At 68.7% G+C, this 57671-nt stretch carries 46 protein-coding genes, 3 tRNA genes and 1 pseudogene (1 of these 50 running past the window's edge); 20 read left to right on the forward strand and 30 right to left on the reverse strand.

The annotated features are described in order from the left end of the window. Positions 1-69: 69 nt before the first annotated feature. A complete protein-coding gene (locus tag AB0H87_RS01490) occupies positions 70-2475 on the reverse strand; it encodes an esterase-like activity of phytase family protein (protein ID WP_360137773.1) in 2406 nt (801 codons plus the stop codon). A gap of 180 nt (positions 2476-2655) precedes the next feature. Here AB0H87_RS01490 and AB0H87_RS01495 point away from each other — a divergent pair, with 180 nt between their 5' ends. Further along, complete coding sequence (locus AB0H87_RS01495) at positions 2656-3435, forward strand: SAM-dependent methyltransferase (RefSeq protein WP_360137775.1); 780 nt, start codon at positions 2656-2658, stop codon at positions 3433-3435. Here the strand turns inward: AB0H87_RS01495 and AB0H87_RS01500 are convergent. Then, positions 3425-4078: an NADPH-dependent F420 reductase gene (locus AB0H87_RS01500; RefSeq protein ID WP_360137778.1), complete on the reverse strand. Its 654-nt coding sequence runs from the start codon at positions 4076-4078 to the stop codon at positions 3425-3427. The genes AB0H87_RS01495 and AB0H87_RS01500 overlap by 11 nt on opposite strands. Before the next feature lie 209 nt (positions 4079-4287). Here AB0H87_RS01500 and AB0H87_RS01505 point away from each other — a divergent pair, with 209 nt between their 5' ends. Both AB0H87_RS01505 and AB0H87_RS01510 read left to right on the forward strand, forming a co-directional pair. Then, positions 4288-4674, forward strand: coding sequence for a DUF488 domain-containing protein (locus AB0H87_RS01505; protein ID WP_360137781.1), 387 nt, complete (start codon positions 4288-4290; stop codon positions 4672-4674). Between the two features lie 11 nt (positions 4675-4685). After that, complete coding sequence (locus tag AB0H87_RS01510) at positions 4686-5429, forward strand: DUF429 domain-containing protein (protein WP_360137944.1); 744 nt, start codon at positions 4686-4688, stop codon at positions 5427-5429. Here AB0H87_RS01510 and AB0H87_RS01515 read toward each other — a convergent pair whose 3' ends face one another. From AB0H87_RS01515 to AB0H87_RS01525, 3 genes are all read right to left on the reverse strand, one after another. Further along, the gene (locus tag AB0H87_RS01515; RefSeq protein ID WP_360137784.1) at positions 5430-6770 is read right to left on the reverse strand and encodes a hypothetical protein; all 1341 of its coding nucleotides are present in this window, start codon (positions 6768-6770) and stop codon (positions 5430-5432) included. 119 nt (positions 6771-6889) lie between these two features. After that, a complete protein-coding gene (locus AB0H87_RS01520) occupies positions 6890-8581 on the reverse strand; it encodes an AAA family ATPase (protein WP_360137787.1) in 1692 nt (563 codons plus the stop codon). Between the two features lie 350 nt (positions 8582-8931). Next, the gene (locus AB0H87_RS01525) at positions 8932-9699 is read right to left on the reverse strand and encodes a (2Fe-2S)-binding protein (protein ID WP_360137947.1); all 768 of its coding nucleotides are present in this window, start codon (positions 9697-9699) and stop codon (positions 8932-8934) included. A 320-nt stretch (positions 9700-10019) separates the two neighbouring features. Here AB0H87_RS01525 and AB0H87_RS01530 point away from each other — a divergent pair, with 320 nt between their 5' ends. Continuing rightward, a complete protein-coding gene (locus AB0H87_RS01530; protein WP_360137790.1) occupies positions 10020-11612 on the forward strand; it encodes a peptide deformylase in 1593 nt (530 codons plus the stop codon). Here the strand turns inward: AB0H87_RS01530 and AB0H87_RS01535 are convergent. After that, positions 11609-12859, reverse strand: a complete 1251-nt coding sequence (locus AB0H87_RS01535) for an ATP-binding protein (protein WP_360137793.1) — start codon at positions 12857-12859, stop codon at positions 11609-11611. The two genes, AB0H87_RS01530 and AB0H87_RS01535, sit on opposite strands and share 4 nt — an antisense overlap. Before the next feature lie 184 nt (positions 12860-13043). Beyond that, positions 13044-14159, reverse strand: coding sequence for a globin domain-containing protein (locus AB0H87_RS01540; RefSeq protein WP_360137796.1), 1116 nt, complete (start codon positions 14157-14159; stop codon positions 13044-13046). Positions 14160-14337: 178 nt separating this feature from the next. Here AB0H87_RS01540 and AB0H87_RS01545 point away from each other — a divergent pair, with 178 nt between their 5' ends. Both AB0H87_RS01545 and AB0H87_RS01550 read left to right on the forward strand, forming a co-directional pair. Next, positions 14338-14922, forward strand: a complete 585-nt coding sequence (locus AB0H87_RS01545; protein ID WP_360137799.1) for a hypothetical protein — start codon at positions 14338-14340, stop codon at positions 14920-14922. A 44-nt stretch (positions 14923-14966) separates the two neighbouring features. Beyond that, on the forward strand, positions 14967-15731 hold the full coding sequence (locus AB0H87_RS01550; protein WP_360137802.1) for a CPBP family intramembrane glutamic endopeptidase: 765 nt from the start codon (positions 14967-14969) through the stop codon (positions 15729-15731). Here AB0H87_RS01550 and AB0H87_RS01555 read toward each other — a convergent pair. Beyond that, positions 15718-17877 (reverse strand): hypothetical protein, encoded by a 2160-nt coding sequence (locus AB0H87_RS01555; protein WP_360137805.1) that lies wholly within the window; start codon positions 17875-17877, stop codon positions 15718-15720. The genes AB0H87_RS01550 and AB0H87_RS01555 overlap by 14 nt on opposite strands. Before the next feature lie 145 nt (positions 17878-18022). Here AB0H87_RS01555 and AB0H87_RS01560 point away from each other — a divergent pair. After that, a tRNA-Ser gene (locus AB0H87_RS01560) sits at positions 18023-18112 on the forward strand. 34 nt (positions 18113-18146) lie between these two features. Next, a tRNA-Arg gene (locus AB0H87_RS01565) sits at positions 18147-18219 on the forward strand. Between the two features lie 114 nt (positions 18220-18333). On the opposite strand, the gene AB0H87_RS01570 is transcribed toward AB0H87_RS01565, so the two are convergent. Further along, positions 18334-19233: a hypothetical protein gene (locus AB0H87_RS01570; RefSeq protein ID WP_360137809.1), complete on the reverse strand. Its 900-nt coding sequence runs from the start codon at positions 19231-19233 to the stop codon at positions 18334-18336. Between the two features lie 630 nt (positions 19234-19863). Between AB0H87_RS01570 and AB0H87_RS01575 the strand changes: the two genes are divergently transcribed. The 3 genes and pseudogenes from AB0H87_RS01575 to AB0H87_RS01585 all read left to right on the forward strand — a co-directional run bounded on the left by AB0H87_RS01575 (position 19864) and on the right by AB0H87_RS01585 (position 28543). Then, positions 19864-22467: a DUF262 domain-containing protein gene (locus AB0H87_RS01575; RefSeq protein WP_360137812.1), complete on the forward strand. Its 2604-nt coding sequence runs from the start codon at positions 19864-19866 to the stop codon at positions 22465-22467. A gap of 212 nt (positions 22468-22679) precedes the next feature. Then, positions 22680-23649 (forward strand): annotated as a pseudogene (locus AB0H87_RS01580) (IS481 family transposase). A gap of 1021 nt (positions 23650-24670) precedes the next feature. Beyond that, positions 24671-28543: a hypothetical protein gene (locus tag AB0H87_RS01585; protein WP_360137815.1), complete on the forward strand. Its 3873-nt coding sequence runs from the start codon at positions 24671-24673 to the stop codon at positions 28541-28543. A gap of 339 nt (positions 28544-28882) precedes the next feature. On the opposite strand, the gene AB0H87_RS01590 is transcribed toward AB0H87_RS01585, so the two are convergent. From AB0H87_RS01590 to AB0H87_RS01605, 4 genes are all read right to left on the reverse strand, one after another. Continuing rightward, positions 28883-32122: an ATP-binding protein gene (locus AB0H87_RS01590; protein WP_360137818.1), complete on the reverse strand. Its 3240-nt coding sequence runs from the start codon at positions 32120-32122 to the stop codon at positions 28883-28885. After that, positions 32122-32757: a hypothetical protein gene (locus AB0H87_RS01595; RefSeq protein WP_360137821.1), complete on the reverse strand. Its 636-nt coding sequence runs from the start codon at positions 32755-32757 to the stop codon at positions 32122-32124. Before AB0H87_RS01595 ends, AB0H87_RS01590 begins: the two co-directional genes overlap by 1 nt. Continuing rightward, positions 32739-33596: a DUF559 domain-containing protein gene (locus tag AB0H87_RS01600; RefSeq protein ID WP_360137824.1), complete on the reverse strand. Its 858-nt coding sequence runs from the start codon at positions 33594-33596 to the stop codon at positions 32739-32741. Before AB0H87_RS01600 ends, AB0H87_RS01595 begins: the two co-directional genes overlap by 19 nt. A 197-nt stretch (positions 33597-33793) precedes the next feature. Next, positions 33794-36049 carry a hypothetical protein gene (locus AB0H87_RS01605; protein WP_360137827.1) on the reverse strand — a complete coding sequence of 752 codons (2256 nt, stop codon included), beginning with the start codon at positions 36047-36049 and terminating at the stop codon, positions 33794-33796. 1035 nt (positions 36050-37084) lie between these two features. Here AB0H87_RS01605 and AB0H87_RS01610 point away from each other — a divergent pair. Beyond that, complete coding sequence (locus tag AB0H87_RS01610; RefSeq protein WP_360137830.1) at positions 37085-37789, forward strand: DUF998 domain-containing protein; 705 nt, start codon at positions 37085-37087, stop codon at positions 37787-37789. Here the strand turns inward: AB0H87_RS01610 and AB0H87_RS01615 are convergent. After that, positions 37766-38761: an aldo/keto reductase gene (locus AB0H87_RS01615; RefSeq protein ID WP_360137833.1), complete on the reverse strand. Its 996-nt coding sequence runs from the start codon at positions 38759-38761 to the stop codon at positions 37766-37768. The genes AB0H87_RS01610 and AB0H87_RS01615 overlap by 24 nt on opposite strands. A gap of 102 nt (positions 38762-38863) precedes the next feature. Here AB0H87_RS01615 and AB0H87_RS01620 point away from each other — a divergent pair, with 102 nt between their 5' ends. After that, positions 38864-39718, forward strand: a complete 855-nt coding sequence (locus tag AB0H87_RS01620) for a helix-turn-helix transcriptional regulator (RefSeq protein WP_360137836.1) — start codon at positions 38864-38866, stop codon at positions 39716-39718. Between the two features lie 6 nt (positions 39719-39724). On the opposite strand, the gene AB0H87_RS01625 is transcribed toward AB0H87_RS01620, so the two are convergent. Both AB0H87_RS01625 and AB0H87_RS01630 read right to left on the reverse strand, forming a co-directional pair. Then, positions 39725-40090, reverse strand: a complete 366-nt coding sequence (locus tag AB0H87_RS01625; RefSeq protein ID WP_360137839.1) for a hypothetical protein — start codon at positions 40088-40090, stop codon at positions 39725-39727. Then, positions 40087-40320 (reverse strand): hypothetical protein, encoded by a 234-nt coding sequence (locus tag AB0H87_RS01630; RefSeq protein WP_360137842.1) that lies wholly within the window; start codon positions 40318-40320, stop codon positions 40087-40089. Before AB0H87_RS01630 ends, AB0H87_RS01625 begins: the two co-directional genes overlap by 4 nt. Positions 40321-40393: 73 nt before the next feature. Between AB0H87_RS01630 and AB0H87_RS01635 the strand changes: the two genes are divergently transcribed. Next, positions 40394-40858, forward strand: a complete 465-nt coding sequence (locus tag AB0H87_RS01635) for an SRPBCC family protein (protein WP_360137845.1) — start codon at positions 40394-40396, stop codon at positions 40856-40858. On the opposite strand, the gene AB0H87_RS01640 is transcribed toward AB0H87_RS01635, so the two are convergent. Continuing rightward, positions 40828-41514: an SDR family oxidoreductase gene (locus tag AB0H87_RS01640; RefSeq protein WP_360137848.1), complete on the reverse strand. Its 687-nt coding sequence runs from the start codon at positions 41512-41514 to the stop codon at positions 40828-40830. The genes AB0H87_RS01635 and AB0H87_RS01640 overlap by 31 nt on opposite strands. Before the next feature lie 100 nt (positions 41515-41614). Here AB0H87_RS01640 and AB0H87_RS01645 point away from each other — a divergent pair, with 100 nt between their 5' ends. After that, positions 41615-42247, forward strand: coding sequence for a helix-turn-helix domain-containing protein (locus tag AB0H87_RS01645; protein WP_360137851.1), 633 nt, complete (start codon positions 41615-41617; stop codon positions 42245-42247). On the opposite strand, the gene AB0H87_RS01650 is transcribed toward AB0H87_RS01645, so the two are convergent. The 3 genes from AB0H87_RS01650 to AB0H87_RS01660 all read right to left on the reverse strand — a co-directional run bounded on the left by AB0H87_RS01650 (position 42244) and on the right by AB0H87_RS01660 (position 45657). After that, on the reverse strand, positions 42244-42975 hold the full coding sequence (locus AB0H87_RS01650) for an SDR family NAD(P)-dependent oxidoreductase (protein ID WP_360137854.1): 732 nt from the start codon (positions 42973-42975) through the stop codon (positions 42244-42246). The two genes, AB0H87_RS01645 and AB0H87_RS01650, sit on opposite strands and share 4 nt — an antisense overlap. A gap of 65 nt (positions 42976-43040) precedes the next feature. Further along, on the reverse strand, positions 43041-43973 hold the full coding sequence (locus tag AB0H87_RS01655; RefSeq protein ID WP_360137857.1) for a LysR family transcriptional regulator: 933 nt from the start codon (positions 43971-43973) through the stop codon (positions 43041-43043). Between the two features lies 1 nt (position 43974). Beyond that, a complete protein-coding gene (locus tag AB0H87_RS01660; RefSeq protein WP_360137860.1) occupies positions 43975-45657 on the reverse strand; it encodes a hypothetical protein in 1683 nt (560 codons plus the stop codon). Between the two features lie 260 nt (positions 45658-45917). On the opposite strand from AB0H87_RS01660, the gene AB0H87_RS01665 reads away from it, so the two are divergent. Continuing rightward, on the forward strand, positions 45918-46628 hold the full coding sequence (locus AB0H87_RS01665; protein WP_360137863.1) for a class I SAM-dependent methyltransferase: 711 nt from the start codon (positions 45918-45920) through the stop codon (positions 46626-46628). A gap of 3 nt (positions 46629-46631) precedes the next feature. On the opposite strand, the gene AB0H87_RS01670 is transcribed toward AB0H87_RS01665, so the two are convergent. Further along, positions 46632-46718 (reverse strand) — tRNA-Ser (locus AB0H87_RS01670). Positions 46719-46769: 51 nt separating this feature from the next. Between AB0H87_RS01670 and AB0H87_RS01675 the strand changes: the two genes are divergently transcribed. After that, a complete protein-coding gene (locus tag AB0H87_RS01675) occupies positions 46770-47708 on the forward strand; it encodes an NAD(P)H-quinone oxidoreductase (RefSeq protein ID WP_360137866.1) in 939 nt (312 codons plus the stop codon). Here the strand turns inward: AB0H87_RS01675 and soxR are convergent. After that, positions 47695-48192, reverse strand: a complete 498-nt coding sequence (gene soxR, locus AB0H87_RS01680; protein ID WP_360137869.1) for a redox-sensitive transcriptional activator SoxR — start codon at positions 48190-48192, stop codon at positions 47695-47697. The genes AB0H87_RS01675 and soxR overlap by 14 nt on opposite strands. Then, positions 48156-48842 carry a glycosyltransferase family 2 protein gene (locus tag AB0H87_RS01685; protein ID WP_360137872.1) on the reverse strand — a complete coding sequence of 229 codons (687 nt, stop codon included), beginning with the start codon at positions 48840-48842 and terminating at the stop codon, positions 48156-48158. The genes soxR and AB0H87_RS01685 overlap by 37 nt, the downstream gene beginning before the upstream one ends. Positions 48843-49026: 184 nt before the next feature. Here AB0H87_RS01685 and AB0H87_RS01690 point away from each other — a divergent pair, with 184 nt between their 5' ends. Continuing rightward, the gene (locus tag AB0H87_RS01690) at positions 49027-50640 is read left to right on the forward strand and encodes a ricin-type beta-trefoil lectin domain protein (protein ID WP_360137875.1); all 1614 of its coding nucleotides are present in this window, start codon (positions 49027-49029) and stop codon (positions 50638-50640) included. 36 nt (positions 50641-50676) lie between these two features. Here AB0H87_RS01690 and AB0H87_RS01695 read toward each other — a convergent pair whose 3' ends face one another. The 5 genes from AB0H87_RS01695 to AB0H87_RS01715 all read right to left on the reverse strand — a co-directional run bounded on the left by AB0H87_RS01695 (position 50677) and on the right by AB0H87_RS01715 (position 55217). Next, positions 50677-51255, reverse strand: coding sequence for a hypothetical protein (locus tag AB0H87_RS01695; protein ID WP_360137878.1), 579 nt, complete (start codon positions 51253-51255; stop codon positions 50677-50679). Between the two features lie 61 nt (positions 51256-51316). After that, the gene (locus AB0H87_RS01700; protein WP_360137881.1) at positions 51317-52675 is read right to left on the reverse strand and encodes a HAMP domain-containing sensor histidine kinase; all 1359 of its coding nucleotides are present in this window, start codon (positions 52673-52675) and stop codon (positions 51317-51319) included. Continuing rightward, the gene (locus AB0H87_RS01705) at positions 52668-53351 is read right to left on the reverse strand and encodes a response regulator transcription factor (RefSeq protein WP_360137884.1); all 684 of its coding nucleotides are present in this window, start codon (positions 53349-53351) and stop codon (positions 52668-52670) included. Before AB0H87_RS01705 ends, AB0H87_RS01700 begins: the two co-directional genes overlap by 8 nt. A gap of 46 nt (positions 53352-53397) precedes the next feature. Beyond that, the gene (locus AB0H87_RS01710; RefSeq protein ID WP_360137950.1) at positions 53398-53949 is read right to left on the reverse strand and encodes a hypothetical protein; all 552 of its coding nucleotides are present in this window, start codon (positions 53947-53949) and stop codon (positions 53398-53400) included. Between the two features lie 95 nt (positions 53950-54044). Then, the gene (locus AB0H87_RS01715) at positions 54045-55217 is read right to left on the reverse strand and encodes a thiolase family protein (RefSeq protein ID WP_360137887.1); all 1173 of its coding nucleotides are present in this window, start codon (positions 55215-55217) and stop codon (positions 54045-54047) included. Positions 55218-55294: 77 nt separating this feature from the next. Between AB0H87_RS01715 and AB0H87_RS01720 the strand changes: the two genes are divergently transcribed. Continuing rightward, positions 55295-55699 carry a PH domain-containing protein gene (locus AB0H87_RS01720; protein ID WP_360137890.1) on the forward strand — a complete coding sequence of 135 codons (405 nt, stop codon included), beginning with the start codon at positions 55295-55297 and terminating at the stop codon, positions 55697-55699. Here the strand turns inward: AB0H87_RS01720 and AB0H87_RS01725 are convergent. Further along, the gene (locus AB0H87_RS01725; RefSeq protein ID WP_360137893.1) at positions 55696-56595 is read right to left on the reverse strand and encodes a rhomboid family intramembrane serine protease; all 900 of its coding nucleotides are present in this window, start codon (positions 56593-56595) and stop codon (positions 55696-55698) included. The two genes, AB0H87_RS01720 and AB0H87_RS01725, sit on opposite strands and share 4 nt — an antisense overlap. Positions 56596-56622: 27 nt before the next feature. Next, complete coding sequence (locus AB0H87_RS01730) at positions 56623-57153, reverse strand: peptidylprolyl isomerase (RefSeq protein ID WP_360137896.1); 531 nt, start codon at positions 57151-57153, stop codon at positions 56623-56625. A 190-nt stretch (positions 57154-57343) separates the two neighbouring features. Between AB0H87_RS01730 and AB0H87_RS01735 the strand changes: the two genes are divergently transcribed. Beyond that, positions 57344-57671, forward strand: the 5' portion of a protein-coding gene (locus AB0H87_RS01735; RefSeq protein ID WP_360137899.1) for a hypothetical protein. Its footprint extends 320 nt past the window's final position; 328 of the gene's 648 nt are visible here — the first part of the coding sequence; it begins with the start codon at positions 57344-57346; its stop codon lies beyond the right edge, outside the window.

Here is a 57671-nt window from a genome sequence, read left to right on the forward strand (position 1 = left end):
CGGCGGACCCGAGCAGACAAAAGGAGCCCGCACCGTCGTCGACGGTGCGGGCTCCTCCCCTATCCGGTGTTACGCGGTGAAGCGGAGCTTCGCCTTGCGGGCCCGCACGAACAGCAGCGCGCCGGCCGCGACCACGAGCGCGCCGATGCCGCCGATCAGCAGTGCCGGGGCGCCGGTCACCGGCAGGCCGCCGCCGTCGCCCTCGCCGCCGCCGACACCGCCGGTGCCGCCGTTGCCGTTGCCGCCCTCGTGGTTGAACACCTTGTCCGCCGCGCCGAGGCGCATGAAGACCGTCTCGCCGGTCGCGTCCTCGACGCCGTCGTTGTCCGTGACCGCGAAGACCTGGCCGTTGCCCGCGATGCCGAGGCCCTCGACCTTGTCCTGCACCCAGCCGTTGTCGGCCTTGAGGAGCGGCAGCAGGTCGACCGCCAGGGTCTTCTTCGCCGTCGGCAGCGCCGCGGTGCCGAAGTCGGCGGGCACGTCGAACGTGTAGACCTTCTTGACCGTGGCCCTGAGGCCGCGCTGGTTGTCGCGCTCGATCACCGCGAAGGTGTCGTTGTCGACGGCGACCAGCTCGGACAGGCCGATCCAGGCGCCGGCCGGGGCCGCGTCGAGCTGGTAGCCCAACCACGCCCACTTGTTGTCGGCGACCGAGTAGCGGCCGATCCGGACGGTGCCCTTCGGGTCGCCCTTGAGCTCGCGCTGGACCGCGACCCAGACCTGCTCGCCGGCGCCCTCGCCGGTCGCCGCGATGCCCTCGAAGCCGTTGCTGGTGACGTTGGCCGCGACGTCGGCCGGCAGCGTGATCTCCTCCTGCACGGCGCCCTTGTCGTTCAGCCGGACGATCAGGTTCGGCTTCTCGGCGGTGCCGTCGCCCTCGACCGCGACCCAGTAGCCGCCGTCCGGGCGGGCCGCCACACCCTCGGCGTCGTAGCCGATCGGCTTGCCGTCCAGCGTGACGGTCAGCTCGCTCTTGACCAGCGCCGGCTCCTGCGCCGTGTCGATGGTCAGCAGGCGGGTCGGGGTGTAGACGCTGTCGGTGATCGACACGAGCTGGTCGGGCTTGCCCGGCACGGGGCTCAGGGCGGACAGCGCGCCCCAGGAGATGGGGGCCTGAGCCTGGCCCGGCTCGTACGCCGAACGGATCGTCGGGAACGCGCCCTTCTTGTCGCCGTACTGGAAGATCGTGACCGACGCGCGGATGCCGTCGTCGGGCAGGTCCTCCTCGCTGGACACCACGAGCAGGTTCCGCGACGGCACCGTGGTGACGCCCTCGGGGCCGTTCGTGGTCGGCATGATCTGCAGGAACTCGGGGTTCTTCGGCTTGCTCACGTCGTACGCGGCGACGAAGTTGCCCCGCTCCGAGTTGACGAACAGCACCGGCTTGCCGCCGAACCGGCCGAACGCGACCCCCTCGGGCTCCGTGCCCTTGGCGTCGGAGCGGCTCTCCGGGTAGAGGCCGTGCGCGGCCGCGAGCCGGTCGAACGAGTTGCCGGCGTCGTAGACGACCTTGCCGTTGCTGTTCCACACGGTGAAGCCGCGGGAGCCGCCGACGTAGTCACCCTCGTTGGCGGTGGCGAACGTGTTGTCGTCGATCCACGTGACGCCGTCGGGCTCGCGGGCGACCGTGAGGTTCTCGGTCTGCGCGATCGTGCCGTCCTCGGTCTTGTCGATGCCCTTCAGCTTGACCTGGCCGGCGCTGAAGTCCCGAACGACCTTGCGGCTGCGCAAGTTGACGATCGCGATGTGGTTGTTCTCCTGGAGCGTGACGACGGCTTCGTTCCTGCCGTTGATCGACACGTACTCCGGCTCGGGGTCGTTCGGTGCGACCTTGGCCAGGCCCTTCAGCGCGACCTTGTGCAGCTTCCACTTGGTCACGTCGTTCCCGAGGTCGACGACCTGGAGGAAGCCGGCCGGCTGCTGCGGGATCTCGCCGTCGTTGACGTCCTCGTCGCGCTCGTTCTCGATCGCGATGGCGGCGTACTTGCCGCTGGGCGCGACCGCGATGGAGTCGGGCTGGCCGCCGAGGTCGTACTTCGTGACCTCCGTGCGGGTCTTGAGGTCGATGACCACGAGCTCGCCGGAGGTGTTGACGAAGTCCTCGCTGGTGTTGACGACCGCGAGCACGAAGTCTTGGAACACGGCCACCGAGGTGGGCTCGCCGCGCAGCGCGAACGTGCCCAGCGGCTTCGGCTTGGCCGGGTCGGAGATGTCGAGGAAGCCGAGGCGCTCACCAGGGCTGTCGGTGGAGATGACCGTCTTGCCGTCGGTGCTGACCGCGCTGATCTCCGCGACGGTCTCCTGGTCCTCGGCGCTGTTGAGGTAGACCGGCACGGTGGCGAGCCGGGCGAAGCCGGGGTCCTTGGCGGTCGGTGCCGCGGCGACCGCCGCCTGCCCGATCATCGCCGGAACGGTTATGAGGCCGGCGACCATGGCCGTGCGGACGAGCCGGCCGGTCGCGCGTGGAACGGGCATGCTGAAACTCCCTGGGTAGCGGACTTGATCTGCCTAATGGCCGGCGTTGACGTGAAGCTGTCCGCTGGGCCAACGGCGGGTGTCCCCCGCACAGCGGAATACCGCTTGGCGCTTGTTATGCCCGGGCCGGCGATAGGGTGGAACGATCTTCCCGATTGGCCGGTTTAGAGGGAGTAGATCGTGGCGCAGGGTAATTCGTCCTGGTCACCCGACGAGATCGACCGCGACAAGCCGAATGCGGCTCGGGTGTACGACTATTACCTGGGCGGGGCGCACAACTTCGCCGCCGATCGTGCCATGGCGGAGCAGGCGATCGCGGACTGGCCGGAACTGCCGGCGCTCATGCGGGCGAACCGCGCCTTCCTCCGGCGCGCGGTGCGGTTCATGGTGCGGTGCGGCGTCCAGCAGTTCCTCGACCTGGGCGCGGGGTTGCCGACCGCGGGGAGCGTGCCGGAGACGGCGCCGTCGTCGCGGGTGGTGTGTGTGGACATCGATCCGGTCGCGGTGGCGCACGGCCGGGCCCTGCTCGCCGACAATCCGTTGGTCACGGTGTTGCAGGGCGACCTGCGTGACCCCGCCGCGGTGCTCGCCGCGTCCGGCTTGGACCTTTCGGCGCCCGTCGGTGTGCTGCTGGTGGCGGTGCTCCACTTCGTCGACGACGCGGCCGACCCCGCTGGGATCGTGGCCGCGTACCGCGACGGCCTGGCGTCCGGGAGCATGTTCGCGGTCACCCACGCGACCGCGGACGCGCAGCCGGAACGGGCGGCGACACACCGACAGCTTTACCGGCGTACGGCGTTGCCGATGACGATGCGTACGCGTGCCGAGGTGACGTCCTTGTTCGCCGGTCTGGAGCTGTTGCCGCCCGGCGTGGTCGACATGACGCACTGGCAGCCCGACCCGGACACGGACCAGTCGATGCGGCTGGCCGGGTACGCGGCGGTGGGGCTCAAGCGGTGAGCCTGGTCCGCAGCGTCGAGGCGTCGAGGTCGGTCAGGTAGACCGGGGTGCCCGGCTGCTGGCGCCAGCTCGCGTCGAGTGATCCCGCGTCGACCGGGTCGAACCCGAGCGCGTCGACGAGTTTCTCGACGACCTCCTTGGCGGCGGTGTCGTCGCCGGCGATCGGCAGGGCGATGCGGTCGGTCTCGCCGTTGGGCTTCCCGTTGCGCCCGAGGTGGCTGGCCGAGATGTTGTTGAAGGCCTTGACCAGGCGGGCACCCGGAAGATGGTCGGCGACCCAGCGGCTCGAGGTGATCGCCCGGTCCATGATCGACTCGATCTCGCCGTCGCGCTCCGGGTAGTAGTTGATGGCGTCGACAACGATCTTGCCGTCGAAGGCCTGCACCGGGAGTTCCGTGACCGCTGTGGTCGGGATGGCCAGGACGACGATGTCGGACTGCTCGGCCGCGTCCCGGACGGTCGAGGCCTGTGCGCCGGTCTGGTCGGCGAGCGGCCGGAGCGAGTCCGGCCCCCTCCGGTTGGCCACCAGAACGTCGTGACCGAGTTCCCTGAAGCGCCCGGTGAGCGCGCCGCCGACTTTGCCTGACCCCACGATGCCGATCCTCATGCCGCGCCACTTTCCCCTGTTCGCGGCGTTCTCCACGTAGTCACTGTCGGATTCTTGGCGTTTTCACTCTGCGTGGTTAAGCCGGTCCGGCCGTGCTTGCGGCACCTGTTCCTGATGGGGGCGTCCGCCCTGATCTGGCACGGTTGTACCTGTCTTCGGAAGTGTGGTCGTTTCGCTGGGGGTAGGTGGCCGCCCCCGCAGCTCGTCCCGGAGCTGCGGGGGCCGGCCGTGGCATGGTTGGTGCCGTGGTTGTTGGCATCGGGTACGAAGGCCTGTCGCTGCCGGAGTTCCTCGCCCGGGTGTCGGCGCTGGGCGTGTCACACGTGGTCGACGTCCGCTACGCGGCCCGGTCCCGAAAGCCCCCGTTCAACAAGAAAGCGCTGGCCGCGGCCTTGTCTTCGGTCGGCGTCGGCTACACGCACATGCCGGAGCTGGGGAATCCGCCGTCGAACCGGCCTGGTTTCGGAGGTTCTCCGGCCGAGCTCGTCGCTTCGCGCGCGGTTTATGCGGGCTTGATGCCGTCGCTGACGCCCTTGGTCGAGCTGGCGTCGCGAGAGCGGGTGGCGCTGCTCTGCTTCGAGGCGGACCAGTCGCGCTGCCACCGCGACGTGATCCTGTCGTCACTGCCGTGATCACGGTCGGGGTGGATCTAGCCGCGGCGGACGAGCGGTCTGGTTTGGCGGTCGTGTCGTGGTCGCCTGGGCGTGCTGTGGTGACGTCCCTCGCGGTCGGGGTCTCGGACGCGGAGATCGTGACGGCGATCCGTGGGTCGGACAAGGCGGGCATCGACTCGCCGTTGGGCTGGCCTGCCGCCTTCGTCTCGTTCGTGTCGGCGCACGCCGACGGGGTGGTGACGCCACCGCCGCCGGGCGAGGGTTCGGCGTGGCGACGACGGCTGGCGTACCGGCTGACTGACGAGGTCGTTCGCGCGTCAACGGGATTGATCCCGATGAGCGTGTCGGCGGACCGGATCGGGCACGCCGCCTTCCGGGCGGCGGGCCTTCTGCCACTGCTGGCGCCGTCGGGGGTTCCTCTGTCCCGCGCCGGCGACGACGTAGTGGTGGAGGTGTATCCGGCGGCGTCGCTGTTCTGCTGGGGCCTGACGCACCGGGGCTACAAACGGGCGGGGTTGGCGTCGGATCTTGTGTCGTCGCTGCTGGCCGCGGCGCCGTGGTTGTCGCTGGGCGAGTTCGAGGCGCTTTGGCGCCGCAGTCATGACGCCCTAGACGCGGTCGTGGCGGCGTTGGCCGCCCGAGCAGCAGCGACCGGCCGCGCGACCAAACCAACCCCTGAGCAACGAACGACGGCGACCTCCGAGGGCTGGATCGCGTTGCCCACGGCCCCGCTGGTCGACCTCGTCGACCCTCGACCACCAAGCGACCGCTGATCAGACAGCGGTGAGGTCCGCAGCGGCGCGGAACGAGTCTGCGGCCGCGTTAAGGTACCTCTCCCACTCGTTCGAGGATCGCGCCTGCGTCGCCGTGGGAAAGGGAATGCGGGCGGCGATGAGTCTGCGTGGCGTCTCCGAGTCGTCGCGGCCGCGGCGCCAACTGCGAGCGGGCGCATCGCCCGGGTAGACGAGCACCGCACGGCGGAGAGTGTTGCCCGGCCGGGCTATGAGGTGGCTGTAGGCAAACATCTGATACTGGTCGCCACGCTCCGGCGACGATCCGGATGCCCTGTCCTTGTACTTGGCATCGACTACCCACATGTCCTGACCGCGCCACGCGACGTTGTCCGGCCGAGTACTTTTCCCCCGTGTCGGCCGGTCGGACAGCCATGGGTCCTCGACAAGATCAACGGGCTGAGTGGGCGGGCTGAGGACCGGATTGAACCCGGTACGCAGAAGCACTTGATGGACAATCCGTTCCCACAGCTGATCTGTTGGGATTGACAGTTCCACAGGGTGAATTAACTGCGGGCCGGTGTTTTGGGGGGCATGTTCGCTCTCCATCAACACAGCGAGACTCTGGTGGAGCGCGATCGTCCACGGCTGGTCGAGCCGATCGAGGCGTAGCCGCGCTCCGACGACGACTGCAACTCGAGGTGGCAGCGCGGTCACGCCGGCCAGTGCACGGCGCAGTGCGACCGCGTCATGGCGGAGTTGTGGCTCGGCGTACTTACCTGGGAAACAGGACTTGACGCCACGGCCGTCTGCGATCCATTCCAACGCGGCGCAAACGACTCCGAGGAGGACGGTCGACTCCGTCAGCTCGTCGTAGTGGCAGGTGAGACGCGGATCTGACGTGACCGAATAACGCAGCGCGCTGGCGGGCTGGATCCGACCTCGTACCGACGACCGAATCACGGCGACTGGGCGGTACCCGCGCCGAGCCGAGTTCAGCCTCGCCAGAACTTCATCCAGCAGCCCGCGGTACAGCAACGGTCGGTGTAGCGGCGAGCGTTGTGGAATCCCGGTCAGGTCGTGAACCTCTGGAGTTAGCAAGTTCAAACGTTCGAAGAGCTCCAGCAAGCCGGCGACGGTGGTTCGATCCTGCTCCGCGGGCGTCCGGGCTGCTGAAAGGTGCTGCTTCGAGGGCTCGACGTCAGGCGCGATCAAGCTGCTGTCCCAGAGGGCGCCATCCGCGTCCGCGCGCCGCGACGCCCCCAGACACCGGTTCAAGGTCTCGAGCTTCTCGGGGTCCCGAGCGGTTACATGGAGGCGATTCGTCTCGTACAGCACCAGATCGTGATGACGACGAGATGCCCAAGCGTCGACGACGAGCACTCGGCGATCGTCCGGCCGCCACGGCTTTGGCGCCACTGTAATCACGATCTGATGGTTTGACCCGCCCGCCGCGACGAAACCCACTCGCGTGCCACGACGAGCGGCTGCGACCGTGAGGCTCATTGCTGATTGGCGGCGGCGAAAGCGACCTCGTCCGGTTCAGCGCTATCTTCCTCGATCGTTGGTTCGTCTGGCGTCGCCGCGGCGGGGCTTCGTTGTGCCGCGATGCGCGCGCCGCGCGCCAAGCCCGTGCCCTCCACCACAACCTGGAGCTCCAACGACTGATGCAGGAAGTCGTCGAGTTGAGCCAACGCGTTCAACGCCGTGGGGGCTACCTTCTGGAGATCGGCGTGCTCCCCGAACCAATCGCTTCGCGTGACGGGATCAAGCAGATTCTCGGCCCCGAAGGCGCGGACGGAGTCGATGAGTTGGGGAAGAATCGTGTATTGCCAGTGCAGCTTGAGCCGCAATACCGCCTCCTCCACACCGACTGCATCCTTCAGCATGGTTGCCGCGGCGTAGAGGTACGAGTGGCCGAGGACACCATCCGGGCCGAGGCATGGCCGCAGCGCGTGATCGTTGAGGTCGTGGAGCACGGCGGCAGAGGTGCCGAACAGCTCACGCACGGGCGCCGGCACGGTCGCAGGCAGGTCGCCGACGTCGGGCATCGTTGGCTCGAGGCGATGGAAAGCAAACCGTCGACGCAGCGCCGAATCGAGCGGAGCGACGGACCGGTCGGTGGTGTTCGTTGTGGCTATGACGTACACGTTGTCTGGGACAAAGAAGGTGCGCCTCGAGTACGGCAGTTGCGCCGGCGTCGGCGTCGTCCAGTCCTGCGCGGTTGCCGGTGTCTTGATGTCACGGTGCTTGTACCGAGCGCGCCTCGATGCTTCGAGCGTTAGTAGGAGGTCGCCAAAGACGCTCGGCACGTTGCAACGGTTGAGCTCGTCGAGCAGGACGAGAACGTCTTTGTCTGGCGCAGCAACGGCGGCGGCGCAGACCGAGACGAAGAATCCATCTTGGAGCCCGAACTTGCCGGTCGAAGTCGCTGGTTGGTCGAAAGCCTTCGCGGTGGAGGCTTCAGCCTCTGGCCGCAGGCCCTCGATAAAATCCTCATACGAGCTGCTGGGATGGAGGACGATGGCGCGGTAACGCTGATCATCGAAGGTCAGCAGATCGCGCCCGGTGCGCGCCCTCCACTCTCGAGCAATTCGTTCAATCGTGTAGGACTTGCCCGTGCCCGGCACTCCTTCGAGGACGACATTCTTGAAGGTCAGCAGCGCCTCGAATATCGGGTCTGACGTCATAGCCGGCGCCGGGGCCGGCTCGGCTAGGTGGGGATGCGTGACCATGTCGGTGAACAGCTCCGGGATGCGTTCGTTGAGGAATCGCAGCAGGGTGAACAGATGGGCATCTGTGATCTTGAACAGATAGCCCTGTTTGACGTTCCCTTGGACATCGAACGGCCCGACGCCTGGATCGCGGTTCGGGATCTCGATTCGCGGGATCGGCCTGGGCAGCTCGTAGTAGTCGACTGGGCACAGGTAGCCCTGTTCGCCCCAAGCGTCGCCGCTCAGGCCTTCCGGTCGGGGAGCCTCGTAGGGCGCCTCAGCGACGGTCCCGATCGCGCGGACAGCGCCGTTCTCGTAGTGGATGATCCGTTGCCCCACCCTGAGCTTGCGCACGTCGGTGTGATGTGCGACGCCATAACCGGCCTTCGTCTGTTTCGGCGCCCACACGAAGCCCCCGTCCCGCTCTGGCTTGTAGCTCGCGCCCTGGTTGGCCCACCACAAGCCGGGGAAGGGAAGCACCTCGAGCCCAAGCTTCGCTAGTTGGGCGATCCCCTGCGTCGCGTCGAACTCACTCGCTCGAAGGGGCTTGGCACGGGGGTGAACCGGTGCGCGACGCCTGCTACCGCCTTGGGGTCGTAGAACCGACCTTCGTGGCGCAGGACGTACGTGGTTGCCGTGCCAAACCCGTACCTCGCGAGGAACGCCTCACGACCGAGTTCGTCAAACTCGGCCAACGTCGCCGTAACCGCGGATAGATCAATCTCCGAAAGCGACATGCGTCTGAGCCTAGTCCCGACGACGAGACTGTCTACCGTCGTGATCGTCTTCGCGGCCGCACAGGCGGCCTGATCTGGCCGTCAGTCGTGCACTTAGGACGGGCGGAGGACGCAGCCGGTGCAGAGTTTTGGTTGCGGGAGCGTGAAGGCTAGGCAGCAGGTTTTGCGCTGGACGTTCAGTTGGCCTCCTGGGCCGTCGACCAGGTCGATCAGGTCGTCCAACTCCAGCGCAGTCAGCAGCGTTGTGATGTTGTCTCGGGTCGAACCCGGTAGCCAGTCCGCCGCACGTAGCAGGCCGTATGCCATGCCCGATGAAACCGAACCCATCAGCGTCCGAGCCCCGACCCGGACCTCCGCGTGGATCGCTTCCAGCATCGGGTTCACGTGCTCGTCCAGCAGCGACGTGCGGAACGCCTCCAGCAGCGCCGCCTCGTCCGGGACCACCACGACCTCGGGCAGGCCCGAGATGGCCAGCGGGTCCGACGGCAGCACGGCCACGTCAATAGAACGGCGGTAACCAAGCGTCAGCAGCGGACGGTGGTCCTCGAAGTGGACCAGGACGTCCGACGAACGCAGCAGCGGCACCCGCCGTGCCGACGCCCAACCCAGCACCGCCGGCAACGCCAGCCAGTAGCTGTAGGACTTCCACGCCAGCGCTGCGGCCGCGTGGGGGGAACCACGCCAGCGGCGGCCCGCGGCCTCCAGCAGTTGCGGGAGGTGGGAGCCGTCGGCCAGCGACGAGGCCGGCAGCCAACCCGCTGGGTCGTGGACGAGCAGGCCCTGCGTCAGGCCTGGGAGATCATCCGTCCCGAACATTGAGCGCAGGGTGGCCGAGATCGGGTCGAAGGGCGCGCCGGCCATCGCGCGGAAGTCGATGGTCGCCGTCACCGGGACCGGACCGCCGTCCGCATCTGTGCCGTCACAGAACTTCACCCACTCCGATTGCCAGCCGGAACACCATAGCGTGCTAAGGCTAGCCTAACCAGAGAATCGCTGGTCGGCGCGGGCTACTCCTCATCTGGGCGGATGACGGCGCTTCGCGGCGTGTCGACTAAGTCGCGCTGAGCGACGATTGTCAAGTGATTTGTCGGTAACGCGGCACTTCTGGTCGGGTTGCGATCCTGCGCAGCAGACTGGATTTCCGGGCCTCTAGGGGAGTCCGGCCCCAACAGGGATGCGTGATGCCGAGCCCGCCGTCGCCGACCTCACCAATCTCGCCGATAGAACGCGCCGCCCAGACGTTCGCGGCCGAGCTGTCGCGCTGGCGGGTCGAACGCGGCCTGACGAAGAAACAGCTCGCCACGCAGATGGGCTTCGATCCCTCGTACGTCAGCCACGTCGAGGGTCGCCGCCACCGCCCCACCGAGGACTTCGCCCGCCGCGCCGAGGCCGTGCTCAGCGCCGGCGGGGCGATCTGGCTGCGCTTCCAGGACTACGACGACCTGCGCCACGCCCGCGGCGCCGCCGGGCAGTTGCAGCGCGACCCGCCCGTACCCGAGCAATGGATGCCCCCTGGCACCGGCCTCATCGTCGAGCAGGAGGTCGCCACGCTCGCGTTCGTCGGCGACGCGTACCGCTGCGTGATCCGCCGCTCCCTCTACAACGCCGGGACCGAGCCGGTCACCCGCTACCTCGTGCGGGTCGCCGTCGACCGCTATCCCGACGACCCGGAGCTGTCGAACAAGCACCACCGTGACAACCCGCTGACCTTCGACGAGCTCGATCTGCGCGCCTGGTGCGACGACCCGCCGGCGCGCGAGCCGATGGAGTGGCGCAAGAAGCACGACCGCGACGCGTTCAAAGAGGTCTGGTTGCTCTTCGAGAACGCGAACGGCCGCTTCCCGCTCTATCCCGGAGAGCGGGTCACCATCGAGTACGCGTACACGGTGGGTCAGGAGAAATGGGGTCGTTGGTTCCAGCGCGCCGTCCGGCTGCCGACGCGGCGGCTGACCGTGCGCCTCGACTTCCCGACCGAGCTGGACGCGCAGGTGTGGGGCGTGGAGACGTCGCTGTCGGCCGAGGAGGCGCCGTTGCGCACGCCGGTGGCGCGGCGGGCGGAGGGTGACCGCACGTGGTTCGAGTGGACCACCGACTCGCCGACGCTCAACGCCCGTTACCGGCTGGAGTGGCGGTTCCGGGGGCTGCGGGAGGCGCCGAACGGGTGGCGGGCGTCCCTGCCGGCCACCCCACCGGTCGTGCCCGCGCAGCGCCACGCGCCGCGGACGCCGAGCGAACGGATGCGGTCCGTCGGCGTGGTGCAGCGGGGCAGCGCACTGCTCGCGCATCCGGCGGTGCCGTTGCGGCTGCCGGAGGACGCCGCCGCGGGGCGCGATGTGGTCGACCGGCTGTTCGCCGCGCTCGAGCGGATCGAGGAGATGCACATCTTCAGCAAGGGTGTGGGCCTGGCGGCGCCGCAGATCGGGCTCGCCGTGGCGATCGCCGTAGTCCGGCCGGCCGATCCGGCGGCTGAGCCGTTGGTGCTGGTCAACCCGCGGATCGTGGACGCTTCGCCGCGTACGGACGAGCGGTATGAGGGGTGTCTGTCGTTCTTCGACGTGCGCGGGCTCGTGCCGCGGTCGTTGCGGATCCAGGTGGAGCACGCGGACTGGTCCGGCGAGCGGCTGGTGACGACTTTCGAACGAGGGCTGGCGCGGCTGGTCGCGCACGAGGTCGATCATTTGGAGGGCCGCTTGTACGACGAGCGGATGGCGCCGGGTGCGGCGCTGGTGCCGATCGGCGAGTACCGCGAGACCGGGGTGCCCTGGAGCTATTAGCTCGCGGCTGTCTGCCAGAGGGCGCTGACCGGCATGGCGCGGAGCTTGTCGCCGAACGGCAGCGTCGCGGTGCCGGTGTAGAGGACGACGCCGGCGACGAAGTCATCGCCGAGGCGGTCCGCGAGTCGGCGTAGGCCGCGGAAGTCGTCCGGTCCGACGGTCGAGGCCGCCTTCACCTCGATGCCCACCACGTTGCCGGACCTGTTTTCGAGCACGCCGTCAACTTCGAACTTGCTGTGGTCGCGGTAGTGCGAGAGCTCGGCTGCCGCGCGGCACCACGTCAGTTGGCGGGCCAGCTCGGACAGGACGAAGGACTCGAGCAGCGGCCCGAACGGCGCACCCGGGCGGAGCAACGACCGGGCGTCGATCGCCAGCTCGTTCGCGGCGATGCCGGAGTCGACGAAGATCAGCTTCGGGGATGCCGTGGCCCGGGTGCCCAGGTTGCGCGACCATCCCGGAACGCGCTTGACGAGAAAGATCTCTTCGAGCGCCTGCATGTAGCGAGCGATCGTTGGTCGGCTCAGTCCGAGCTCGGACTCGAGCGAGTTCGCGGCGATCACCGTGGCGGATCTGGCGGCCAGCAGGCGGACGAGCTTGCGCAGTTCGGCCTTGCGGTGGATGTCGGAGAGCTGGCGGACGTCGCGGTCGATGAGGGCCTGGACGTATCCGTCGAGGAAGCGCTGGCGGCGCTGGGAGTCGGTGCGGCTCGTGGCCTCGGGGAGCCCGCCGCGCACGATCCGGGCGGCGTAGTCGGCGCGGGTCACCGTGGACTCGTGTCGCAGCTCGGGTCCCGACGCGAAGATGGCGTCGATGAAGCCGTCGGGTTCGTCGTCGAGCTCGCCTTGTGAGAAGGGCCAGAGCTCGACGGTCTCCATCCGGCCGGGCAGAGCGTCGGGGGCGGCGACCATCCCGAACAGTCGCGACGATCCGGTCAACAGGTACCGGCCGGGGCGTGGGTCCTCGTCGACCGACGCCTTGATGGCCAGGAGCAGCTCTGGTGCCCGCTGGATCTCGTCGATCGCCATCAGCTCGCCGGTGTCGACGAAGCCCACGGGATCGGCGAGGGCCGCGGCGCGGTCCTGCGCCCGGTCGAGGTCACGGCGCTCGGCGAGACGATCTTGGGCGACGACACGGACGAGGGTGCTCTTGCCGACCTGGCGGGCCCCGGTGATGAGCACGACGCGGGTGTCGGCGAGCGCGGCGCTCACCTGCACCGCGGCACGGCGCGGGATCAGGTGTGTCGGCACGCCCTCATGCTAGCTCGCGGGTTTCGATTTGCGACGGCTGAACTTTCGATCTGCGGCGAGTTGATGTTCGATTCGCGCGATGTTGGCGGTTGGTTCGCGGGACCAGCCGCGGACCTGGCAGCGGAGCGAAGCGCAGCGTTGTCTGGCGGGAGCGGCGGTCGTGCCCCCGGCTGACCCGAGCAGTCTAGATATCGCCGAAGGTGTCGTACTTGATCCTGACCGCCGGCACCTTCAGCTCGGCCAGTGTGCGCAGCGTGTTCTTGACCATCGAGGCCGAGCCCGAGACGAAGAAGTCGTGGTCGCCCCAGGGCCCGTAGCGGGCCACGACCTCGCCGATGTTGCCCTGCTCGCCGACGAAGTTGCGGTCGTCGCTGCAGGCCGGCACCACCGACAGCCACGGGTAGCGCGCCGCCAGCTTGTTGAGTTCGGGCAGGTCGTATAGGTCGTCGCGGTCCTTGGCGCCGAAGAACACGTGCACCCAGCGGGTGCGGTTGTAGCGCGTCAGCTCCTCGATCAGCGCCTTGACCGGGGCCAGGCCCGTGCCGCCGGCTACGCAGACCACGTCGCGGGTCGACTTGCGGTCGAGGGTCATCGTGCCCATCGGCGCCGCCACCCGGAGCAGGTCGCCCACCTGGACCCGGCGAACCAGCGCACTCGAGACCCAGCCGGCACCCAGCGCGCGCACGTGGAACTCGATCGTGCCCTCCTTGTTGGGGGCGTTCGCCATGGAGTACGTGCGCCAGAGCCTGGGCTGGTAGCGCGGCGCCTCGACGCTGACGTACTGGCCGGCGCGGTATTCCAGCGGGTACTGCAGCGGCCGGCAGGTCATCACGGCGATGTCGCGGGCGCGGCGTTCGTGGGTGAGGACCTCGGCGTGCCAGAACGCCGGGTTCGGGTCGGCCTCCGCGCCGGCGATCATTTTCTTCGCGATCACGTTGTACGCGTCGCCCCAGGCCTGGTCGTACTCGATGCTCCAGGACTCGCCCGCGAAGGTGCGCAGCGCCTCGAGCAGCGCCTCGCCGACCACCTCGTAGTGCTCTGGTTCCACGTGGAACTTGCGGTGATCGCGACCGAGCTGGCGCAGGTATTCCTCGAACCGGTCCGGGTCGTCGAGCGTCTGCACCGCGCTGACGATGGCGCCGAGCAGCCGCGCGCGCTGCACGTCCATGGTCACCGGGAACAGGTTCCGCAAGTGCGGGTTGGACAGGAAAATGCGTGCGTAGAAGTATCCGGCGACCTTGTCCTGCTGTTCCTCGACGAGGGTCCAGCTTTCCTTCAGCAGCCGTGAAAGGTTCCCCATTGACGCCCTTTTCGCTTGTCGGACGCGCCTCGGCCTCCACCCGGCCCGCCGTGCCTCTGGTTGATCAGGGTGTGTGTGGTCGCGCTGTGCACGTCTGACCAGCCTGCGCACTCTCCGTCGAGCCCCATCGCACAGAATGTGCGACGGACGCGATCCGGCCCTGTCAATCGATCTCCGCGTGTGGAACGCTGAACCGCGTGTGGTAAGGCGCTGCGCGTTCCGGCTGGTCATTTTCGGTTCTGGAGTTCGCATGGAGCGCACCGTCATCCCTGCCCCAACGGGTTCGTTCGGGCGCGGCCGGCGGTCGGCCGGTTGGCGGTCGACCGCGCCGGTCGGACGTCCCGTACCGGTGGACCCGCCAACCGTCGAGCTGAAACGGCTCGACGACCGCATGATCGATTTCATCCGCAGGCAAGAAATGATCTTCGTGACCGCGGCGCTCGGCGGGCGGACCGCACGGCGCGGGCCGGTCGGTTTCGTCCAGGTGCCGTCGCGGCGGTTGGTCACCTGGCCGGAGTACGGGCGCACGCCGATCTCCGGCGCGGTCCGGTTGCTGCTGCTCGACCTGCTGAACGAGCGGACGGGGCTGCATGTGACCGGGCGGGCGTCGGTGGTGTCGTTCGGTCCGCTGCAGGTCGCCAGCACCGCCGCCGCGCCCGTGGCCGCCCCTGGCCCTGGTCCTGGCCCTGGTCCGCAGCCTGAATGCTGGGTCCGGGTGCGGGTCGACCAGGCATGGTTCGCCGACCAGGGGCCACTGGTTTAGGGCTCCTCGTACCCGCGCTCAGGTTTATCCGGCACAGTTAGCGCGTGACTGTCGATCTCGAGCAGCAGCCGGTACGCACGGACGCCCGGCTGCGTCCCGAGATCCTGATCGTGCTCGGGTTGTCGCTCGGCCAGTCGGCGATCTACTCGATGGTCACGATCGTGGCGCGGCTCACGGCTTCGCAGCCGCTGTCGCAGCAGACGGCGACGTTGAACGCGTCGCAGTCAGCTCGGCCTTATCTGGATCTGACGTACCAGCTGCTCGGGATCTTCTTCTCCCTGGTGCCGGTGGCCCTGGCGCTGTACCTGCTGCGGTCGCCGCGTTCGTTGCTCGGCCTCGATCTTCGCCGCCCTTGGTTCGACTTCAGCTGGGGCGTGGCGCTGGCGGCGGCGATCGGGCTGCCGGGGCTCGGCCTGGTCTGGGCGGCTTCCTACCTGGGCATCAACGCGAACCTGGTGCCGGCCGCGCTGCCGCCGGTGTGGTGGGCCGTCCCGGTTCTGATCTTGTCCGCCGCGCAGAACGCGGTGCTGGAGGAGATCGTCGTGGTCGGTTACCTGGTCACCCGGCTGCGCGAGCTCGGCTGGAAACTGGGCTGGGTGGTCGCGGCGTCGGCGGTGCTCCGCGGCTCGTACCACCTGTATCAGGGTTTCGGCGCCTTCCTCGGCAACGCCGTGATGGGCGTGGTGTTCGCCCTGTTCTTCATCCGAACAAAGCGGGTGCTGCCACTGGTGGTGGCGCACACGCTGTTGGATGTGGTGGCTTTCGTGGGGTACGCGCTGCTGCCGCGCGAGTGGTTCAGCTGGCTCTGAACCGCTGAACCGCTCGCGCGGCCACGCGCTCGGTGTTGAGGCTGGCGGTGGCGGCACCACCGGCGGCGGCCAGGCCGGGCCACCACCTGGTGAGGATCTTCAACGCGGCCCAGGTCGCCGCGGTCCCGGCGGCGTTGATCGGTGCGCGGCTCGCGCTGTGACCTTGCCGCCCGTCGATCGCCGCTTCGGCCGATTCGTCATCCTGGTGTACGCCGGTGAGAACGAGCAGGTCGATCGCCGTGGCCTGCTTGCCGTAGGCGGCGGCGATGTGGGTGATGAGTTCGGCGTTGACCCAGTTGGTCCCGGCCAGGTCTGCCGCGGCGGACCATCCGGTGGCGAAGCTGGCCGCGGCGCCGGTGGCGGTGGATTTGCGGGTGAATCGGCGTTGGGCGAGCCGGGCCAGGCCGTCTGGGGTGGCGGCGGGGTAGGTGGCGCGGAGTTCGGCTGCCCATTGTTCGGCTTTTGGCGTGAAGCGCTTGACCGCCGCGACGGCGGCGATCTCTGGAAGGTGGCGCAGGGAGGACCGTGAGATCTCGGCCTCGTCCGGGGCTGGCTCCGGGGTGGCGGCCTTGCCGGCCGGAGAGGTCGAGGCGGCCAGGGCCGGCTCGGTCGCGCGCATCGGTTGCTCCGCGGCGGCAACCGGGTCGGCGGCTGACGCAGGGTCCGCGGTGGCTGGCTTTGTCGCCGCAACCTCGTCGGTGGCCGCAACCGCGGCTACCTGCTCAGAAGCCGCAGGCTTCGTTGCCGCAACCCGCTCTTCCGCGGCAGCGTGCTTCGCAGCCGCAACCTGCTCTGTCGCGGCGACCTGCTCCGGTGCCGCTGCTGGGTGCGCCGCCGCGGGCCGCTCGGAAGGCACAGGCTCTGTTGGCGCTACCGGCGGCGCCGCAGCCGCCCGCCCAGCAGCCGCGGGCTTCGTTGCCGCAGCCTCGTCCTTCGCCGCAACCTGGTCCGTCGCCGCAACCGGTGCCGCCGCGGCCACCCGCTTGGAAGCCGCAGGCTGGGTCGCCTGGTCCGTCGCGGCGACCTGTTCGGTTGCCGTATCCGGCCGCGCCGCGGCCGCGCGCTCAGAAGGCGCGGGTCCCGCTGCCGCAACCGGCGACGCGGTCGGCCGCGCAGAAGCCGCAGGCTTCGCCGGCGCAGCCTTGTCCGTTGGCGCAGCCCTGTCCGTCGCCGCAACCGGCGGCACGGCGGCGGCCCCCTTCGCCGCGGCAGCCTGCTTGGCACCTGCGACCGGCTCGGTAGCCGCAGCCGAGTCCGTCCCGGCAACCGGCTGCGCTGCCGCAACCGGCTTCGTTTCTGCGATCGGTTGCGCCGCAGCCGACCGCTCGGAGACCGCATGCTTTCTCGCCGCCACCTGCTCCGTCGGGGCGTCCTCCCCCGAAGCCGCAGCCACGGCCACCTGCCCAGCGGGCGAGGGCTCGGTTGCCGCAGCCCCGTCCGTTGGCGCGACCTGCCCCGGTGCGGCAGCCTTCTCGGTTGCGGCAACGGGCGCGTCGGCGACCACAGCGTCGAGCGTCGCTGGGGCCGGTTGGGCGGCCTCGGAGGTCTCGGTGCTTTGGTCGACCGATTCGTCCGCGCGCTTCTTGGCCGCGGGCGCCGCCTTCTTCGGCGCGGCCTTCTTCGCCCGCTTCGCGGGGCCGGCGGCCACGTCGGGCGCCGGCTCCGCCGCAGCAGAGATCGCCTTCTTGCGCGGGCGCGGGGTCGTGGCCGGCTTGGCGTCGGTGGGCGCCGGGTCCTTCACGGCGTCCGGCTCGTCGCTGCCGGTCCGCGCGGCGGGCGTCCGTTTCGCCGGCGTGGCCTTCTTCGGCGCCGCCTTGGTGGGCGGCGGTTCGGTGGCCGCGGCTGGCTCCGCGCCGGTCTTCTTCCGGGGCCGCGGAGCCGCCTTGCCAGGTGTGGCGTCCGTCACCGGCTGGGCGGCATCGCTCTCCGCGCTCTTGCGCGGCGGCACGGCACCGGCCGAAGAAGAACGCGGATCAACCTCGGGTGGAGGTTGGAAGAGCACCGCCGGCGGCATCTTCGCCGCTCGCGGCTGGGGGGCGCGTCGATCTTCCGCCGGTTCGGCCGCGGCGAAGGTTGCCTTCGCCGGCCGCGACCGCGGCTGGCGTGCATCGGCCGGCTGCTCCGGCTCCGTACCACCGGTTCCCATGGTTTGGCAGCGTAGTCCCGCGACCCTGGGTTCACCCGTTGCAAGAGCCGCAAGTCTGCTCGATCGACCGTCGGAGGTCGCTTTGCCCGGTCCACCACGCGACCTGTATCCTCGACCGGCGGTGGTCTGCAGGCAGATCACCGGGGGAGACTTCGCCTAGTCTGGTCTATGGCGCCGCACTGCTAATGCGGTTGGGGTTAACCGCCCCTCCCGGGTTCGAATCCCGGAGTCTCCGCGCCAAACCCGGCGTGTATGCTGGCGTGGCACCTGCGCCCGTAGCTCAACGGATAGAGCATCTGACTACGGATCAGAAGGTTAGGGGTTCGAGTCCCTTCGGGCGCGCAAGATCGAAAGGCACTTGACCTGCGAATATGTGGGTCAGGTGCCTTTCGTCTTTCATCCAGTGTGGATCTGCGGTCCTCGGCTGGTGCTCGCTCGATAGGCCCGTTCCGAGCGTCAGGCAGCGCCTTCGGGTGCCGGCTTCGGCTGTACCACAGCACTGAGACGAATGCCCGCCTCATCAAGATCGACGGGCGATCCGGCGAGCCGGTTGAGCGTTTCCAACACAGGGAAGCGCAGCAACCTCTGGTAGCGCGCGGCGTAAACGGCCATGTGGGTGATCGAGTGGCCGTCGCTGTGCGCGAGCACGACGTACACCAGAAGTTGGTTGATCAAAGAGTCCAGGTAGTGGTCTTGATCGAGCCGACCGCTCTTAACCTCAAGGAGGGTCGTGCCAAGCAGGAAGTCGGCGTGTCGGCTTCCTCCGAGCAATCGAAGCTGAGCGGCCGAAGGCCCGTACGACCGTAGGTCGGCCTCGAAGCCGCTGGTGTAGCTCGCCCACATGTGGCGGAATGCTGGCCTGGTGTGGAATACGTCGCTCGGGCGGGCGCAGAGCAGTCCGGGGTGTCGTCCGAGAAGCATTCGTGCCACGTCGTTTGCATCGGATCGCCGATGGTCGAGGCCATGCAGCAAATCCCGCACGTAGGCGAGCCGGCAGGCCACCGTAAACAGCCGGGACGGATGCGGTCCGCAGTCACCGCGCCACCACGAGGCATAGTCGGCTACCGCGGCGTGGGTTCCGGGTGCGTATCCGGCCATGCTTAGCAGTCGTATCGCCTGGTCGTGACTGAGGCAATTGAACAGCCTCACGTACGGGGCGCGGGCGCACAGGTTCAGGCCGATCGCGTGTTCTACGACGTTGCCGAGGAATGACTTGTCCGGGGCGTCAACGGGCAAGGGCGCGCAGCCGCCCAACTCCGCTGCGATCTCGGACCGTAGACAGTGCCGGTGTGGGAAGGTCGCGGTCAGCCACGAATCGACGGATGACGGCTGGGGGTCGTTGAGTCGGTTGGTCATGGGCGGTAGTGCTCCTCTCGCGGGCTGGCGCGACAGCGCAGCCGCTCGCGGCGGCGCAGTGGCCAGCGCAGGTAATTCCGGGCGACGGCAATCTGCCGACGCGGGTGGGACGCTGAATTCGGTAGGGCCGCGAGCGGGGTCTCAGCCCTCGGCCTTGAGGCCGCGATGTGGGCTCCGCGAGAGAAGGCGGCGAGCCGACCACATGAGTCGACGAGAAGAGGACCGGTATCGGTTCCTCTCTATCAAACGGTACGGCCCAGCCCGGCGCAGGCGCAACAGTTATCGCGCACCGGGGCCTGCGGCACGACAGAATGCGCGGTGGCGAGCCGTGTCCACATCGTCGTCGCATCAGAGAAATCTGATCGCTGGGACCGAACCGGGGCCCTCCGGTGCGGGCCTCTGGTTGGCCAGCGCCGCCAGGTAACCCCATCGGGTGTGCTCGTCGTGCTCATGCGCCTACATGAACGTGCGGTTGCGCTCGGCGGGCCCGTCCGCCGGCGCGGCACGAACGATGGAAGGAGTGACAATGTTCCCGCGATTGGCCAGGATGATGGTTCTGACATTCACCTGAACCGCCTCTCTTATGGACGGTAACCGAGGCGTCTGCCATCGTGAGCGAAGGGATTGGGTGTGAAGGCCCAGGAGACGACGTTCGAACAGCTGGTCAGCGGTGCCAAGCAGTTTCGGGTGCCGCTCTACCAGCGGCCGTATAGCTGGACGCCGAAGGAATGGGCGCCGCTCTGGCGTTCGATCTGCGAGCAGGCGGACGCCATCGCGGACAACGATCAAGGCCCTGGTCACTTCCTCGGCTCGGTTGTACTGGCGCCGGCGCCCGGTTTCTCGAGTGGTTCCCAGGCGTGGATCGTCGTTGACGGTCAGCAGCGTTTAACGACCATGTCCCTCTTGCTGTGTGCTCTTCGCGACCGCGCTCGGATCCAGGACGCGCGGCACGCTCAATACATCCACGAGGACTTCCTGATCAACCGACGCGAGCAAGGCGACGGCGAACTGAAGGTACTGCCCACCCAGCTGGATCGTGCCGAGTTTCGCGCGTGTGTACGCGGTGAACCGCTAGCAGGCGGTGCGGGAAACATCGGTGAGGCCTACCGCTTCTTCCAGGAGAAGCTGGAGGAGTACGACGATCCAGAAGATCCCTATGATCTCAACCGCATCGAGAAGGCGATCACGCGTCGGCTGGAGATCGTTGAGATCTCGGCCGGACGAGACGATAACGCCCACAGGATCTTTGAGTCCCTGAACAACACGGGTCGGAGCCTCGACCAAGCTGACCTCCTGCGCAACTACCTATTCATGCTTTTGCCAACCCGCGGCGATGCCGTGTACGAGCAGCTCTGGCTTCCGATGCAGGAACGCCTCGGGTCCTCCGGGCTGGAACTGCTCGGCTGGCTCGACCTCGTACTGCGGGGTCAGGCGTCGGTGCGCCGCGACGACGTGTACCGGGCCCAGCAGAGCCGTCTGCGAGCGCTGGAGTCGAACCGCGACGAAGCCGGCATTGAGAAAGAGATTGCCGAGCTGGCTCGACGCGCTGCCCTCCTCGACGTCATCCAACGTCCGAAGCAGGAGCATCACCCAGATGTACGAGCCGGGCTCCGGCGACTCGCCGCCTGGGACGCGACAACGACGTACCCAGTGCTCCTGTCCGCGCTAGATCGGCGGGATCAAGGCACCGCGAGTCACGAAGAGGTCGTGGAGGTCATTGCGATCCTGGAATCTTTTCTCGTCCGGCGCATGGTGTGCGGTGTAGCAACCAACAACCTCAATCGAGTCCTCAACGGCGCCCCAGCCGAGATAGCCACAGGTCCGATCGCCGACAAGCTGCGCGCATACCTATCCAAGGAGCGGCACTACTGGGCCGACGATGACACCTTGCGCAAGGCGATCCGCGAACGCAACTTCTACTGGGCAGGTCGAGGACCGCAACGACAGTTCGTGCTCCGCCGGCTCGAGGAGAGCTTCGACCACAAGGAGCCGGTGGACTGGCTTCGGGCAAAGTTGACAATCGAGCACGTCATGCCCCAGACGCTGAGCCAGACATGGCGGCGCGACCTCGAGGAACTTGTACCCGCGGGGCAGTCGATTAAGGACGCGCACACCGCACTCGTACATGGGCTCGGTAACCTGACCCTCAGCGGCTACAACGGCGAGCTTGGCAATAAGCCCTTCGCGCAGAAGCGCACACAACTCCGCGACAGCGGGCTCGCGATGAATCACAGGATTGCTGACAGTGAGGCCTGGGGGCCTGCGCAGATACTTGCCCGCGCTGACGACCTTGCCACACGTGCCATCAAGCTTTGGCCAGGCCCAATCGCGCGACCAGCGGAGCCACCTGTCGAGGGTCCGAAGTGGCGGATGCTTCGGCAGGCCTTGGCGGCGCTGCCAGCCGGAACGTGGACGTCCTACAGCCACCTCGCGGAGTTGATCGGGAGTTCTCAGGTCGCCGTTGGCCGCTACCTCGGCAGCAACGCAGTTCGGAACGGCTGGAGGGTCCTGCGAGCCGACGGCTCAATCGCGGCAGGCTTCAAGTGGGCCGAACCAGGCCGCAAGGACGACCCGCGCGACGTTCTCACCGCCGAAGGCGTCACCTTCATCGACGGCAAGGCCGACCCAAAACAACAGATGTGGCCGATCGAACTCGCAGACGCTCTTGGCATGGATACCGATGTGGCGCCGGTGCCCGTTGCGAGTGACGAAGACGCAGAAGCGGCGTTCTGGGACGCCCTCACCGCAGACGAGCCCGCCGACGAGGCGGCACCAGAACTTCGTAAGGTCCTCGCCACCTGGCAGGAACACGGCGGCGAGCTTCGTTACGCAACGGGCGACGAGGTCCACGTGTATCTGTGCTGGGACGCGGGCCGCGCCGTCGCACCATGGGTGATATACCCGGGCAGCTATTACGGCGAAGTCCTATTCAACCAACTCAAGAAATGGCCGCCATTCGATCGTCCCGAGTTGCGGGAAGAGTTCCGGCAACGCTGCAACAAGATTGACGGCATGACGATGCCGGCGGCAAAAATCGACTTTGTGCCGTGGTTCTCTCTCGATTTGATCGAGGAGGCAGGCGCTGCTGAGGCGGCTTGCGACGCCCTGACGTGGTTTCTTCACCTTGTCTCTGAGGGCAACGATGACGCTCAGCTGCCATCGGGTGTCGTCCCGAGATCCCGTTCGGAATCCAGCCTGATGGCGGTCGAGACCGTCCATGGCGGGCTTGGCTAAGGGCCGCGGTCGCGAGCCCCATCCAGGTGGCGTCAGGTTGAGCTGGACAGTCATCATGACTGAAGTCAACATCGCGACCTCCCTCGGCGTGGGATGAAAGCTTCCTAGCTGTACCCGGCCGGGACGTTGGTAGCAGGCGGAGGATATTGACATAGGGAAAGCCCCCGGTTGGGGTGTGGGTTGTCTAGGACCGCACTCCGCCGGAGGCTTTCGTGTCACACCCTAACGCCCGAACGACGTTCCACGGCCGGATGCTGATCATCGAGCGGTATGAGGCCGGCTGGCCGCAGGCACACATCGCCGCGGCGATGGGAATCTCCCGTAAATGTGTCAAGACCTGGATCGACCGGCACACCGCGCACGGCGCCGCGGGTCTGCAGGATCGGTCGTCACGGCCACACAGCAGTCCGCGGCGCACCCCGGCAGCGATCGAGGAACGGGTGTTGGAGGCCCGGGCCGAGTTCCGGCGCGGGCAGGACTGGATCGCTGCCGAGGTCGGTGTCGCAGCCCGCACTGTCGGGCGGATCCTGCGCCGTCACCACATACCCCACCTGCGACTGCTGGACCCGATCACCGGACAGGTGATCAAAGCGTCCAAGGCCACCGCGGTCCGCTACGAACGCGACCACCCCGGCGAACTGGTCCACATGGACGTCAAGAAGATCGGCCGGATCCCCGACGGCGGCGGCTGGCGCGTCCTGGGCCGCGCCGGCCGCGAAACCACCCGCGACCGCACCACCCGACGCGGCTACGACTACGTCCACACCCTCGTCGACGACCACTCCCGACTGGCCTACTCCGAAGTCCTGCCCGACGAGAAAGGCCCCACCTGCGCCGCCTTCCTGACCCGCGCCGTCGGCTACTTCCACCAGCACGGCATCCACACCATCGAACGCCTGATGACCGACAACGCCTGGGCCTACCGCTGGTCACTGCGAGCCGTCTGCACCGAACTAGGCATCCGGCAGAAATTTATCAAACCCCACTGCCCCTGGCAGAACGGCAAAGCAGAACGCTACAACCGCACCCTGGCCACCGAATGCGCCTACCGGCGCCCCTACACCACCAACACCGAACGCACCGCAGCCCTTGCTCCCTGGCTCGAGCACTACAACACTCAACGCCGCCACACCGCACTCGGCGGCCAACCCCCCATTCAGCCGCCTGCAACCAACGTCATGACCGAGTACACCTAGCGGCGCCGCCGGATGCTCGGCTCGGGGGCCGCCGCCTGCGCTGCTGCGGGAGAAACCGAGCTTCCCGGCGGAACCCGTTCGGGGCGGGTTCCGCCGAAGCTCCTGAGTCAATTCCCGACGCCTTGGACATCACAGACGGGATCAGTCGCCGCGCGCGGCACCAGCTGGCACCGTCTTCTCGATCTCGGCGAGATGGTCCGCGCCGGTCAACGGACTCGTGCACGGTTGTGGGACGCGAGCGCCGACCTCGGCCGGCTGCGTCCTGAGCACGAGGTCGCGGGCCGGCGCGCCGACCGCAAGACCGTGGTGCATCCGCAAGGCGGCGGCGCACGATGGACTGCGAAACCTGGATCACTCCCGACCAGGGTCAGCAGCTGCTGGTGCTAATCCCCGCGGACGCCGAGGCCCGCGAACGCCTGGAACTGCTCCGAGTGCACGGCACCGACTAGTTCCCTACAGGGCACGCGCACGTACGTTGAAGCGGCCGACGTACCAATTGATCATTCGAGTCCTTGCGAGAGTATCCGCGTTGCCATCGTGCACGTACGTCAGACCCTGTGCGGTCGTGGTCCCCACCAGGGCAGCAGTGGCGGAAGGTCGGCCTGCATGTATGCCGGACGATTGGGCTCGGGCGTGTCGCCCTGGTCGGTGTCCCAGCGTCGGCCGTGCTGGTCCCTTTGCAAGGTCCTCGACCCGCAGGCCGGCATCGTGCGGCTCATCCCATGCAAGGTCGGCTAGCCGCGGCAACGCGGGAACAGCCGCCGGGTCATGCCGATGCGACGCCGGCCGGCCTGTGTCGTCGGGCTCGTCGCTGCTGTCGTCCGAAGCCGGTGCGGGTTCTCGGGGCCCTTAATGTGAATCCTTCTCGTCTAGATCGAGGGACGTCGCCCAGTCAAGCAAGCGCCCGAAGTGCCGCCAATCGACTTTCGAGAGTTCATCCGACCGCCGCGCCGGCTGCTCGGTAAATGGGTCGGGCAATCAGGCCGGCTCACGAGACGATGGATGCTGTGCTTTCCTGGAACGACGAGAGCGGCGGCCAGTCCGACCGTATCGAAGGTATGGGGCCTGACGAGTGGGCAGCGATTGATGAGGCGCTGGACAGGTTCACGGCTGCGTCCGTGATTCCTCTGTTGGGCGCCGCGATTGACGCCCCGTGGTCGCGGCCGTGGCAGTACCACCTGACGCTGCTGTGGCTTCGGGCTGTTCGCGTGCCGCCAGCCGGGAGCCGGCCGGCCACAGACCCGGATCTGGCCGAGTTGGTGAACACCGCTGTCGAGGTCGCCCGATACCCCGTGCTGCCGCGGGGCGTGTCAAATGATCCACGGCACCCGGTCGGATTCACTCTCGACGGTCGTCGATGGCGGATCCATCCCGGCGACAATCTCTACCCGCTCATGCTGCTACGACGACTTGCCACCACGGCACGGGCTGTCGATCCTACGCTGCTCGACGTCGTCGGCTTCACCTTGACTGACCTGATCGAGGTGGTGCTTGCGCACGGCGACGATGCCCTGATGGGCCTGGCCGAGGCGTGGGACTTGGCTGATGAGACGCCCGCCGACGATGCCACCAGCACCGCGGCCGTGTCGGCGGCCGAGGTCGACGCGGTCCGGCAGTCTATGGCGAGGCTGGGCGACCCGCGCCGCATCACCGACCGGTGCAGCCACCCCGAACGCGCCGCCCAGGCTCTTACCTGGCTCACCCGCGACGCCGCCCGGGTGGCCCTCGCCGTTATGCCCGGACTCCCGACGCTCGGCCCCGTCCTTCGCCTGCGTTCGGGCGACACGGTATTTCCGGTTCCGGCCAGTCTGACGCTCGACGCGTTGAACGCTGCCGCCGACATCCTTCTTCGACGCCCAGAGATCGGCGAGGGCGACGCCGCCCGTCTCCAGGCGTTCATGTGCGGCCACGCTTTCGCGGTGTTCAACAAGCGATGGGTCAACCGGTCGGCGCCGATGGAAATCGACCTCGGCACCCCACCGATCATCATTGGCTCACGAACGGTGGCTACGGTCATCAGCGCCTTGAGCCCGAACATGTTCACCACGGCGATCGAGCACGCTATCGATCTCCTCGACAGGCGGCAGGTCGAGACCGACACCTGGCACGTCCTGGGCGATCACCCGGCCCCGGCAACCGCCTCCATGCGGGTCGATCACCTCGCCAAGGTGGTCGTGTACGGGGGCCCGCTGGTCATCAACTGGCATCAGGTGCGGGACGTCATCCTGCTCCACATCGAAGAGCTCGTCGAACTCATTGACGCAGCCGGCGGCGACTGGGCCACCGTCGAATGCTTCCTACAGGATCTCAGCGAACACGACAGGCATGATGTTGTCGTCTTCCAGGACATCCTGGACGTGTGGACGGCCTGGCGCGACTGGGGACGTATCGGCCCTCCCCCCGACCAGGACAACACCGGCCCAGCCGACGAGACGCGGCCGGGCGAAGACGCGGGTGAAGAAGCCGGCGAGGAAACGGTGCTGCACATCGTGGCAGCCGAATACGACGCCACCTGGGTCCAGGCCGCCGGATGGGAGGCGACCGACGCGATTCTGGCTGCCACCGGCCTGCCGGAGCATCGGGACTGGCCGATCGCGACCGTCGACTCCGACGGCACCGCGCACCTGTTCACCACCCGTCACAGCGAAATCGCTCTGGTCAACCCGGACTCGGCGTTGGTCATCCGCATCGATGGCTCGGACGCCGCGACACTGAACCTCGACGCGGACATGTACTTCCAGCTCGCCGACGCCGTCCTCAACTGCATCACCGGCCGGGACGACATCGCCTCACACTTCCGGCTCCCCGACACCCCACTCACGATCATCCTCAGCCTCACCGACGACCCGGCCCCCGATCCAAGCCGCGGATACGGGCTGCGGGTCGCCTGCGCGGCGGAGCCGGCCGTGCTGAGCGTCATCATCGGACCCGACGTCCTCGAACTACTCCACACCGACCCAATGACCGGCCACAACATTCTCGGCAGCACCCTGCACGAACTCGTCCGTCGCATCCGCGTAGACCGGAACGCGAACCCTGGAACATCGGCGGAGACGTTCCTCGATGCGTGGGAGCAGGTCGGGCCGCTGATGACACTGCACGCTGTCGCAGATGGCCGGCCGAAGGCGGCTCCGGTCGACACCTTGCCTCAGACGCCGGCGATTCGGGCGAGGGCGCTACGCGCCGTGACTGATCGCCTTCGCCACCGAGTCGCTTCCGGTACCTACAGCGACACGCACGCGCACGCCATCTGCCAGGACACGATCCTGCCCACGATCGAGGAGACGCTCCGGGAACGGATCGCCGCGTGCGACCCGTCCCTGCTGCACAAGCTCGCGGTCCGGCTCAACGCCGCCTACGCCACCTACCTGCGCCGAAGCCACCAGATCATGCACTCGCTCGCTGGGCCGTGGGCGGCCAACTGGCACGACGCAGCCCGCGACGGCGACCGCTCCGCCACCATGACATCACTGCAGACACTGCTCGAGGCAGCACTGGCGGACCCGCCCGCCGGAACCCGAACCGTCGACGCGCTCGACCTCGGTGAACTCGCCGCCCTCGCCGATCTGCTCGCCCGCACCGCCGCCGCCGACTACGGGTACGAACGGGACCTGCATGGTCTCCAGGTCGAGATCAACGACGACGGCATCTTCGTGGTGCAGAGCAGGCCTGTTCTCGCCGACCAGCGAGACAGCAGCAGCGATCCGCCCCTGGACATCGACCTCGCGGCATACCACAGCGCCCAGCTCGACCACCTCATCGCGGTGGCCGCCCAACAACCGTGGACGGTCGACGACCTCACCGAATACGCCAGCCAGGAGGGCTCCCGGTTTCAGCACGCCGGCCAGAAGCGCGACCGCCTCCCCTTCGAGCGGCTGGGCAAGTTTGCCGAACCATCCTTGCTCAAGGTCGACGCGTTGCTCGCCCGCGGATGGGGCACCGGGCTCGACGGCCTCGCGGCCGGGCTCGGTACCGCCGCCGACTGGCCAACCGAGGAGGACGGCATCGCCACTGTCAACCCGGACGACCTCATCCGTGAGGCCGCCGACTGGTCCGCCCTCCCCGAGGCCCAGATCCGCGCTGCCCTTCAGCTCCTCCAGATCGACCCTGTCGAACTCCAGCAGGGTGGTGCCCGGCGGTTTCTCAACGTCGAGCAGCGGTCCCATCGCCTGCTGACTCGGCCTCTGCCGATGATCGACGGCCGGATCCTGGTGATGCCGTGGCTGATCCATGCCGCCCTGCAAATCCACAACAGCTACCTCACAGCCGCCCGGCTACCGCACCCCGCCAACGTGCTGCCGCCGGGTGTCTCCGACGCGATGACCAAGCACCGTCAGGGCCGCAACGACGAGCTGGAGACGACGGTCCGCGACCTCGTCGCTGACCTCAGCCTGCCGCATCGATTCCAGTTCAATCAAAGTGAACAAGCCCGTCTTGGCATCCGGAACCCGGTCGGTGAGATCGACCTGCTCATCGCCGATCCAGTCAACTCGCGGCTGTGGATCTGCGAAGTCAAAGACCTCGCGACGCCCTACAGCATCGCGGCAATGCGACACCATGTCCGCCAGTTCACCCACGGAAAGCGCAGCCGTTTCGTTCCCAAACTCCTTGAGAAAGCCGAACAGATCCAGCGGCACGCCCACGCCGTCGCACACGCCTGCGGCGTTACCGAAGTACATCCTTGGCGGGTGATTTCGCTGATTGTGACCCGTCACGTCGAGCCCGCGGCCTACGTCAAGAATCCGAAGGTAGCGTTCACCCTGCCGTATCAACTCCCTGAGGTCCTCCAAAATCCGATCGACCCAGTAGAAGGCCCTGCCCCCGCGGGTCATCCTCGTAGCCAGCGGGTTCCTTCACGCGTAGAACAGGCAAGGCCCTGACCAGAGGAAGCACTGGTCGAGGCGTCGCGTTTATCCATGCGGCTTTGAACTGTTCACGAGAACCCTCGGGCGGGCACGGTACTCCGATGGTGCTCGAACGCTCCGCTTCTGCAGCGGACTCGTCCGGACGGGGCGAATAGGTGAGGGCGACGGGCCAGGCCGCGAGATGCGTCGCGCGCCGGACCAGGCGATACGCCACCGGAGGCACGCGGAAAGACGCGACAGTTTGCTGAACGCTGTGAGTGGAAAGCCCCAGCCTGACTACGGAGTGGACGCATCAGGACTGCAGCGCACGAGGCTGGACGGTAGATACGTAACCGCCGGCGGTCGTTGATCCGATTAAGTCACCTCGGCGCGGCCTGCCGCTTGCACGGTCTCAGCTTTGGCGCGAGCGACGACCTCTTCCGTTGTGAGCGGGCTGCGTGGGTGGTAGCTCAGGCACAGAGGTGTGCGTAGCTTACGCGGTGGCGCTCCTTCCGCGGCCAGGTAGAACTCGCCAGTGCTCAGCCGTGAGATGTCCGGGACATCGCCGCCCTTGGCCTTGGCCATCTCTCTGGCGGCCTCGACTTGCGTCGGGCTGTTGAGCAGGCCGTAGAACTGGGTCGCCGCGTTTCCGGGAATTCGGTTGTGGAGACCCTTCGGTGACTGGGTGGCAAAGAGCAGACCCAACCCGTACTTGCGAGCCTGCGAGGCCAGCGCAAGAGTGCTCTGCGTGCAGGCCGTCATGGCGCCCGAGGGGGCGAGGGTCTGGGCCTCATCCATAACCAGCAGGCCAAGCAGTGGGCGGTCGGCGGCGGGATGCTTCTTTATCCAGGCGAACAACGCCATCTGTAGCTGGTTGACGAAGCTCTGACGTGCCTCGTCGGAGGGCAGTCCGATCAGGCTCACGACGGAGATCCGCGCGCGCTTGTTGGCGCTTGGGGTGAGCAGAAGACCCGGGTCCATCGACGTGCCCGAACCGCCGAACAGCGGATCGTTCACCATCGTGGCGGTGAGCGTCTGGGCCAGCCCGGCAGCGATCTTGTCGGCGTCGTCAAGATCGATTATCCCGTCGGGAAGTTCGGCCAGGGTGTCGACGAGACCTTGGAGCCGGGTGCCGCCGCGCCGGCCGTAGTACTCGACTGCACGCCGCAACACCGCTTGGCCCAGGTGGGCCTTGGCCGCGCGTCCGTTGAGCATCGCCCTGGGCGCCAGCGACGCGACTGCGGCCTCGACCGATTCGGCGAACTCGTCCGGATCATCTAGCGTGGCGCGGAAGTCGGGCAGCGGTTGGAAGCTGAGCGGCCGTCCCGCCTCCCGGCGCGGCGTCCAAACCACGACGTCGGTGTGTCGCAAATAGTCGGCGGCTTTCGCCGCGTCCCCGTCACCCCATGCAGATGGCGCCTCGGGCCAACTGTCGCCGAGCCGGGCGAGGTCGTTATTGGGGTCGAGAACGATGGATGAAATGCCCTGTAGGGCGCACTCTTCTACGATCCGGCGAATCAACACCGTCTTGCCGGAACCAGACCCCGCGAAGATAGTCATGTGCTTGCGCAGTGCTTCTAGTTCGAGTCCAACCGGCTGCGCCGTCTCGTAGTCGTGCCCGACCGCAAAAGCCGGTGTTGCAGTCACTGCGATGACGTGAGGGCCACTGGACGGCACTGTGGCGACGCCTTTTACCGTGGGCTCCGGGGGCACATGGTCCTCATCGGCAGGTGGGCTGCCGGAATCGCGGCCCGCTGACAGCCAGGAGTCGATGTCAGCTAGAGCGGCGCGCAGCACTGTGACGTGTTGGGTTGGGCGGCGGGAGGCTAACCAGGGCTGCAGCTCGACAGGGTCCTCGTCGAGAAGGGTCCGGAGGGCAGAGAGGATTCGTAGGTCCTCGTGGTCCAGCCCCAAGGTCTGTCCCCCGGCCTCGGCGAACGCCTGGAGAGCTTGCTGCGTCTTGACGCTGTCTGACCAGCGGCCGTTGCGCAGCAGGAACAGCTGTCGCTTCGCGACCGCGCTGTCGAGACCTGCAGCGATGTTGGCCCGTCGAAATCGGTTGAGCGCCGCATTGCCGTGATGCGTGTCGCTGATCGCTCGGAAGCACCAGTGGACCTGATCCTCGGTGCTCTCATCGAGGGTGAGGCGCAGGCGTGCATGCAGGTCGGGTTTGCTACTCGGTGGTGGGTCGAGGGTGAAAACCTCGCTGCGCTGGACATCCTCGAGGATCCATGCGGTTAACCCGGCCGCGAGAAGCTGCGGCACTGTGGCGTCCTCGGTTTCGGCCTCCAGCGGCATGGTCACCTCAGCGCTCTTCTTCAGCGCGTCGAAGCGCGCGTCGTAGTTGGCGAGTGTCTCGGCGTCCACGCTCGACGGCGCTACAGCTGAGGCCAACTGGGGTTCGCTGCTCGGCGGACCGTCCAGCCGAGTTAGGTCGACGACATCGCCAGACAACAGACAGGCGCGGATATGTGCATCGATGGCGATAAGCAGCTGTCGGACCGTGTAGTCGCCGGCATCCATAAACGCCTCCGGCCGCACCGGCCACGTTCGGTACGGCGGCTCGAAGCCGAGTGCACCGAAGTAGGCGTCGAACCGTCGCGCGACGATCTCGCGAGCGAGGTCGTTGTTCTTGATCGTGGACAGATGCGGTGTTTCGCGGAACCGGTCGCCGACCGTGTCCGTCGCTTTTGTCTTGATCAAGGCCCAGGAGGTGGGCAGGCACGCCACCACGGTCAACGTCCGCCGGGTACGCTCCCGCAGCGACATGAGGCCGCCAGCGACGCCTTCCAACACGAGTGCCTGGTGCCAATCCTGCGTACCACTTTGGGATTGATGCACGGCCAGATCGCCGCTCAAGGCGGACTGGGCGAGCATGGTGTCGATCTGGTCGACCGCCACCACCGTCGGGCCGGTCAGCGCGAGTAGCCGCGACAGCTCCTGAACTATTTCTTCCGCTGTCTGTGGCGCTCGACGCATTCCCCAAGCGGCGCGTTCACCGGGCGCGTCTTCCTCGCCGCAGGCGAAGTAGCTGTCTGCGACGTCCCGGTGGGCCACATCGGCTGAGGCGCTCAGGGCCAGAGCGCGAGCCGTCTCGTGAGACGTCCGAGCGACGTACTCGTCGACTTCGGTGAGGCCCTCGACAAAGACGTCAAGCGCCCTTTTGGTCAACGCGGTTTCACCCATGAAGGCGCGGCGAGCGGTGCGCGGCACACCGACCAGAGCCGACAGCCGCCGCAACAGTTGCCGCAGCTGTGGCTCACTGCTCGGCACCGGCCTGGCCAACCCATCGAGTATCGAAGCCAGCACGCTACTCCAGAATCCCTTCGCGTCTAGCAGACTGATCAGGAAGAAGTAGCCGCCTTGGGCCTGCACCTGCTGGCGTAGCCAACCGAGCAGGTGGGTCTTTCCGGAGCCGCGCTGCCCCTGAAGCGTCAGGCCGATCGGGTTGCCGTCCGTACTGACTGAAACGTCCTCCAGACCACGCGTCACAGCCTGGATTACGCCCGCGTGCAGCCCGTCCACGTGGAACGGCAGCGGCCGCCACACGTCGTCCGGGACTGGCGCCCAGTTGAACCTGAGCGCCGCAAGGGCGGCGCGCTCCTCGTCCTTCATCACACCCCAATCGCCAGCAGGTGCTTGTCTTGTCCACCGATGTGAAGCGCCGCTGCCCGGTCAGAATCAGTGAGAACCTTTTGGTTATTCTCCGGTACCAGGTTGACGTCGGTCGCCCGGCTCAGGGTGCGTAGCGCGTCATCGAGCTCGGCCGTCGACACATCCCCGAAGAACGGCCGCAGTCGAGAAAGCGCCACCCACGCCCTTGGTTCCGCCGCTAGGGCGGCGTAGGCATTGCGCAGGCGGAGGTCCAGGTTGCCCGGCTGTCCGGGCGGAGCGATGTCGGACCGGGCAAACATCTCGCTGAGATTTCGGTAACCACTGCGCGGCAGCACACGTCCCCGGAGATTGATGTGTAGTGCGCTGAGCGCGCCGCCGATAGCTCTGGCCTTCGGGCTGCTGACATCGAGGTCGTCTTGCACCCGCACCCAACCCTTGTCGTCCAGCTCGTGCCGAAAGGTTCGGCCTGCTCTCTCACTGTGGATCAGCTGCATCCGGTTGAGCTTCTCGCGTCGCGACTTCTCAACATCGATTCCATAGTTTTCGAAGAGTTCGGTGTTGAGCATCGGGCGGGCTTCTGCCATGAGGGCCATAAGAATCGCGCCATCGGAAGGAGTCAGGTCGTCGTTGGCCATGCTGTCCCTTTCACAAGTTCGTGTCGCCGAGCTTCGATGAACTGGCCGATCTGGGTGACCACCGCCTCGACGTCGTACAGGACGCGGGCGTTGGTGAATCGGAGCACGGCGTAGCCGTCCAGTTGTAACTGGACGTCGCGCCGCCGGTCGGCCTCGAATCGCACCGGTTCACAGTGCTCGCGCCCGTCGATTTCGACAACGCACCGTTCTTCCACCCAGAGCAGGTCGGGCCGTACGGGGGTACGCAGAGGGTGGAAGTGATGAACCTGGTTCCAGCGTCGCCCAGCCGCCCACGGCCGAACGGCTAGCGCCGCCTCCAACACTGCCTCGGCAGTGCTCCGCGGGTGCGGAGCACCGTTCACGGGGGGCCACGCCGGCCGAGCACCTGCCGATCCGGTCGAAGGCTCGGTCAGGGAGGCTGACGCCAACCAGTCGATGTTCTCCAGCGGGGCACCGGTGAGCCAGACACCACAACGCCCGCGATCGGCGATCCATTCACAAGCGGCGGCGACAACGTGCTGGGCTGCAGCGCTTAGCCCGGCGGGAACGTCAATTACGAGCACCAGTCGGTCGCGGTGAAGAGCGTCGGTCATGACCCGGGTCAGGCCGACCGCCCGAATCTCCAGCGGAAACCTCCGCCTGGAGGTGGCCCTTCCTGCCAGCGCCGCGGCTGCGAGGTCACCGAGAAACGGACCGAAGTGGGCCGACCGCCGCGCGCGGGCGGCAGCGACGGCCCGAACGGTGGTCAGTCCCGCACCACCGGGTTCTCGGATGTGCTCAGCCTCCGGGAGCCAGGTAGGGAACAGGCCAATTGCCGCGGATTCGATGTCGTCGGGCATCGCCGTGACCAGGTCTGCCGTCCTCGTAGCGGACAGCACGCGGTGGACCAAACCCGCTGGCCAATCTGAGGTGCCCCGGGCCAGGGTGCGTGCGACCGTGTCCGCGCTCATCTCGGGCAGTCGCAACACTCGGTCGGATGGCAGCTCGCTCAGGTGTCGGGCCAACACGTCGGGGCGACAGTCACGTTCGCCCTGGGTCATCCCGAGGCTCCTGGTCGGTCGGGCGAGCCGTCGGCGCCCAGGCCGAACGCTCGAATCTGGCGGACAAGGCCACCGTCTACCGCGGGATCAGCGCATAACAAAGCGAGGTAGCGTTCGACGGCCAGTTGGGTTCCGGCGTTGACCTCGTCCAACAACGCCCTGTGGTCGCCCGCCTCGAATAGTGCAGCGGTCAGGTCGGTAGCGGCCTCCTCGTTGCCGCGGTCAGCGGCAGCACGAAGCTCCGCTAGGCCGCCATAGCTAGCCATCCGGAGATCGGTGTTGGCCTCGCCGATCCAGGCCAGATGGCGGGCGGCGGTCTGATCGCCTGATTCAGCGCGGTGCCCGAGCTCGTCGACCCGTCCGAGGGTAGCGAGCAGTTCGGCGAGGCGTGCGGCGGCGACCTGCTGGCCACTATTCGCGCGCTCGCGCAACTCGTCCAAGCAGCCACGATCGGCCAGGAGCTCCGCTAGATCCTCGGAGGCGACGGCGTCGCCGGTGGCAGCCCTCGTGCGTAAGGCGTCTGCGCGCCCGCCATCTGCGAGCAACTCTGCCAACAGTTCCGCCGCCCGCGGGTTCTCTGTCGCCGGCCCCCTGAACTCTTCGGCACGGGTCTGTAGCCGAACGAGATTTGCACGCAAAGCCCGTCGCTCGTCATCCTGGGGCGCGGCCGCCAACCACGCTTCGGCGACCCCGAGTGCCTCCACCAACCTGTCCTGGCGCCGCAACAGAGTAATGAGCTCCACAACGGCGGAAGGCTCGTGGATCTTGCGAAGCTTATCGAGAGCCGCCTCGGCATACCGGTACCGCATGCGGGCCAAGGCTGAGCTAGACAGCCGGCGGAGGTCGTTAGCGTCACGGACATGGGTGACCAGCGCGGCCCATAGGCTGTGGGGTGGGCACTCGACCCGGCGGATTCGGGCGAGGTGTTGCGTCAGGTAGTCGGCAACCATGTACCCGTCCACGCTTCCGCCTTGCTGGCCCGCCACAGGAGTCAGGGCCGAAACCGCCCCGTGCAGGTCGGCGGTGGCATGCCTAAGCGCGCGGTCCAGCCAGGATGACGGAGCTGCTACCCGATGTGCTGGCGACAGGTAACCAGCCATCGCCTCCGTCAACAGCTGGGCGGTGAGTGGGCCCTGTACGCCGAGCCGGCGTGCGTCGGCGGCGGCCGAGATGATCGCCTTGCCGTACGGGTCGGGTGCCTGCTCCCACGAGTTCACCAGGTCGGGGCCTGCGGCGAGAACCTGGGTGAGTCCCGCATCCGAGCTTGTGAGAGCGATCCCGATCCGACTGTCGGTCGTCGCGAGCTCACCGGCCCGATGCCGTTCGTCCCCCGAAAGAACATCCGGAACGGGAATCACGTCCGCGAACTCCAGCAGCAACCGATCGTCGGCATGGGTGTCGGTGCCGTCTGCTTGGCGGAGTTGCTTGCGGGCAAAGTAGTGGGTTGGCCAGAGAGTGCCCACCACGAGGATCCCGGCCCGGACGAGAGAGACGATGTCTGACTTGCGCAACGGCGGATCAGTGCCGAGGTACCGGTGCAGGTCGTCGAGCCACAGCACCGTTCGTTCGGTCGGCGTGGCCGTGAGCTCGTGTATCTCCTGTGTCCTCGTCGGCTGCACCACCCACCAGTCGGGCACGATGTTACGCACAGCTTCGAAAAGTGATCTGGTCTTGCCGCACGACGATGCACCCATCAGCAGAATGAACTTTCCGCGCTCGACCCCTCTGCCGATCAGGTCGTGGAGGCGCTCGTCGAAGTCGCGTGGTACATAGCCAGGCAAGTCATCAGAAGCATCGCCGGTCGAGATGGCCGGATGAACTCCGAGTTCACGCGGAGACGCCTCGTCGAAGCGGCGTGAGTTGGCGGGCCCTTGCCCCACCGCTGCATTGATCCGTCGCCACACCTCCACGATCTGCCTGTGTTCGTCCGCAGGTACCTGCCAGGCCGCGAGCAGGCTCTCCAGGAAATCCTTCTTGACCGGCCGTTTGCCGCTCAGCACGTCACTGACCGTGCTGGTCGGCAGTTCACGCGACCGCGGGTCGGCCTTCGCCCTTGCCTTCCCGATGCGCTGAAGATCGGTGTAGCTCATTCCGGTTCGCGCATGGACAGCACTGAGATGAGCAGCGAGATCCGGCCAGCTGCGGATGGTTAAGAGATCGGCGATGGCGGCCGACGTCAGTGTGATCACCCCTCCGGCGCGCGCGTCGGATGTTCCGGGACAGCGTACGGAGTGGTCGACCGTGAGCACCATAGGCGCACCTCACCGGAACAGGTATCGGTTCGGCCCATCCGAGATCGACCGGGACCATCCCGGAGCATCGACCACTGGACATCGATCTTGCTGTCCTAGATCCCGATCCACTCAGGCGATTCGACGGCAAGCGGTGAGGTCCCGATGCGACGAAATTCAGCACACTGGCGGACGCGGGGTGACGCGTCCCCGACGCTCAACGTCCAGAAGGTGGTGGGATTGCTGGGGCGCTGTGGCATGAGCGTGCGAGCGTACGACATCGAGTGCGTCACTGCATTGCACGGCACCAATGGGAGTCCTGCCTACGGCGCCAGCCCCCACGACGGGTACGGTCGTCCGCTTGTTGGTCGGCGCGGCCGCCCGCTCATCCTGGTGTCGAGTCTGGCACTGAAAGATATTGAGACCGCAGTAGTTACCATTTTCCACGAGATCGCGCATCACAGGTCGTATCGAGTGGTCGGCCACTGTGGCAGCGAAGCGGCGGCAGAGCTTTTCGGTCAGCGGAAGTACGAGCTGTTCGCGCGGAACCAGGTTTAGCCGACGAAACGCGAGAAAGGCGCGACGCCGACGCGGTCGGTGACACCAAGATTCCCCGTGCCTTCTTTGTTGACGGCCTACGGCGTTGATGCATCCGATATTTAAGTTTAGGATCCGTTGTTGTTGCTGTAGCGGAGAGAGGATCGCTCCACGGGTGATCGAACGTCCCGCACCTCCGCCGGACGGCTCCGGATTCACTACATAATGTGCCCTGACAGCGGCGCCACGGCGCGTGGACTTGCTAGTTGCCTGCGGAAAACGCCGGACGCGCATGGGCCGGCGACGGACTCAGCGAAGCGACGCCGCCAGCGAACTACGGATCAGAAGGTTAGGGGTTCGAGTCCCTTCGGGCGCGCAAGATCGGAAGGCGTTCGACCAGCGAAAGCGGTCGAGCGCCTTTTTTGTTCACTTTGGAGCTTGGCGATACGGGTCCAGCACGCGGCCCAGGGCGTGTCAACCTTGGTTGACGACCGGATGCTTGTCAACTAAAGTTGACGGATGACCGGCATCCAGACTTTGGTCGCCGCCGCGACCCCTGCCCCGCCCCCACGCAGACCCAACCGACTACTGATCGCCGGCCTGCTCGCCGGCCCGCTGTTCGTCGTCACGTTCCTGATAGCCGGAGCGACCCGGGACGGCTACGACCCCATGCGTCATCCCGTCAGTTCGCTGTCGCTGGGCGACGCCGGCTGGGTTCAGACGGCCAACTTCCTCGTCGCCGGCGTGCTCAGCATCGTCTTCGCGGTGGGGCTGCGCCGCAGCTTGAGGCCCGGACCAGGAGCGGCAGCAGGGCCCCTGCTGATCGCCGTCTGGGGCATCGGGCTGTTGGGTGCCGGCGTCTTCCGCACCGATCCGATCAGCGGCTATCCAGCCGGCACCCCGCCAACCCCGGATCCCGCGAGCTGGCACGGCGTCCTGCACGACATGGTTTTCTCCCTGCCCGGCTTCGCCGCGTTCGGCGCGGCGATGCTCGTCCTCGCCTACGCCTTCGCGAAACGGCACGCCACCGGCTGGGCCATCTACTCAGGACTGAGTGGCATCGCGTTCGTCGTCCTGTTCGTGCTCACCAGCGCGGGCTTCGCCCAGAACCTCGACACCGCGGGCCTCCTGCAACGCATCACCGTCGGCATCGGGTGGCTTTGGCTCACCGCCCTCGCCGTTCGGCAAATGACGGCCGCCTCAGTTGCCGACGCCGAGCGTTGACATCCAGGCCGACGGGTAGCGGTCGCCGTGGGCCGCGCCGGCCGGCACCGCCTTTTCGATCTCGGCCAGGTCGTCTGCCGTCAGCTTGAGCTCCGCCGCGGGCAGCGCCTCGGCCAGCCGCTCGCGGCTGCGGGCACCGACCAGCGGCACGATGTCGTCGCCCTGCGCCGCTACCCACGCGATCGCGAGCTGTGCGACGGTGCACCCCCGAGCCGAGGCGACCCGGCGCAGCGCCTCGACCAGGGCCAGGTTGTGTTCCACGTTCCCGCTCGCGAACCGCGGGCTCAGGCCGCGGTGGTCGCCCGGCCCGGCGACGCGGTCGGCGCTCCAGTGGCCCGAGATGAGCCCGCGCCCCAGCACCCCGTACGCGGTCAGACCGATCCCCAGCTCGCGCAGCGTAGGCAGAACATCAGCCTCGACCGCCCGGGACAGCAGCGAATACTCGATCTGCAGATCAGCGATCGGGTGTACGGCATGCGCCCGCCGAACAGTCGCCGCGTCGACTTCTGAGAGGCCGACGTGCCGCACGTACCCAGCGTCGATCATCTCCTTGATCGCGCCCACCGTTTCCTCGATCGGCACCGCAGGGTCCAGCCGCGCGGGCCGGTACACGTCGATGTAGTCGGTGCCCAGCCGGTTCAGCGAGTACGCCAGGAAGTTGCGCACCGCCTCCGGCCGGCTGTCCTGCCCGCCGAACTCGTTGCCCGGCCCGCGCTGCTGCCCGAACTTGACGCTCAGCCGATAGCTGTCCCGGTCACGACCGCGCAGTGCCTCCGCGAGCAGCAGCTCGTTGTGGCCCATGGCATAGAAGTCGGCGGTGTCGATCAGTGTGATCCCCGCGTCCAGCGCGGCGTGCACCGTGGCGATGGCCTCGGTGCGGTCGGCGGCGCCGTACGCGCCGGACATGCTCATCGCTCCCAGACCCAGCGCGGAAACGGCCGGTCCGGTGCTCCCCAAGGTTCGTGTCTGCATGCCACCTACGCTGCGCCCGCCGCGGACGGGCGGGAAGAGAGCGTTCATCGTGGGAGAGCCGCTCCCTGGATCGTCCCGCCGCTCGCGAGGGAGCATGGGGTCATGCAGCGTGACCAGCTGGCCGACTTCCTGCGCCGACGTCGCGAGGCGATCCGCCCGGCCGAGGTCGGCATCGCGGACGGTCCCCGCCGCCGCACCGCCGGCCTGCGCCGGGAAGAGGTGGCCATGATCGCCGGCATGTCGGTCGACTATGTCGTACGCCTCGAGCAAGGTCGCAGCAGTCAGCCCTCGACCCAGCTGCTCGGTGCGTTGGCCCGGGCGTTGCGCCTGTCCGACGACGAGCGCGACCACCTGTTCCGCCTGGCCGGCCACCAGCCACCACCGGCCGACGGGGTGGCCCGCATGGCCCGCGCCGGCCTGATCCGCATGCTCGACCTGCTCGGCGACACCCCCGCCCTGGTGCTCTCCGACCTGGGCGAGATCCTCGCCCAGAACCGGGCGGCCGTCCTGCTGATGGGCGACCTCACCGGCTTCACCGGCGACCGCCGGTACCTGGCATATCGCTGGTTCACCGACCCCGCCGCCCGCGCCGCCGCGACGCCCGAGGAGGAGCAGCGACACGCCCGCGAGATCGTGGCCGATCTTCGTGCGGCCGTGGGCCGCCGGTCCGGCGACCCGGCCGTCGCCAAGCTCGTCGACCGCCTGCACGCCGAAAGCGCCGATTTCCGCGAGCTCTGGACCGAACACGAGGTCGCGGTACGGCGCGCCGACCGCAAGACCTTCGTCCACCCACGTGTCGGCCGCCTGACGATGGACTGCGAAACCCTGGTCACCCCCGACCTGGGCCAGCAACTGCTGGTCCTCACGCCGGCGGACACCGAGGCCCGCGAACGGCTCGACCTGCTGCGCGTGCTGGGCGTGGAAGAGTTCCCCGTGGGGGACACACAAGAACGTTGACGGTGGTCAATGTGCCGCCTGATCCATCAACGTCGGCCCGGTCGGCGACAACAGCACCGGCACCAGGTCGCGGAGCGCCGCCGCCTGTCGGGCCAGCGACGCTGCCATCCCGACCCGGGTCTGCGCACTGATCGGCAGGCCTACGGCCGTCAGGGCGCCCAGCGGGGCGTACACCTCGAAGCGTTTGATGACGGTTTCGACGGTCTTGTTGCGGAGGTCGAGCCCGACCCAGATCGACCACGGCCCAGCCGCATAACCCACCAACTCGTCCTCCGCGAGGTCCGGGCCGATGAAGCCGAACTCCGCCACCAGGAACGCGAACCGGGCAACGACGTCGTCGGCAAAGTGTTCGGCGCGCGCGTCCCGACTCATCGCCCGGATCCCGACGGCCGGTGCAGGTAGCGCCTGGCTTCCTCCACAGTGGCCGGACGCGTCGGCTCGCGCAGGTCCTCGACACGGAACCGGCCGTGGGCGAGGTCGGCAGGGTCCCGGTAGCCGGTCAGGCACTCCGCACACTCCAGGAAGAGGCCCGAGATCTCGCCCATGGTGTAGAGCATCAGGCCGTTCGAGCAGACCTGACAGTCGACGTTCGCGATGAGCATGCCGGCTCAGTACCCAGATCCACGCCGATAACTGACACAATGCGGCGTGCGCACACGCTTACGCATGATCAGAGTGACGACCACGGCCGTTCACGTCAAAGAGTCGGCCACCGTCGAACTGCCGCGGAGTGCCGACGACGTCTTCTCCTTCATGTGGGACCCGGCGTCTTCACTCACGCTCTTCGAGGCAGTCGAAACAGCAGCCGTTCTGCCAGGTCGCCAAGGGATCGGCGAGATACAGGCGTTCGTCGAGCGGACCCCGGCCGGCCGAATCGGTGTCCTGCACGAGGTGCTCGAGTTCGACCACGGTCGGCGCGCGGTGACCCGTAGCCTCGTCGGCTTGTGTCCCACCTGGGGCGCGCTCACCGTCGAGCCGCTCGGGCCGAACGCATGCCGACTGACCCAGGAGTTCTGGGCAGACCTCCCGGCGGGGGTGCCGGCCGGGACGGACAAGCAGCTCCGCGAAGGCTTCCGGCAGCGGCTGCAATCCCTGGTGCGCCAGCTGGCTCAGCCGGCCAGCACGCCGCCTTCGATGTAGAGCTCCTGGGCGTTCACGCCGCCGTTGCGGAGGAGGAAGTCCGTGGCGTCGACGATCTCCGAAACCGTCACCAGGCGGCCGAGTGGCGTGCGGGCCACGTGCGGGTGGTCCGGCATGTCGCGCCACTTCGGACTGTCGCCCACGATGCCCGGGTGGAGCACGTTCACGCGGTGCGGAGCGATCTGCACCGCCAGCGACCGCGCCAGGCCGCCGAGGCCCGCGTTGTGGGTCGTGACCGCCGTCGAGCCCGGGTACGGGCGGTCCGCGGCCACCCCGCCGAACAGGACCACCGCGGCGCCCGGGCGGAAGTGGGGGCGCAGCACGCGTACCACCTCGGCATAGCCGACCAGCTTGATCGTGTGGGCGGTGACCGCCGCGTCCACGTCGAACGCGTCGAGGGTGTTCGGCACCTGACTCGTGGCCGTGACGACCAGGTGGTCGACCTCGGTGACCTCGGCCAGCGCAGCCGCGATGGTCGACGGCTCGGCCAGGTCCACCGCGAGGCCCCGGACGCCGGCGCCGAGCGACGCGGCCGCCGACTCGGCGCGGGCCTTGTCGCGGCTCGTGACCACGACCTCGTCACCACGCGCGGTCAGATGAGCCGCTACGGCCAGGCCAAGTCCGCCGGTGCCACCGACCACGATCGCCGTTCCCATGCGCGCAACAGTGCCACGGCCGGTCCTTACCGACCCGCGATCGTGACCATGGTCATCCAGGAACGGGAACTTCGAGTTCCGTTTCGCTACGATGACACCCATGCGGAAGGACGCCGAGCGCAACCGCGAAAAGATCATCCAGGCTGCCGGTCGGGTGTTCGCCGCGCAGGGGATGCACGCGCCGGTCGAAGAGATCGCCAAGGAGGCCGGGGTCGGGGTCGGGACCCTCTACCGCCGCTTCCCTGACCGCACCGAGCTCGTCGAGGCGGTCTTCCGCGACCAGGCCCAGCGCTACCTCGACGCCGCCGAGGACGCCCGGAAGATCGACGACCCGTGGACCGCGTTCCGGACCTACCTGGTGCGGCTCGGAGAGATGCAGGCCGACGACGCGACCGTCACCGACGTGCTGACCCTCACCCTGCCGTCAGATCCAAACCTGGAGCTGCTCCGCAACCGCATCCACGCCACCCAGAACCGGCTCATCCGCGCCGCCAAGGAGCAGGGCACCCTGCGCGCCGACTTCACGCCCGAAGACGTCGTCCTGCTGTTGATCGCCAACGGCGCCATCATCCGGACCGTCGGGCGGGACGTGCCGGAGAGCGCGCCCAGGTTCCTGGCGCTGGCGCTCGACGCGCTCCGCACCGACAACCCGAGCCCGCTCCCCGACCCGCCGCCGCCGGCCGCACTGGTGCAGGCGATGCAGCGGCCGGCGGTCAACACGCGAGGGACCTAGACGGCGATCCGGCCGCCGTCGACCGGCAGCAGCGCGCCGTGCACGAAGCTGGACCGGTCGGTCGCCAGGAACGCGATCGCCTCGGCCACCTCCGAAGCCAGCCCGATGCGGCCCGCCGGCGCGCCCGACGCCAGCACATCGAGATCAGATCCCATGGGTACGGTGCCCGACGTGCGCACCGGACCCGGGCTGACCACGTTCACCCGCACGCCGCGCGGCCCGTACTCGGCAGCCCACGCCTTGGTGAGCAGCACCAGCGCCGCCTTGCTGGAGCCGTAGAGCCCCATGCCCGGCATCCCGAACTCGGCCACCATGGTGGACACGTTGACGATGGCGCCGTCGCCCCGGGCGGCCATCCCCGGTGCGAGCTCGGCGACCAGGAAATAGGGCGCCTTGACGTTGAGTGCGTACACCGCGTCGAAGTCCGCCTCGGTGGTCGCGTCGGTGGCCAGGTCCGGATAGATTCCCGCGTTGTTGACCAACACGTCGACGGCGCCGGCGCGGGCCGCGAGCGACCGGGCGGATGCCGCGTCACGGAGGTCCGCGACGAGGAAGTCCGCCTTGCCGCCACGGGTTCGGATCTCCTCCACCACGGCCGCGCCGCGCTCCGGGTCACGGCCGGAGACCAGGACGTACGCGCCCAGGTCAGCCAGCGCACCCGCCGCCGCCCGGCCGATCCCGCTCGTGCCGCCGGTCACCAACGCCGTCTTGCCCGTCAGGTCTTTCATTGCTTCACCTTCCGATCCGGCCGGGGACATCCCGACCGGTCGATGGGTGTAATGCCGGAGCCCGTTCAGGCTTTCCCGCCCGGCTCTTCGCCCTCGTTATGGCCGCCATAAGCGGCTTCCAGCGCCGCGACCAGACCGCCCAGGTCGCGGCGGCGCGAGCTGGCCGGCCAGGCGGCCCAGGTGCGCCGGACCACCGGCCGGCCGGCCAGCGGCAGCCAGGTCACCCCCGGCGGCAGCGGGGCGGACCAGTGCGGTGGCGCCAGCGCGAAGGCGCGCCCGGACAGCACCGCCGTGAACTTGACCTCAGGGATCAGCTCCTGCCCCTCGGGCGCGACCGGCCCGAGATCCAGGCCGTGGCTGCGCAGGATCGCGGTCACCTCGTCGTACCAGGCCGGGCTGGCCGAGCGCGGGAAGCCGACCCAGTGCAGTCCGACCAGGTCCTCGAGCCGGGCACCGCCACGGCCGGCCAGCCGCGCCGCGGCCGCGTCGGTGACCAGCACGCCGAGCGGCTCCGCGACGACCAGGCTCGCATCCAAGCGACCGCCGGCCGGGTGCTCCCGGACCAGGCCGACATCGAGCTCCCCCGCCGCGAGGGCCTGAAACTGCGCCGCGGTGGACAGGTGCCGCGCCCGCACCCTGGTCGCCGGAAACCGTGACCCGACGTCGGCCAGCGCACCGGCGAGCAGGTCACCGGGCAGTTCCAGCGGGATGCCGAGCCGGAGCAGGCCGCCGCCGGGCTCGGTGTGCCGGGACAGCGCGGACATCGCCCGCTCGTAGCGGGCCAGCACGGCGCGCGCTTCGGCCAGCAACGTCCGGCCCGCCTCCGTCGGGCGGACCCCCGTGCTGCTCCGAGTGAGCAGGTCGACGCCGAGCTCCCGTTCGAGGGCGGTCACCGTCTGCGACAGCGCGGGCTGGCTGACGTGCAGCCGGCGGGCCGCCGCGGACAGGCCGCCCTCCTCGACGACCGCCACGAACGCGCGCATCTCCCGCAGTTCCACGTCACTTCCGCAGCGCGGCCGCGTCCCACAGCCACACGTCGCCGACCTTTTGCGGCGGTACGCCGTACAACTGCGTCAAGGTCTTGATCCACCGTTGGGAGTCCCGCCGCTTGGGGATCACGACCGCCCCGGCGTTCCAGTAGGACAAATCGGACAGCGCGTTGGCCCGGGTCTCCGCGGAGACCGACGGAATGCGGCCCGACCGGCTCACGTACCGCAGGAAGTAGTTCGTCGGCCGGTATTCCGACGTGAAGCTGGCGATCCGCTCCGGACCGACCGGCGCCAGGAAGTAGCCCCCGGCCAGCGGCATGCGGGTCAGCGTCGCCGCCGACCAGCGGATCGGGTCGTTGATCCCCGAGTTCGGCATGGGGACGAACACGATGCTCCGACCGCCGGACGCGTACCGCTGCCACGTCCCCGACGACACGAACGTCGGCGTGTCGGACAGCTTCGTCGCCGGCAGCGCGGTCGGCGCGATCGGCACGAGCGCGACCACCAGAGCCGCCGCCGCGAGCGAGCGGAAGGCAACCGACGTGAAGGCCGACGCCGCGGCCACCCCCAGCGCCAGCAGCAACCCGACGACCGGCGTGACAGCCAGCGCCCACCGCGTCGGCACGGCCGAGCTGAGCACCGGCACGTCGTGCAAGGACGCCCACAGCGACGGAATGCCCGTCGGCGAGCCGTGCAGGCGCACCACGGGACCGAGTGACAGGTAGGCGAACACGACGCCGACCACGAGCAGGCCGAGGACCGCGACGCTGCGCCGCACCAGCAGGACCACGATCACCACGACCAGGGCGATCAACGGCCACCCGAAGAACGAGTTCTCCTCCGCCGCGTTCTGCGCCAGCCCGCGGGCCGTCGACATGCTGCCGAGCAGCGACTCGCGGGAGAGGGCCACGTATGCCGCGAGGTCGGCGCCATAGCCCTTGACCTCGTCAGGCAGCCCGCTGTAGGACTGCGGGCCCCAGAGCAGGAGCGCGATCGGATACCAGAGCACCGCGAGGGAGATCCCGACCGCGACCAGCCCGCCGAGCACGAAGGGCCGCCACGCGGCGACGACCGACCGCCGGCGCACCGCCGCCGTCACCACCAGGAAGATCACCAGACCGACGGCGGTCATGAACAGGATCTCCAGGTTGATGAACGCCTGCCAGATCACCACCAGCGCGAGCAGGAAGCCGTTGCGCACCCAGCGGGGCCGGCGCAGCTCCAGGGTCCGCCAGATCAGCACCGGCACGAGGAACTGGGCGACCAGGTTCGGGTGTCCGTTGGCCTGGGAGATCATGCCGGGCGCGAACGCGCAGAACCCCGCACCGACCCAGGCCGCCAGCCGGCGGTGCAGCAGATAGCGGGAGAGCACGAAGTACCAGCTGGTCGCCGTGAGCACCAGCGAGCCGGTCAGGAACACGTTGAACGCCACGTGCGGCCCGAACAGCAGCGTGACCGGGGCCAGCGGGATGGAGATGCCCAGCACGGACGTGTTCGCCATCAGGTTGATGCCCAGCGGCACGTTCATCTGGTCCGAGAAGAACGGCGCGGCCTGACCGGTGGCGACCAGCGCGCCGTGGCCCAACATCCACTCGAAGAACGCCTGGTCGGCCCGGTTCGCGGCGAGGCCCCAGGACGGGTGCAGCCAGATCCGCCAGGTCACCCACGCGGCCAGCACGAAAAAGCTCGCCACGGCGGCCAGATCGAGAAACAGGCCACGACGCGGAACAGCAGCAGCCCCACTGGTCACATCGGACCCCGGCGTCACCCGAGGCAGATCCGACGTGTCGGTCTCCCGCATCGGCTCCTCCAAGGGCCTGTCAAGGGGATCCACAGAAGACCGGCAAATCACCGGATCCCTGGCACATCCGACCTAGGTTTTCATACCGTAACCAAAAGGGAAGGGCTCTCACGTTCCATCGAGGTAACTGTCCCTACCGGGGGAGGCGACAGATGGCCGAGATCACCGGGGATCAACGGGTCCAGTCCGAGGTGCTCGAAGGCTTGGCCACCGCGGTCAACCACCGGCACTGGTTCGCCGAGTTGGCACTGCCGTACCTGGGCAGCAACCCGATCGAGATCGGCAGCGGTCTCGGCGACTACGCGCTCGAATGGGCGCCGCACACCGCCCGCTTCACCGCCACCGAGGCCGAGGCCGACCGGCTGATCGCGCTCAAGGAGCGGCTCGCCGGCCAGCCGGACATCGAGGTGCGCCAGTTCGTGCTGCCCAGCCAGGAGGAGGGCGCGTACACGGCCGCCGTCTCGTACAACGTGCTCGAACACATCGAGGACGACCGGCAGGCCCTGCAGAGCATGGGCCGGCTCGTCCGCCCCGGCGGAGCGGTGATCATCATCGTGCCGGCGTTCCCGTTCGCGATGAGCCCGGTCGACATCGCGACCGGCCACGTGCGGCGCTACACCATCCGCTCACTGTCCCGCGTGATGAACCGGGCCGACCTGCGGGTCGAACGGATCAACTACACCAACGCGCTCGGCCTGATCGGCTACTACATGGCGACCAGCGTCTTCAAGCTCACGCCCAAGGAAGGCGCGATGGTCAAGTTCTACGACAAGCTCGTGCTGCCCGCGACCAAGGCGGTGGAGCAGCGGGTGCGGCCGCCGTTCGGGCAATCGGTCTTCGCGGTGGCCCGTCGGCCACGCTGAGTGCGGAGGGTGTGGGATTCGAACCCACGAAGAGATTGCTCCCTTACCGGTTTTCAAGACCAGCGCCATCGGCCACTAGGCGAACCCTCCTGGACGCGGGGTCAAGTCTGCCATGGGCCCGGGCACAGGGTAAGAAAGGGCATGCGCGCGATCACGATCCCCATGCCGGGCGGACCCGAGGTGCTCACCTGGGCGGAGGTGCCGGATCCCGTCCCGCGGCCGGGCGAGGTCATGGTCGAGGTGGTCGCCTCCGCGGTCAACCGCGCTGACCTGCTGCAACGGCAGGGCAACTACGCACCGCCGGCCGGTGCGTCGCCCTATCCCGGGCTGGAGTGCGCGGGCCTGCGCGACGGCGAGCCGGTGTGCGCGCTGCTGCCCGGCGGCGGCTACGCCGAGCGGGTCGCGGTGGACGAGACGCATCTGCTGCCGGTGCCGGCCGGCGTCGCGCTGGCCGAGGCCGCCGCGTTGCCCGAGGTGGCCTGCACGGTCTGGTCCAATGTGGTCCGGGAAGCCCGCCTGAAGTCCGGCGAGACGCTGTTGGTCCACGGTGGATCCAGCGGCATCGGCACGTTCGCGATCCAGCTGGGCAAGGCGCTCGGCGCGCGGGTCATCACCACGGCACGGAAGGTGAAGCACGAGGCGCTGCTCGCCCTCGGCGCCGACCACGTCATCGACTACTCCACTGAGGACTTCGTGACCGTGACACAGAGCCTCGGCGGCGCCGACGTCATCCTCGACATCATGGGTGCGTCCTATCTGGACCGCAACGTCGCCGCGCTGGCCGACAACGGCCGGATCGCCGTCATCGGCACGCAGGGCGGCCGGCGCACCGAGATCGACTTCGGCAAGCTGATGGCCAAGCGGGCCAGCGTCTCCGCGACCACGCTGCGGGCCCGTCCGGCGGCGGAGAAGACCGAGATCATCGCCGGCGTACGCGCGACCGTCTGGCCGCTGATCGAGGCGGGCCACATCCGCCCCGTGATCGACCGCCGGCTCCCGATGGCCCAGGCCGCCGAGGCACACCGGCTGGTCGAGACGAACGAGCACATCGGCAAGGTGCTGCTGCTCAATCCTTCGTGACGCGCCGCGCGGCCCGGCGGAACATCAGCGTCGGCCCGGGACCGTCGTCGGAGAGCCGGTCGCCGGCGTTGTAGAGCTGGCAACGCTGCATCGACAGGCACCCGCAGCCGATGCAGTCCGACAGGTCGTCGCGCAGCTCCTCGAGCAGCGCGATCCGCTCGTCGAGCCGGGTGCGCCACAGCGCCGACAGCTTGCCCCAGTCGGCCCGGGTCGGTGTGCGGTTGTCGGGCAGCTCCGCCAGCGCGGCGGCGATCTCGTCGAGCGCGACGCCGACCTGCTGCGCGATCCGGATGAAGGCGACCCGGCGCAACTCGGACCGGTCGTAGCGGCGCTGGTTGCCGCTGGTGCGGCCGGCGCGGATCAGGCCCAGCCGCTCGTAGTAGCGCAGCGCGGACGGCGCGACCCCGGACCGGGCGGAAAGCTCACCGATGGTGAGCGCGTCGGTGCTCAGCGCTTGCGGGCGCGCTCGCGGCCCAGGATCCACAGGGCCTCGACGCCGTCTTTCCACGTGATCTTCTTGCCCTCTTCGCGGCCGCGCGCGCGGTAGCTGATCGGCACCTCGTACGGACGGATCTTCCGGCGCAGCAGCTTGCCGGTCACCTCGGCCTCCATGCCGAAGCCACGGGACTTGACGTCGAGCGACCGGTAGAGCGAGACCGGCAGCAGCTTGAAGCAGGTCTCCAGATCGCCGATGTAGGAGTTGAACAGCACGTTGGCGGCGGTGGTGACGGCCTTGTTGCCCATCACGTACCAGAAGCTGTAAGCGCTGTGGCTGCCGAACGTGCGGTTGCCGTAGACCACCTTGGCGCGCCCGTCGAGCACCGGGGCGAGCAGCCGCGGGATGTCCATCGGGTCGTACTCGAGGTCGGCGTCGAGGATGACCATGTAGTCGCCCTCGGCGTTGTCGACCGCCGTCTTGATGGCCGCACCCTTGCCGGCGTTGCGCGGATGGGTGATGACCCGCAGCCGGCTGTCGTCGGCAGCGTCGAGTATCGACTGCGTGCCATCGCGGCTGCCGTCGTTGACGACGACCATCTCGATCTCGCACGGATATTCGACCGCCAGCGCCTGCTTGAGTGCTTCCGCGATGCGTTCTTCCTCGTTGTAGACCGGCATGAGGATCGAGAGCTTCACGGGGGATCTCCAGGACGCAGGTGACAAATCCGCCCCAGCGTACCGGTTGCCGGTGAAGATCGTGTTTCGCCACCGGGGGCGTCGCTGACCCAATCAATTGAAGACTATTCACATATGGGCTCCCACCAGGTTACCCTCCAGTAACTCGATCGACATCCGCCGATCGACTGGAAGGAGTGCGTCGATGCTTCCCTCCCTCGTTGGGAGGACAGGCAACGCGCTCCGGGCGCCGGTGCGGCGTACCCTCGCCGCCGCGGCGCTCGTCGCGGGCCTCGTCCTCCCGTCCCTGGTCGCGAGCGGTTCTCCCGCCGGCGCGGCCGACCGACCCCCGACCCAGCCGTTGCCGGCCAACCTCGAGGCGATCCGCGCCGCCGAGGCGACCGCGCTCTACGGCGCACCCGGCATCCGACCCCTCGAAAGCCGCAAGACCGCGCTGGTCACCATGGGTGACAGCGAGATCTCGGGCGAGGGCGTCGGCAACTACGTCCCCGGTACGCACCAGGACGGCAACTGGTGCGACCGCTCCTTCGACCAGGCGGTGTTCCGCACGGGCATCGCGTCCGACACGCAGTACAACGTCGCCTGCTCGGGCGCGACGCCGTGGAACCTGATCGCCGGCGGGCCGACACAGTGGAACGAGCTCAACCAGGGCGACCAGCTGGCCATCAAGGCGCGGAACACGCGGATCAAGCTGATCTGGGTGGTGGTCGGCGCCAACGGTGACGGCACGATCCAGTTCGGCCCGGTGGCCACCGACTGCGCGATCAGCCGGGTGTTCTTCCAGGGCGCCTGCTACCCGACGTACACCGATGCCTGGACGACCCGGGTCGAGGGTTCGCGCGCGGCGGTCGAGGACGCGCTGCGCGGCATCCGCGCCACGATGACGGCGGCGGGCTACCTGGCCGCCGACTACGAGCTCGTTCTGCAGTCCTATCCGAGCCCGGGCAGCCCGGACGTGGAGGACAATCCGGACTTCCCCGGCTGGTACTCGGGCGGCTGCCTGCTCTACCTCGCCGACCAGGCGTTCGCCCGCAACAAGGCGGTGCCGCTGTTCGAGCGCGGGCTGCGCCAGGCCGCGGCGAACACCGGGACCCGCTATCTCGACGCCAGCCGGCTGTTCCACGGCCACGAGGTGTGCACCGACAACACCAGCGTGCGTGGGCTGTTCATCGAGGTCGGGATCTGGAACGAGAACGCCGCCCGCCAGTCGTTCCACCCGAACGCGCGCGGTCACGGCATGTTCGCCGAGTGCATGACGGCGTTCTATGCCTCGGGGCTGCCGCAGGCGAGCTGCGTCGACCAGGCCAGCACCGGCCACGGCACGCTGATCAGCGGGCTCCTGGAGTTCAAGCAGCTGCGCAACGCGGGCACCGGCACGTGCGTCGACGGCAAGGGCTACGACTCACGCAACAACACTGTGCAGCAGTCGTACGCCTGCCACGGCGGCCGCAACCAGGGCTTCTGGTACGACCCGGCGCGGCAGTCGCTGCACAGCGAGCTGTCGCACGACCGCTGCCTGGACGTGTCCGGCGGCTCCTTGACCGCCAACACAGCGGTCAACATCTACAACTGCACGGGCGGCACCAACCAGAAGTGGCTCTTCGCCGGCTCGCAGCTGAAGGCGGCCGGCAATCCGGCGCTGTGCCTGGCGTTCGACAACCCGTTGCTGGGCACGCCGCGCCTGCGGCTGGCCACCTGCGGGTCGAGCGCGCGGCAGCAGTGGTCGTTCGAGTCCCGCAACTTCCCGAACCCGGTCGGCTACGGCCACGCCGACTTCATCGGCAGCCGGGTGTACTGAGCTGGTCGGGCGGGGCCCCGCGGGACCCCGCCCGGCTCACTTCGCGCGGGGAATCACCACGAGCCGGGCGGCGCCGCCGTCACCGTCCTTGGTGCCGGCCACGCCGACCTGGTCGCCGGCCTCGAGCTGGTCGGGCTGGATGGTGTTGCGCCGCTCGACGACCCGCAGATCGTCGGCGAACTCCCAGGTGAGCGTGAACCCGTCGGTGCTCTTGACGGTGAGCGAGTCCCCGTCGACCGCGGTCACCTGGCCGCGCTGCACGAGCACGGTCTGCGTACCGCCGTCCTTGGTCTTGACGACCGCCTCGCCGTGCAGGGTGTTCTTCCGCAACAGCACGCGGGCCTTGCGCCGCTGTCCGCGATCCCGGTCCTTCTCCTTGGGCGCCGCCGACGGACTCGCCTTGGCCTCATTCATCTGCGCCAACTCGGCCGGCGTGATCTCGTTGGGATCGAACCCCAGGGCGGCCAACGCCTGCCCCTCGACCCCCATCCCGGCCGACACCTCGACACCCGCGTCGTCGCCGGCGGCCGGCACCCCGCCGCCCATGACACCGCAGCCCGTCAGGCCGAGCCCGACGACCGCGGCCAACCCGACTCCCGCAAGCCAACGCTTCATGGTCTCCCTCTCCTCGTCCGCTCTCCAGGGACCACGATGCGCGCCGAGCGCGTGGCGGCGATCAAGCGAAGGTAAGAGCTTCGTAAGGCTGTGCCGGCAGGACGATGGTGAAGCGGGCGCCGCCTTCCGGGGCGTGGCCTGCTTCGATCCGGCCGCCCAGGCGGCGGACCAGGCCGTGCACCAGGGCCAGGCCCAGGCCGCTGCCGCCCTGGCGGACGCCCTCGTAGCGTTGCCGCAGCGCGCCGCGTTCGAAGACCACCCGCAGGTCGTCGTCCGTGAAGCCCGGACCGCCGTCGCGGACCTCCAGGAGCGCCCCGGCGGGGTTCGACGAGGTGGACAACACGATCGGTGCGCCCGCCGGGACGACCCGCAGGGCGTTCTCCAGCAGGCCGTCGAGGATCTGGCGGGTGCGGCCCGGGTCCGTGAACGCCGGCACCGGGAACGGTGGCGTCTCGACCACCAGGGACACCCCGGCCGCCGCGCAACGGGGCCGCCACGTGTTGGCCGTTTCCGCGACCATCGCCGTCAGGTCCACCGGTAGCGGGGTCAGCGGGAAGTCGACCGCGTCCAGGCGGGCCAGCGCCAGCAGGTCCGTGACGAGGCGGTCCAGGCGTTCCGCCTCCGCGAGGACCGTCCGGCCCGCGCGGGTGGCGCCGTCGCCGGTGACCACCCCGTCGGACAGCGCCTCCGCGTAGCCGCGGATCGTGGTCAGCGGCGTGCGCAGCTCGTGCGAGACCGAGAGCAGGAAGTCGCGTTGGCGGCCCTCGCTTGTGGACAGCGCCTCGGCCAGGCCGTTGAGCGCGTGGGCCAGCGACTCGACCTCCTCCGGCGGCTCGACCGGCACCCGGACGTCGCGTTCACCGCGGCGCAGGCGCAGTGCGGCGGCGGCCGCGACCCGGATCGGGCGGGCCAGGCGGCTGCCCAGCAGGACGCCGGCCAGCACGCCCGCCGCGAGGCCCGCGAGCAGCGCCAGCCACAGGTTCTGGCCGACGTCGCGCCAGATGCCCGTGGCCCGCGGGTGGGTCAGCACCACCGCGTTGCCGTTGTTGTTGAGGGCGCGCGCCTCCACAAGGGACGGCACACCGGAGACGACGCCGCGGCCCGAGAAGGACTCGCCGGCGGCCGCGCGCGCCACCACCGCGGGCGGTAGGCCCGGCTGGTCCGCCACGCCGCGGCGCAGCACGAACAGCGAGATGTCGCGCTCCCGCAGCACGTCGAGCAGCTTCTTGTCGCCGGCCGGGCGCGGCGTGGCCCGCAGCGCGGTCGCCACCACCGTGGCCTCCGCGGCCAGCGAGTCCCGCGTGCGCGCCTCGACCGCGCGGGACGCCAGCGGGATGGCCACGAGTGCGGTCACCAGCACGGCGACCGCGGCGACGGCGCAGCCGACCAGGGCCGCGCGGAGGGTCAGCGTCCTAGGCATCGATCGCGTACCCGACGCCGCGGTGGGTGCGGATCAACCCGCCCGCCGAACCCAGCTTTCCGCGCACCTGGGCGATGTGCACGTCGACGGTGCGCGTGCCCGAATGCGACGCGTACCCCCAGACCGCCGCCAGCAGCTCCTCGCGGGTGAACACCCGACCCGGCCGCCCGACCAGGTGGGCCAGCAGGTCGAACTCCGTCGAGGTCAGCTGCACCGGCTCGTCGAGCACCGTCACGCTGCGCCGGCCCGGGTCCAGGGTCAGCGGGCCGACGCTGCGCGGGCGCTCGGCGGCCGCCGCGACGCCGCCCGACGCCCGGCGGAGCACGGCGCGCAGCCGGGCCACCAGCTCGCGCGGCGAGAACGGCTTGGTGAGGTAGTCGTCCGCGCCCAGCTCCAGGCCGACGATCCGGTCGACCTCGTCGTCGCGGGCGGTCAGGAAGATGACCGGGGTCCAATCGCCGGCCTCGCGCAGCCGGCGGCAGATCTCGGTGCCCGACATGCCGGGCAGGGCGATGTCCAGGACGCTGGCGACCGGGCGGAGCCGGCGGGCCGCGGCCAGGCCAGCCTCGCCGTCGTGCTCGACGTGCACGCCGAACCCGTCGCGGCTCAGGTAGAGCCGGACGAGGTCCGCGATCGCCCGCTCGTCCTCGACGACGAGCACCAGGCCGTCAGCCACGCGCCCATCATGGCCGACGGACGCGTGGGCCGGTGTAAGAGGAGTGTCAGAACGCCACGGCGAGGCCGCTGCGCGACCGGCCGAGCGTCTCCCAGGCCGCGGTGTCCCGCCGGAGGGCGTCCCGGGTGGCGGCCGAGGCACGATCCCCGGCCGCCGTCCCGGCTCCCGCGCGGGCTGCGCGCGGGCGGAAGACGTGGCTGAGCAGCGCGTCCAGGTGCCACACCTGCTTGGGGTGGCCGGCCCGGATCCAGAATCGCTCCCGCACCCCGTCGACGGCCGTGGCCGCCAACTCGACCGCGGACAGCCGCGGGTCGGGGTTCCACGTCACGTTGCCCAGGTGGCCCAGTTCCGTGTTCAGATGCAGCCGGAGGCGGTGGAGCATCCGAGACTCGTGGGTCACCACCAGGCGACGGTAAGTCAACAGCAGCAGGTACTCGCCCTGCGTGGGCCGGTCGGCGCGGGTGCAACGGGCGACCAGCGCGGCGGGGTCGTCAGCGGCGACGCACCGCCGGAACACCGGCATGTGCCGGCTGACGGTCGGGATGGCCACACCGGCTTCAGCGGCGGCGGGCAGGAACGTACGGGAGAAGACGTCCATGTCGTTCACAACGACGTGTCTCGCTGGCGGGTCGCGGCTTTCCTTGTGCCGACTTCTTCAACCCTCCATTAGGATCATTACCCCAAAGTGGAATATCAGAGCAATTCGACAATCGTTGCGTTGGCCATGCCGCCGCCCTCGCACATGGTCTGCAGGCCGTAGCGGATCCCATTGTCCCGCATGTGATACAGCATCGTCGTCATGATCCGGGCGCCGGAACCACCGAGCGGGTGACCCAGCGCGATCGCGCCGCCGCGCGGGTTCAGCCGCGCCGGGTCGGCCTCGGTCTCGGCGAGCCAGGCCAGTGGGACCGGGGCGAACGCCTCGTTGACCTCGTACACGCCGATCTCCTCGATGCCCAGGCCCGCGCGGCGCAGGGCCTTCGCGGTGGCCGGGATCGGCGCGGTCAGCATGACCACCGGGTCGTCGGCCGCGACCACCGCGGTGTGGATCCGGGCCAGCGGGCGCAGGCCGTGCGCGGCAGCCCACTCGCTCGTGGTCACCGCCACCGCCGCGGCGCCGTCGGAGATCTGCGACGCGGAGCCCGCGGTCACGACACCGTCGGCCTTGAACGGCGTCTTCAGCTCGCCCAGTGCCGCCAGCGACGTGTCGCGCCGGACGCCCTCGTCGGACGCGACCTTGCCGCCGTCGGCGGTCGCCACGGGCGCGATCTCGGCGTCGAACAGCCCGGCGTCCTGCGCGGCGGCCGCCCTCTGGTGACTGGCCAGCGCGTACTCGTCGAGGCGGCCCCGGTCGAAGCCCCAGCGCGTGGCCATCATCTCGGCGCCGACGCCCTGGCTGAACGGCACCGGATCGTCGGCCGCGAAGCCCTCGTGGTCGCGGTAGCGGGCCCGCACCTGGTCGCCGAACGCGTTGCCGGACCCGATGCTCGAACCCATCGGCACCCGGCTCATCGACTCGACGCCGCCGGCCACGACGAGGTCGCTCTGCCCGGCGATGACCGCCGCGGCGGCGAAGTGGATGGCCTGCTGGCTGGAGCCGCACTGCCGGTCGAGCGTGGTGCCGGGCACCGACTCGGGCCAGCCGGCGGCGAGCACCGCGCCGCGGGCGACGTTCCAGGACTGGTCGCCGACCTGTGACACGCAGCCCCAGACCACGTCGTCGACGCCGGCCGGGTCGAGTGCCAGCCGCTCGGCCAGCGCCCGCAGGGCATGTGCCGAAAGATCAACCGGGTGTACGCCAGTCAGGCCGCCGTTGCGCCGCCCGACCGGAGTTCTGACCGCACCGACAATGACCGCGTCCCGCATGATTACTCCCCGGTAACGTGAGCCTTGACCGAATCCTACGTCGTGTCAGGGGCGCGTCCGGCTGGGATGCTTGTCCGGTGACCTCCCAGTGGCGGGTCCCCACCGCCCTACCCACGCTGAAGCTGGCCGGCGCCGTCGTGCTGCTGGTGCTCGCCGCGCTGTTCGCCACCGACACCGCCGCCCTGGCCGTCGCGGGCGTGGCCGGTGCGGCGCTGGTCGTGTGGGGCTTTCGTGACCTGCTGGCACCCGTGCGGCTGGCCGCCGACCCGACCGGTGTCACCGTGCTCACCGGGTTCGCCCGGCGTCGGCACATCCCCTGGTCGGCGGTGGAACAGGTCTCCGTCGCCCGCCGGGCGCACGCGGGCGTGCGCAGCGAGGCCCTGGAGATCGACACCGGCGACGCCGTGCACGTGCTGACGAAGAACGACCTCGGCGCGCCGCCGGCGGAAGTGGCGGCGGCGATAGCGGCCGTGCGGAGCTAGCCGGCGGACAGTGTCAGTCCGACGAGCGCCACCGCGAAGAGCACGCAACCGACCACCTGGATCACGTTGCGGTTCGCGCGTGGTGCATAGGCCAGGATGAGCGCCACCACGGCACCCGCGACCCCGCCACCCAGGTGGCCCGCCCACGAGATGCCCGGCAGCGTGAACGTGATGAACAGGTTGATCGCCAGCAGGCCGACGATCGCGGACGTGTTCTGCCGCAGCCGGCGCAGGATGACGAAGAACGCCACGAACAGGCCCCACAGGGCGCCCGAGGCACCCGCGGTGAGCGAGTTGGGATCCGCCCACAGCGCCGCGACACTGCCGCCGAGCCCGGCCAGGAGGTAGAGCGCGAGGTAGCGGATCGGGCCCAGGGCCACCTCGAGCGAACGGCCGATCGCCCACAGCGCCCACATGTTGAACAGCAGATGGATGATCCCGTAGTGCAGGAACATCGCTGTGAGCAGGCGGTAGTAGCCGCCGTCGTAGACACCGGTGTAGGCGACCCAGCCGTGTTCGGTGGGGAACTGGAACGACGGGCCGATCACGCCACCGAAGGCCTGTAGCTGCGTCGTGCCGGTGAACAGGCCGCCACGCGGGATCAGGGTGTCGACGCCGTAGAAGGCGAGCCCGATCAGAGCGACGAGCAGGTTGAGCGAGATCAGCGTGATGGTCGCGTAGCCGTGGCGACCGGCGGCACTGCCACCGAAGGCAGTGCGCGCCGGCCGCTGGGTCCGGCGTCCCTCGGACACACACTCCGGGCACTGGTGCCCGACCGAGGCGTCACGCATACAGTCCGGGCATATCGGGCGCTCGCAACGCGTGCAGCGCACCCAGGTCTCCCGCGACGGGTGCCGATAGCAGACCGGCGCTGCCGTCGGGGGCGATTCACTCATGCCAAGAAAGGTACCTGGCGTCGTCGATCAGCCGTTGACGCGCTGGATCTCGACGCGCTCGATCACGACGTCCTCCAGCGGCCGGTCGCCGTGGTTGGTGGGCGTGTTCGCGATCGCGTCGACGACCTTGGCGGAATCCTGGTCCGCGACCTGGCCGAAGATCGTGTGGCGGTTGTTGAGGTGCGGCGTCGGGCCGACCGTGATGAAGAACTGCGAGCCGTTGGTGCCCGGGCCGGCGTTGGCCATGGCCAGCAGGTACGGGCGGTCGAAACGCAGCTCCGGGTGGAACTCGTCGGCGAACTCGTAGCCCGGGCCGCCACGGCCGGTGCCGGTCGGGTCGCCCATCTGGATCATGAAGCCCGAGATCACCCGGTGCGAGATGGTGCCGTCGTAGTAGGGCCCGTTGCCCTTCTGCCCGGTGCGCGGGTCCACGTAGTCGCGGGTGCCCTCGGCCAGCTCCACGAAGTTCTGCACCGTCTTCGGCGCGTGGTTCGGGAACAGCTCCAGGCGGATCGGGCCGCGGTTCGTATGCAGGGTGGCGTAAAGGGTCTCAGCCACGGGTACTCCTCCGTCGTCGGTGAGTTTCAGTTCGATCCTCCCATGTGCCCGTTCCGGCAATGCGGACACGTCCAAAGGTGGAGGATGCAGGAGGAACTACGCCCAGGAAGGTGGGGGTCTGGTGTTTGGTATCCGGCGGAGAACTCATGCGCAGATGGTGCGCACGGAGCTCGGCGACAGCCTCGAGCACTTGAAGGCGGCAGCAGGCCACGCGGCGGGCGGGGTCAGCACGGCGGTCCGGCCGCGGGTCGAGTCCGCCCGCGACTTCGTGATCCCGTCGGCCACCCGGGTCCGCGACATGGCCGGGAGCGGGTGGGAGTCCACCCGCGGCGGCTGGGAGTCGGTCCGGCCACTGGCAACGGCCGCCGGCAGCCGGACCCGCGACGCCGCCAAGTCCGTGCGCCGGCCGAAGATCAACGGCAAGGGCAAGGGCAACGGCAAGGGCAGGCGCGCCGACAAGGCCATCGAGGCCGCGGCGACCAACCGCCGCTGGCCGATCGTCGCCGCGATCCTGGTCG

The sequence above is a fragment of the Asanoa sp. NPDC050611 genome (assembly GCF_040654855.1).
Classification (GTDB): Bacteria; Actinomycetota; Actinomycetes; order Mycobacteriales; family Micromonosporaceae; genus Asanoa.

Excerpts from the sequence above, each read along its gene's own strand:
- AB0H87_RS01490 (WP_360137773.1), bottom strand. The coding sequence starts at position 2,475 with ATGCCCGTTCCACGCGCGACCGGCCGGCTCGTCCGCACGGCCATGGTC.
- AB0H87_RS01525 (WP_360137947.1), bottom strand. The coding sequence starts at position 9,699 with ATGGCCGGCGCGCCCTTCGACCCGATCTCGGCCACCCTGCGCTCAATG.
- AB0H87_RS01530 (WP_360137790.1), top strand. The coding sequence starts at position 10,020 with ATGCCGAGCCCGCCGTCGCCGACCTCACCAATCTCGCCGATAGAACGC.
- AB0H87_RS01540 (WP_360137796.1), bottom strand. The coding sequence starts at position 14,159 with ATGGGGAACCTTTCACGGCTGCTGAAGGAAAGCTGGACCCTCGTCGAG.
- AB0H87_RS01555 (WP_360137805.1), bottom strand. The coding sequence starts at position 17,877 with ATGGGAACCGGTGGTACGGAGCCGGAGCAGCCGGCCGATGCACGCCAG.
- AB0H87_RS01570 (WP_360137809.1), bottom strand. The coding sequence starts at position 19,233 with ATGACCAACCGACTCAACGACCCCCAGCCGTCATCCGTCGATTCGTGG.
- AB0H87_RS01590 (WP_360137818.1), bottom strand. The coding sequence starts at position 32,122 with ATGAAGGACGAGGAGCGCGCCGCCCTTGCGGCGCTCAGGTTCAACTGG.
- AB0H87_RS01595 (WP_360137821.1), bottom strand. The coding sequence starts at position 32,757 with ATGGCCAACGACGACCTGACTCCTTCCGATGGCGCGATTCTTATGGCC.
- AB0H87_RS01600 (WP_360137824.1), bottom strand. The coding sequence starts at position 33,596 with ATGCCCGACGACATCGAATCCGCGGCAATTGGCCTGTTCCCTACCTGG.
- AB0H87_RS01605 (WP_360137827.1), bottom strand. The coding sequence starts at position 36,049 with ATGGTGCTCACGGTCGACCACTCCGTACGCTGTCCCGGAACATCCGAC.
- AB0H87_RS01610 (WP_360137830.1), top strand. The coding sequence starts at position 37,085 with ATGACCGGCATCCAGACTTTGGTCGCCGCCGCGACCCCTGCCCCGCCC.
- AB0H87_RS01615 (WP_360137833.1), bottom strand. The coding sequence starts at position 38,761 with ATGCAGACACGAACCTTGGGGAGCACCGGACCGGCCGTTTCCGCGCTG.
- AB0H87_RS01620 (WP_360137836.1), top strand. The coding sequence starts at position 38,864 with ATGCAGCGTGACCAGCTGGCCGACTTCCTGCGCCGACGTCGCGAGGCG.
- AB0H87_RS01625 (WP_360137839.1), bottom strand. The coding sequence starts at position 40,090 with ATGAGTCGGGACGCGCGCGCCGAACACTTTGCCGACGACGTCGTTGCC.
- AB0H87_RS01630 (WP_360137842.1), bottom strand. The coding sequence starts at position 40,320 with ATGCTCATCGCGAACGTCGACTGTCAGGTCTGCTCGAACGGCCTGATG.
- AB0H87_RS01640 (WP_360137848.1), bottom strand. The coding sequence starts at position 41,514 with ATGGGAACGGCGATCGTGGTCGGTGGCACCGGCGGACTTGGCCTGGCC.
- AB0H87_RS01645 (WP_360137851.1), top strand. The coding sequence starts at position 41,615 with ATGCGGAAGGACGCCGAGCGCAACCGCGAAAAGATCATCCAGGCTGCC.
- AB0H87_RS01650 (WP_360137854.1), bottom strand. The coding sequence starts at position 42,975 with ATGAAAGACCTGACGGGCAAGACGGCGTTGGTGACCGGCGGCACGAGC.
- AB0H87_RS01665 (WP_360137863.1), top strand. The coding sequence starts at position 45,918 with ATGGCCGAGATCACCGGGGATCAACGGGTCCAGTCCGAGGTGCTCGAA.
- AB0H87_RS01675 (WP_360137866.1), top strand. The coding sequence starts at position 46,770 with ATGCGCGCGATCACGATCCCCATGCCGGGCGGACCCGAGGTGCTCACC.
- AB0H87_RS01690 (WP_360137875.1), top strand. The coding sequence starts at position 49,027 with ATGCTTCCCTCCCTCGTTGGGAGGACAGGCAACGCGCTCCGGGCGCCG.
- AB0H87_RS01695 (WP_360137878.1), bottom strand. The coding sequence starts at position 51,255 with ATGAAGCGTTGGCTTGCGGGAGTCGGGTTGGCCGCGGTCGTCGGGCTC.
- AB0H87_RS01700 (WP_360137881.1), bottom strand. The coding sequence starts at position 52,675 with ATGCCTAGGACGCTGACCCTCCGCGCGGCCCTGGTCGGCTGCGCCGTC.
- AB0H87_RS01710 (WP_360137950.1), bottom strand. The coding sequence starts at position 53,949 with ATGGACGTCTTCTCCCGTACGTTCCTGCCCGCCGCCGCTGAAGCCGGT.
- AB0H87_RS01715 (WP_360137887.1), bottom strand. The coding sequence starts at position 55,217 with ATGCGGGACGCGGTCATTGTCGGTGCGGTCAGAACTCCGGTCGGGCGG.
- AB0H87_RS01725 (WP_360137893.1), bottom strand. The coding sequence starts at position 56,595 with ATGAGTGAATCGCCCCCGACGGCAGCGCCGGTCTGCTATCGGCACCCG.